This is a genomic window from Streptomyces sp. NPDC091280 (assembly GCF_044768565.1).
In the GTDB taxonomy this organism is placed as follows: domain Bacteria; phylum Actinomycetota; class Actinomycetes; order Streptomycetales; family Streptomycetaceae; genus Streptomyces.
Window position 1 is genome coordinate 371432 of the sequence record NZ_JBIVUZ010000008.1, and the last position, 57671, is coordinate 429102.

The following is a 57671-nucleotide window of genomic DNA, read 5'->3' on the forward strand; positions in this document are numbered from 1 at the left end:
GTGTCGGCGAGTTGCCCACCGGGACGCACAACGCGATCACGGACGTGCCCGGCGTCCGGGTCGGGCACACCACGCTGGTCCGCCCGCCGCGCGTGCACAGCGGTGTCACCGCGATCGTGCCCGAAGGGGTGGGGCCGGACCGCCCGTTGCCCGCCGGGGTGTTCGCGGGCAACGGCTACGGCAAGCTCCTCGGCAGTACGCAGCTCGCCGAACTCGGCGCGCTCGAAACCCCGGTGCTGCTCACCTCGACCCTGTCCGCGTTCCGGGTCGCGGACGCCCTGGTCGGCTGGATCCTGGAACGGCCCGAGGGGGCGGAGGCGCGGAGCGTGAACCCCGTGGTGGGGGAGTGCAACGACGGCCTGCTGTCCGACATCCGCTCGCGTCCCGTCCGTGAGGAACACGTCCGCGCCGCACTCGACACCGCGTCCGCCGGACCGGTCGCCGAGGGCTCGGTCGGCGCGGGCACCGGGATGACCGCGCTCGGCTTCAAGGCCGGTATCGGCACCTCGTCACGACGCGTACCGCTCGCGGGCCGGGAGACGACGCTCGGTGTGCTGGTGCAGGCCAACTTCGCCGGCACCCTGCGGGTACGCGGCCGTACGATCACTCCCGCCGACGTGGGCGTGCCCACCGAGGAGTCCGATCCCGGTCCGGAGACCGGCTCCTGCATGGTCGTGGCCGCGACCGACGCGCCCCTGGACGCCCGCCAGCTCACCCGGCTCGCCCGCCGCGCCGTCTACGCGCTGGCCAGGGTCGGCGCGGGCTACGGCCACGGCAGCGGCGACTACGGACTCGCCTTCAGCACCCTTCCCCTGGGCACGCCCGCCGGACCGGCCGTGGTGCCCGACGCCGGGCTCGACGTCCTGTTCGGCGCGGTGCTGGACGCCGTGGAGGAAGCGGTGCTGAACTCGCTGCTGACCGCGACCGCGGTCACGGGGCCGCGCGGACACACCCGTTGGCCCCTGCCCGCCGCCGCGCTGCTCAGTCCGCCGGGGTGAGGACGCGCTCGTACCAGGTGCCCCGCCTGCCGCCGATCTCGGCCGGGAGCGCCGGGCCGACCGGGACGAACCCGCACTTGGCCAGCACCTTTCGGGACGCGGTGTTCGTGTCCGCGGTGGCCGCCCGGAGCGTGCGCAGACCGTGTCGTGCCGCGGCCAGCCGGCACAGTTCCCGGACGGTCGCGGTCGCCAGACCCCGCCCGGCGACGTGCTGTGCCACTCGGTAGCCGAGGTCGGCGCCGCCGCCCTCGACGAGGTCGAACAGGTTGAACCTGCCGAGCACCGAGCCGTCCTCGGCGACCAGCACGTGAAACGCGCAGACACCGGCCTCCTGCTCGGCGATCAGGGCCTGGAACCGCTCGGCGAAGTGCGTGAAGTAGTCGTCGCCGCGGTCGGTGACGGAGGCGGCGAAGTAGGCGCGGTTCGCACGCTCGAAGGCGAGGACCGCCGGGGCGTGATCGGCGCGCAGCCGCTGCAACTCGGGCACCGCCCGACCCTACCCGGCCGCGCCGACCACCGGGCGGGGCACCGGCCGTCGGCGGCGCAGCGGGGGCCGTTCGACGAGGACGTACGAGGCCAGGGCCGCGCCGAGGGTGGCCGCGAGACCGGCCGGGAGCAACGCGTCGCCGCGCACTCCGAGGTCGTGGAGCAGCCGGATCACGGGGTAGTGCCACAGGTACATCCCGTAGCTCAGATTGCGTCCGATCCACACCGGCACGGACAGCGACAGCAGACGGGCGGGCCCCGAGTCGGGGCACAGGTCCAGCGCGGCCACCACGCAGGCCGTGAGCAGCGCGGCGGCCAGGAACCCCACCGTGTACCAGACCGGGTTCCAGCCGCTGACCTCCGTGATCGGGACCTGCCAGGCGATGAGCGCCAACAGCACCAGCGCGGGGCGGCACAGGCGGCCCGCCCAGCGGCGCAGCAGCGCCAGCCGGGGGTCGTCGGCGCGCAGCCGGGCGAGCACGAGGGCCAGCAGAGCGCCGACGAGGAGCTGGTCGGCGCGGGTGTCGGGGCCGTTGTAGATGCGGTGTGCCGCCGAGGGGTCCCACAGCACGGTCCGCCACAGCACCGGGAGCACGCACAGCACCGTGACCCAGCCCAGCACCGCCCGTGCCCGCGCGTGGCGGAGCAGCGCCAGCAGGAGCAGCGGCCAGGCCAGATAGAACTGCTCCTCCACGCCCAGGGACCAGGTGTGGCTGAGCGGCGCGGTGAGGTCCGAGTACGTTCCGGCGTTCCCGGCCCGGACGAGATTGACGACCGAGCCCGCGGCCAGCACCGCCGCCATCCACGCCCCCTGGAACAGCGGCAGCGCGAGCGTCACGGACAGGACGGCGGTCACCGCGCACATCACCAGCAGGGCGGGCATCAGCCGCTGCCAGCGCCGGCGGTAGAACGACCACAGTCCGATCCGGCCGTCGCGGGCGTACTCGGTGACCAGCAGCCGGGTGATGACGAATCCGCTGATCGTGAAGAACACGTCCACGCCCACCGAGCCACCGGGTACCAGGTCCGGCCGCACGTGGTAGACGATCACCAGGAGGACGGCGACCGTCCGCAGTCCGTCCAGCCCCGCCACCCGCCCCCGGCCGCGCAGCGCGGACGCGAAGCCCGGTCCCGCGTCAGGGCGCTGTCCGGTGGCCTCGGCTGCCGTGCTCCGTTCCAGGGTGCTCATAACGGCCGCGTCTGCCCAGCAGAACGGGGATCACACACATTCTCATGTTCCTCATGGAGCCCCGGCCGGCATCCGGCCGCCGACGCCCGCGCGGGATCAGGAGGCGGCGGCCTGTATCTCGGCGTGCACGGTGAGGGCGCGCAGCGGGGTGAGATCGAGCGAGGTCAGGACGGAGGAGTGCACCACGGAGGGGAGGATGTGGCGCAGGAGCGCGGAGGCGGAGTGGGGGAGGGTCTGGTAGGCGGTGGTCGCCTGGGACATCGCCTGCACGCCGGCGAAGCTGCCGACCAGGATCTCGGCCGTCTCGACGGGGTTCACGTGGGGCAGGAGTTCACCTTGGTCGCGGGCCTTGTCGAGCAGGCCGGTGGTGACGCCGGTCCAGTGGTGGAACGGGCCGGTCCGGTCGACGCCGTCGGCACGCTGGTCGAGCGTGAGCCGGGCGGCGGCCCGGACCATGGGGTCGGTCTGCAGGTGGTACGAGTGCAGCATGACCGTGTCGACGAGTTCCTGTGTCTTGCACGGGCGGTCCGGGACGGCGAATTCGTCCCGTCCGGCGAGGACGCCCTCGGCGAGTTCCTCCTTCGACTTGAAGTGGAAGTACAGGGCGCCCTTGGTGACCTGGGCGGTGGTGAGGATCTCGCTGATCGTGGCCGCTTGGTAGCCGCGCTCCTCGAACACGCTGGCCGCGGCGACCAGGATGGTGCGGCGGGTACGGATCGCCCGGTCCTGTTTGGGTCCTGGCATGGGGGCCGGCGCCTTTCGTTCCGGGCGAGCCGCGCTGTTCAACTCGCCAAAAATACCGTCCAGTTCGTATAGTCTACGGCGCCCTTGAAGTGGGCGTTGGGCCGATGGCCAGCCGATCTGCGGCGGGAACTCCGCCAACTGGCCTGTGGTGGCTGCGTTTTCGGACCGGTCGTGCCGTTTTCTCGAACCCTGTTCGGCCGGTCGATCGATCACGGTCCTTCGGTCAGCAGACCGCCGGCGAACGCGTGGGCCGGCCGGGCCAAAGAGTTCCGGAGAGCGGCGAACAGATCCGCGGCCCGCGCGCCGGACCAGGTGGCGGGGAGCAGGGTGTCGGGCAGCCCCGGGTCGAGATAGGGCAGCCGCCGCCAGGCCGTCAGGACATGGACGTAGTCGATGAACGCGTCCCGGTCCGACAGCGCGTCCCCGGAGGCAGCGGCCCAACGCCCGGCCAGCGGCGTGAACTCGGCGACGAAATCGTCGTAGAGCTTCTGCAGTGCCGCCAAGTCCCACCAGCGGCCCACCTGTTCGGCGGGGTCGCCGAAGGCCACGTAGTCGGCGCGGAACAGGTCGACGTACTGGTCCAGGCCGTGTCGCAGGAGGTGGTCGCGGGTGTCGTCGAGGGCGTGGGCCGGGGCGATCCAGACTCCGGAGGAGACCGTGCCGAAGCCCAACCAGGTCAGCCGGGACCGGAGTTGGTGGCGGTGCTGCCGTTCGCTCTCCGGTACCGAGAACACGGCGACGACCCAGCCGTCGTCGGTGACGGTGTGCCGCTCGAAGATACGGCGGTCACCGGTCTCCAGGACCGAGCGGGCGTACGGCGAGAGCGCGTAGCCCGCGCGGCCCTCCCGCCGCTCGGCCACCAGGATCTCGCGGCGCTTCAGCCGGAAGATCGAGGAACGGACCGCCTGCGCGTCGACGTCCAGTTCGGCGAGGAGCCGGATCAGCGTGCTCACGCTGATCCAGCCGCCGACCTCGCGCGCGTAGAGGCCGTACACCGTCATGATCAGGGATCGCGGAGGCGCGGGCTGGCCAGGGCTGTCGTCGACGAGATCGCTTGCCGTCATGATCGGAACATTTTAGAGCGCCGCGCACAGGGCGGCCGGATCCGGCCCGGACGGATCGGTGCGACGCCGGCGTGGTGGTGGCTGCCGTCGGGCCCGCTCAACGCGCCGGCCTGCCGGGGGTCCAGCGCAGGTGCACGGGGTCCCGTGCGGTCTCGCGCAGCAGTGCGAGGCGCGGGCGGACCGCGTCGGTCCGGGCGGTCGGCGGCCTGCGGCGGCCCGCCGCGAACTGCGCCGGCCAGTCGGCGCCCGGCCCGAGGTACTCCTGCTCGGCGGCGGCATGCAGCGTCCACTGTGGGTCGTAGAGATGCGTCCGCCCGAGCGCGCACAGGTCGGCGCGCCCGGCCAGCAGGATCGAGTTGACGTCGTCGTAGGACGAGATCGCTCCTACGGCGATCACGGCCACGCCCGCCGGAGCGGCCACCTCGTGCCGGATCCGGTCGGCGAACGGGGTCTGGTACGAGCGTCCGTAGGCCGGCTTCTCGTCCTTGGTGACCTGGCCGGACGACACGTCGACGGCCGCCGCGCCGTGTGTGACGAAGGCGCGCGCGATCTCGACCGCGTCGTGCTCGGTGTTCCCGTCCGGGACCCAGTCGGTGGCCGAGATCCGTACCGTCACCGGGCGGTCGGCGGGGAAGGCGGACCGTACGGCGTCGAAGACCTCCAGCGGGAAGCGCAGCCGGTTCGGCAGTTCGCCGCCGTACTCGTCGGCGCGGTGGTTGGCGACGGGGGAGAGGAAGGAGGACAGCAGGTAGCCGTGGGCCGCGTGCACCTCCAGCAGGTCGAAGCCCGCGTCGGCGCCCCGGCGGGCGGCGGACACGAAGTCGGCGACCACGGCGTCCATGTCGGCCCGGGTCATCCGGCGCGGCTGGTGGCAGCCCGTGCCGTAGGGCAGCGCGGACGGGCCGACGACCTCCCAGTTGCCCTCGGGCAGGGGCTCGTCCATGCCCTCCCACATCAGGCGGGTCGAACCCTTGCGGCCCGAATGCCCCAGCTGGAGGCCGATCTTCGCCGTGCTGCGCTCGTGGACGAAGGCGGTGACCCTCGCCCACGCCGCGCGCTGGGTGTCGTTCCACAGGCCCGTGCAGCCCGGGGTGATACGGGCCTCGGGGGAGACGCACACCATCTCCGTCATCACCAGGCCCGCGCCGCCGAGCGCCTTGGAGCCGAGGTGGACGACGTGGAAGTCGTCCGGCACTCCGTCGACCGCGGAGTACATGTCCATCGGCGAGACCACGATCCGGTTCTTCAGTTCCAGGCCGCCGAGCGCGAACGGCTGGAACATCGCCGGGGCGGACCCGGCCGGGCTCCGTCCCTGGGCCTCGGCGAAGCCGCGCTCGATCAGGTCGGCGAAGCCCGGGTCGCGGTCCTTGAGGTTGTCGAAGGTGATCCGGCGGGAACGGGTCAGCAGGTTGAAGCAGAACTGCGCGGGATCCTGTCCGGCGTAGCGGCCGATGTTCTCGAACCATTCGAGGGAGGCCTGCGCGGCGCGCTGCGTCGACTCCACCACCGGCCGGCGCTCGGCCTCGTACGCCGTCAACGCCTCGTCCACGCCCGGGTGTTCGTGCAGACACGCGGCGAGCGCGAGGGCGTCCTCCATGGCCAGCTTGGTGCCGGAACCGATCGAGAAGTGCGCGGTGTGCGCGGCGTCGCCGAGCAGGACCACGTTGTGGTGGTGCCAGCGCTCGTTGCGGACCGTCGTGAAGTTCAGCCAACGGGAGTTGTTCGTGAGGAGACCGTGGCCGGCGAGTTCGGCGGCGAAGAGCTCGCGGATCCGGGCGACGGACTCCTCGTCGCTGATGCCGGGCGGGAACTCGACGCCCTCCGTCGAGTCGAGGCCCGCCCGGCGCCACACGTCCTCGGCCATCTCGACGATGAACGTCGAACCGGCGTCGGAGAAGGGATAGCCGTGGATCTGCATGGTCCCGAACTCGGTCTGCCTGACCAGGAACTGGAACGCCTCGAAGACCCGGTCGGTGCCCAGCCACATGTACTTGTTGGTCCGCCGGTCGAGGGAGGGGACGAAGGCGTCGGCGTACTTGGTGCGCACCGCCGAGTTGATGCCGTCCGCCGCGACCACGAGGTCGTGGGACAGACGCAGTTCGTCGACGTCCGGGGCGGGGGCGCGGTAGTGGACCGTGACGCCGAGTTCGGCGGCCCGACCCTGGAGGATGTGCAGCAGATCCTTGCGGGCCATCGCCGCGAAGCCCTGGCCGCCGACCGTGAAGGGGTGCCCGTCGAACTCGATGTCGATGTCGGTCCAGCGCGCGAACCGGCTCTCCATCGCGTCGTGGACGACGGTGTCCGCGTTCTCGATGCCGCCCAGGGTCTCGTCGGAGAAGACCACGCCGAAACCGAAGGTGTCGTCGGGCGCGTTGCGCTCCCAGACGGTGATCTCGTGGCCGGGGTCGAGCTGCTTCATCAGCGCGGCCAGGTACAGCCCGCCCGGCCCGCCGCCCACGATGGCGATCCTCATGCCTGGTTCTCCCTCTCGATGATCCGGCGCAGCAGGAAGTGCTGGAGCTTTCCGCTGGTGTTGCGGGGCAGATCGGCGCAGAAGCGCACCGCACGCGGGTACTTGTAGGGCGCCAGCCGCGCCTTCACGTGGTCCTGTATCTCCCTCACCTTGGCCTCGTCGCCGACGATCCCCTCGGCCAGGACGACGAACGCGCAGACCACCGAGCCGCGTTCGGCATCCGGCTTGGCGACCACGGCCGACTCCACGACGTCCGGGTGGGTGTTGATCGCGGACTCGACCTCGGGACCGCCGATGTTGTAGCCGGAGGAGACGATCATGTTGTCCGTGCGGGTGCGGTAGTAGAAGTAGCCGTCCGCGTCGCGGACGAAGGTGTCGCCCGTGATGTTCCAGCCGCTCACCACGTAGTTCTCCTGGCGCCGGTCGTCGAGATAGCGGCAGCCGACCGGGCCGATCACCGCGAGCCGCCCCTCGACGCCCGGCCCGACCTCCTCGCCGTCCAGGTCGAGGATCGTGGCCCGGTAGCCGGGCACCGCCCGGCCGGTCGCACCGGGCCGGATGTCGTCACCGGCGGCGGAGATGAAGATGTGGATCATCTCGGTGGCGCCGATGCCGTCGATGACCTTGATCCCGGTCTCCTCGTGCAGCTGCCGCCACACCTCCTCCGGTATGTGCTCCCCGGCGCTGACCGCGCCGCGCAGACCATGCAGCCGGTCCGCCTTCCCCGCCTTGAGGATCCGCCGGTACGCCGTCGGCGCGGTCGCCAGCACGGTGACCCCCGCCTCGGCGACCAGCTCGGCCAGCGGCTCCGGCGCGACGGCCTCCGTCAGCAGCGCGCACGCCCCGGCCCGCAGCGCGCAGACGACCAGGATGCCGAGCCCGAAGGTGAAGGCGAGGGGCGCCGTGCACGACACGAGGTCGTCGGGCCGCAGCCGCAGCGTGTGGCGGCCGAAGGTGTTGTGGATCGACAGGAGGTCCCGGTGGAAGTGCGTGGTGATCTTCGGTACGCCGGTGCTGCCCGAGGTGGGCCCGAAGAGGGCGACGTCGTCGGCCGCCGTGTCGACGGCCGTGAACTCCGCCGGTTTCGACGCCACTTGGCGCGTGAGGTCGTCGGCCGCGTCGCCTCCGTACGCCACGATCTTGAGGTCCGGCAGGACGGAGTCGCGTACGGCCTCGACGTCCGCCGTGAAGCGGTGGTCGACCAGCGCCACGGCCGGGCGGGTCTTCTCCACGACCGGGGTCAGTTCACGGGCCCGCAGGGCCGCCATGGTGGTGACGACGATGCCGCCCGCTTTCAGGGCGCCGAGCCAACACGCCACGATCCAAGGGTTGTTGGGGGCACGCAGCAGGACGCGGTTGCCGGGGACCAGGCCGAGGTTCTCGGTGAGGACGTGGGCGATCCGGTTGGCGTGGCGCAGCAGTTCGCCGTAGGACCACACCTCGCCGTCCGGTGTGCGCAGGGCCGGGCGGTCGGGGCCGAAGGCGGCGGTGGGCACGTCGATCAACTCGGCGCCCGCGTTAAGACGTTCGGGGTAGCGGAGCGCGTCGGTGGTGAACTCCAGTACCGGCCACTGGGCGCGCGGCGGGAGATGGTCGCGGGCGAACGTGTCCGGATAGGCGGTGGGCGAGAGGTCCATCGGGTCCGTCTGGTCCAGCTGTCGCATCGGGAGGTTCCTTTCCGCGGGGCGAGGGCGGGCCGTGCAGGGATCAGGAGCTGCGCGGGAGTCAAGAGCTGCGGATCAGGCCTTCCTGGGCGACGGTGGCCACATGGGTGCCGGAGGCGGTGAAGAACCGGCCGACGGCGAGACCGCGACCGGAGTCGGCGGCGACGGCCTCCTGGGCGTAGAGGAGCCATGCGTCCATCGGTCCCGGTCGGTGGAACCACATCGAGTGGTCGAGACTGGCGGTGACGACTCCCGGCTGCGCCCAGGACAGGTCCAGTACGCGCAGGACTGGTTCGAGGATCGTGTAGTCGCAGACATAGGCCAGCGCGGCGAGGTCGCGCTGTTCGCCGGTGAGCCCGTCGACCGGGCGCAGCGCGTCGAACGGCCTTACCCACACGGCCTGTTGGGGCACCCGCTCGCCCTCGACCGTGAGGTACACCGGCCCGGGCACGTGCCGCATGTCGAAGCCGCGTCCACCGCTCCAGTACTCCTCGGAGGTGGGGGTCATCGTGCCCCGGGGCGCGGTGGTGTCGCGCAAGTACGCGGCGGAGCCGGGCAGTTCGGCGGGGTCCGGGACGCCGACCGGCGGCTCGGCGGCGAAGGTGGCGCCCGGCTCGCCCGCGGCGAAGTTGGCGAGGCAGGTGTAGACGGGCTTGCCGTTCTGGAAGCCGCGGACCTGCCGGGTCGCGTAGCCGCGGCCGTCGCGCAGCAGTTCCACCTCGTAGCGGACCTCGGCGCCGATGTCGACCGGCCGCAGGAAGTAGGAGTGCGTCGAGTGCAGCGTCTTGCCCTCGACCGAGCGCATCGCGGCGGCGGCGGCCTGGGCCACCATGTCGCCGCCGTAGGCCTTCGGCCACGGGCACGGCTGGGTGGTCGCGGTGAAGGCGAGGTCGAAGTGCTCGGGCTCGGCGGGGGTCAGGGCGAGCGCGGCGGTGAGGATCGCCGAGGTCGGGACGGAACGGACGTCCGCGCCGCCGGTTCGGGAGTCGCTCACGGCCGGTCCAGCCAGTCGCGCAGATCGGCGTCCGCCACCTGTTCCAGGTTGACCACGATGTTCTCCGGGGTACGGGTCGTCATCCAGGTCAGCGGGTTGTTCCGGTCGAGATTGCACTCGACGTGCGGCATGAACGGCGGGACGAAGACCCAGTCGCCCTCCGACAGGTCGAGGTAGTCCTCGAAGCGCTCACCGAAGTAGATCCGGGCCCGGCCCGACAGCACGTAGCCGCCGGTCTCCGCCTCGCCGTGGTGGTGGGGGACCGAGCGGTATCCCGACTCGTTGCGCACCTTCCCGAACCACAGCCTGGTGGCCGGCGTGTGCTGCACGGACACACCGGAGGTCCGGCTGGCGCCCGAGGACTGGCCGGTGTCACCGACCTCCCGGCCCGCCCGGGTCACGACCGGTACGACCAGGCCGGACTCGTCGGCGTACAGGGAGTTGTCGCCCTCTAGGACGTACTTGGAGAAATCGGGTTCCATGATCTGCTCCTGGAGTCGGTGAGACGGAGTCGGAGACGGAGATGGAGGCGGCTGCGCAGGGTGCCGAACCGCACCGGTGCCTTATAGCGAGATTTTCACGACCGTCGAAAACAGTCAATGGATGGGTTACGCTGCCCGCGTCGGCCCGTCCGGCCCGTCCGAGGAGGAACCCGCAATGACGACTCCGATCCCGGTGAACCCGCCCTCGCTCCCCGCGCCGAGCGGCTACTCGCACGGCACCCTGAGCGGCAACACGCTCCACCTGGGCGGACAGACGGCCCTGGACGCGGACATGCGGATCGTCCCCGGGGGCATCGTCGAGCAGTTCCGGCAGGCGTTCGGCAACGTGCTCACCACGCTGCGGGCGGCCGGTGGCATCCCCGAGGACCTGGTCAGCCTGACGATCTACCTCACCGACATCCCCGACTACCAGGCGCACGGCAAGGAGATCGGGAAGGTCTGGCGCGAGCTGGCGGGCCCGGTCTACCCGGCGATGGCCGGCATCGGCACCACCGCGCTCTGGCAGCCGGAGGCGATGATCGAGATCCTCGGCGTCGCGGTCGTCCCGGAGGAGCGGATCGTCCGACCGGTGAACTAGGGGAAAGTCGGCGTCGGCGGAGCGACGGGCCGCGCATTTCGGAACTTCTCTTTGCGGGGGTTCCGGTGATGGCCGGTGCACGGCCATTCTGACATCTCTGCCGAGCGATACGGCTCGCAAAACATCTAATCCGGCCCGGCGGTAGAAATAGGGGTTCCCCTTTGCCTACCCCAGTGCTGTGACCTGGTGTCCAGGCAAGTTGTGTGACGGTGTGCAGACTTTCTTCCCATTTGGGGTTTTCGCGGGATTCCCTTTCGGGGCGACACTTCGGTGAAGCCTGGAAAAAGATCGAGTGTTGACATGCCCTGAGCCGGTGATCGATGATTACGACTGCATCACGGAGACCCGGAAGGAAATCCGAACATGCGGAAAAGCGATGTGACCAGGTAATTGGCCGGCGATTCCAGGCATCGAATTGCCGAATCGCCTCCGGTGGGGATTCCGCGACGGTGACGCCCCGAGCGTCCTGTCCGCCGGCCCCGCGCCCGACACCTCCCCTCCCTCCACCACGGCATCCGCTCGACGGCGAGCGCGCCCCTTCACGGTCGTCGGCAGCCCGGTGATCCCGGCTGGTCGCGCCCCGATGTCACCCAGCCCCACACCCATGGGAAGGCCAGGTACCACCGGTGCACCACACCCCCCACCCCGTCCCCGCACCCCGCGCGTCCACCGAGACGGCCCCGCACGGCCCCGAGGGGGCGCCGCGCGTCCGGCCCGCCTCCTTCGCCCAGCGCCGACTGTGGTTCCTGTCCCAACTGCCGGGCGCGAACGCCGCGTACAACGAGACCGTCGTCCACACCCTGACCGGCTCGCTCGACCCCGATCTGCTGGCCCGCGCGTTAGACCTCCTGACGGACCGTCATGAGACGCTCCGCACACGGCTGGTGGCCACGGACGGGGACGTACGGCAGCACATCGACCCACCAGGTGGCGGATTCGCGCTGACCCGTGAGGACCTCACCACCGTCGAGGACCGGGACGCACGGGTCGCGGCCCGTCAACTCGACGAGGCGCAAAGGCCGTTCGACCTCGAAACCGGACCACTCGGCCGAGGCCGCCTGATCGCCACGGGACCCGAACGCCACGTCCTGCTCCTGACGTTCCATCACAGCATCTACGACGGCGCCTCGATGAACGTCATGCTGGACGAACTCGGCCGGGTCTACGCGGCGTTGGGTGCAGGCGACCCGAACCCCCTGCCGCCGCTGGCGGTGCAGTTCGCGGACCATGCGCTCGCCCGGCAGGAAGCCGACCTCGGTGCTCAGGAGGACTACTGGCGGCGCGCGCTGCACGACGCCCCGCCCGTCCTGGAACTCCCCACCGACCGTCCACGGCCCCCGGAGCAGCGATACGAGGGCGGGCGGGCCGAGTTCAGCCTCGACGCCGAGGTCACCGCCGCACTCCGGGGCCTCGCCAGACGGCACGGCGCCACGCCCTTCGTGGCCGTCCTGACCGGCTGGGCGATCCTGCTCTCGCGCCTCTCCGGGCAGGACGACATCGTTGTCGGCAGCCCCTTCGCGGGTCGGCGCGGCCCGGGAGCGGCCGGCCTCATCGGCTTCCTCGTCAACTCCCTCCCGCTGCGCGTCGACCTCTCCGGCACCCTCACCGCCGCCGAGGCCCTGGCCCGCACCCGCGCGGTCGTGCGTACGGCTCTCGCCCACCAGGACCTGCCCTTCGAGCGCATCGTGGAACTGGTCAACCCGCCGCGCAGCGCCTCCCGCACACCCTTGTTCCAGACGATGCTGGCCTGGCAGCCCGACCGGCGGGGCCTGCTGCACCTGCCCGGGGTCGAGGCCGAGCCGCTGCCGATCGCCCACGCTCCGGCCAAGTTCGACCTCGCCCTGTCGGCGACCGAGTCGGACGGCCGTATCACCGGACACCTGGACTACGCGACCGCGCTCATCGACGCCGACACCGCCCGCCGCTGGTCCGGCCATCTCCGGCGACTGCTCACCGACATGGCCCGCCACCCCGAACGGGACATCCGCGCCCTGGAGTTGATGGAACCGGAGGAGCGCGGACGGGTACTTCTCGACGGCGACGGCGACGGCGACGGCGACGGCGACGGCGACGGCGATGTCGACGGTGACGGTGACGCCGTCCGCGCCGACCCGTCGGAGACCGCCCTGCGTACGGCGTCCGGACTCGTCGAACTCTTCGAGACACAGGTGCGCGAACGCCCCGCGCAGACCGCGGTCGTGGACCGGGACGGCTCGCTGGACTACGCGGCGCTCGGCCGCCGCTCCGACCACCTCGCGCACGCCCTGGTCGCCCGGTCGGTCCGCCCCAGCGACGTGGTGGGCCTGCACGCGCAACGCACCCGGGACCTGGTGGTCGGCATCCTCGGCATCCTCAAGGCGGGCGCCGCCTACCTCCCGCTGGACCCCGGCCAGCCCGCCGAACGCCTCGCCCGCATGACCGAGGACGCCGCCTGCCCCCTCGTACTGAGCGACCACGACGCCACCGAACGCGCCCCGCAATGGCTCGACCTGGCGGCGGTGGAGGCCGAGGGCGCGACCCGGCGGGGAGCACCGGCGGGCATCGACCGCAGCCCCGACCAGCTGGCCTACGTGATCTTCACCTCCGGGTCCACGGGACGCCCCAAGGGCGTCGCCGTCGAACACCGCAGCGTCCTCAACCTGTTCGCGACCTGGCACGCCCGCATGGGCACCGCCCCCGGCGAGGCCGGTTCCGCCTGGTCCGGCATCGGCTTCGACGCCTCCATCCACGAACTGCTGCTGCCCCTGACCACCGGCGGCGAACTCCACATCGTCCCCGAGGAGTTGCGCGGCGACCCCGAAGCCCTGCTGGCGTGGATGCGCGAACACGCGGTCACCCAGGCGTTCCTGCCGCCCGCCTACGTCAAGTGGATCGACGAGGACCCCGCCGTACGACTGCGCGACCTGCCCCTGCGCAAGCTGCTCACCGGAGTCGAGTCGCTCACCGAAGCCGCCCTGCACCGCATGACCCGCCAACTCCCGGGCCTGCGCGTCTGCTTCGGCTACGGCCCCACCGAGGCCACCCTCTACAGCACCGCCTACTACGACCCCGGCCCGCTGGAGCGACCGTGCCCCATCGGCCGTCCGCTGCCGCACACCCGCATGTACGTGCTCGACGGCCGCCTGGAACCCGTCCCGCCCGGAGTGGTGGGCGAGGTCTACCTCGGTGGCGCATCGCTGGCGCGCGGCTACCTGGGCCGCCCCGACCTCACCAAGGAACGCTTCCTGCCCGACCCGTTCGTGCCCGGCGAGCGGATCTACCGCACCGGAGACCTCGCCCGCCGGGGTCCGGACGGCCAGGCCCACTACCTCGGACGCGCCGACGACCAGGTGAAACTGCGCGGCTTCCGGATCGAGCCCGCCGAGGTCGAGGCGGCGCTCACGGCACTGCCCGGCGTCCGGGAAGCGGCCGTCCTCGTCGACCGGGACGCGACGGGCCAGCCCCGGCTGATCGCCGGCATCGGCCGCGGCACGGCACCGGCCCGTACCGCGCACGACTGGCGCACCGCCCTCGCCCGCCGTCTGCCCGACTACATGATCCCCGCCGTCTTCCTCGACCTCGACACGCTGCCGCTCAACCGCAGCGGCAAACTCGACCGGCCCCAACTCCTGCGCCAGGCCCAGGAGTCGACCTCCGACCAGGTCAACACGGCCAGCCCGCGCGACCACGTCGAACACGGCCTGTACCGGATCTGGCAGCGCATCCTGCTCCACCCCGACATCGGCGTCAGCGACAACTTCTTCGAGATCGGCGGCACTTCACTGTCCGCCATCAAGATGGCCCACGCCGTCACCGAGACCTTCGGCCGCCGACTCCCCGTCGGCGAGGTCATGACCCGCCCCACGATCGAGGCCCTGGCCGTGCTGCTCCGCGAGGACGGCACCGCCCAAGACCCCGGCAGCCTCATCGAGTTCCGTCCCGGCACCGGCCCGCGCGTGGTCTGCGTCCACCCCGCAGGCGGCACCGCCTTCTGCTACCTGTCCCTGGCCACCGTGCTGCCCGAAGACGTCGGGCTCTACGGCATCCAGTCCCCGGGAGTGAACCCCGGCGAGGAACGCCTCCCCACCGTGGAGGCCATGGCCGAGGCATACCTGCGCCTCCTGGAACCACCCGGCGAACACCCCCTCGTCCTGACCGGGCTGTCCTACGGCGGCCTCGTCGCCCACGAGATGGGGCGCCTGCTGGCCGCCGCCGGACACCGCGCGGTCAGTGTCGTCCTCCTGGACACACAGGCCACCGACGACGCGTCCGCCCGCGCGGAGATCGGCGCCGTCGACGCGACCGAGTTCCGCGACAAACTCGTGAGGTTCAACGGGATGTACCCCGGCATCGACGACGCCCAGGTCGACCGCTACTTCCACCTCTACAACCACAACCGCCTCACCGCCCGCGAACACCTCCCCGCCGCCTCCCCGGCCCGCCTGGTCCTCGCCCAGGCCGTACCGGACGGCACCGACACCCCCTTCCACGCCGAGGTCCGCGCCTTCTGGCGGCGCAGGGCCGAGGGCGCCTTCCGGGTGGAGACGCTGGAGTGCGACCACTGGGAGATCCTGGAGAGCGCCGGAGCGGTCCGGGTCGGCACCCTCCTCGGCGCCGAACTCGCGCACCACGCCGCCCAGTCGGCCCGGCCGGCACGGGAGGCGTGATGGACCTCCGCCCCGCCCGCACCGCCTCCCCGACACCGCCCGGCACGACCTCCGCCCGGTCCGCCTCGCTCGCCGAGACCGTCCTCGCCCAGGCCCGCCGCACCCCCGCCGCCCCCGCCGTCGAGGACGGCGACCGGATCCTCGACTACGCGGAACTCGCCCGCATCAGTGGCCTGTTGGCGGCGCGACTGCATGCGGCCGGGGTGCGCCCCGGGCACGCGGTCGCCGTACACCTGCCGCGCTCCTGGCAGTTGGTCTGCGTCATGCTCGGCATCCGCCGCGCCGGAGCCACCGTCGTCCCCCTCGACCGCCTCAGCCCTCCCGACCGGCAGCGCCACATCCTCGACGACTCGGGCGCCGTCGCCGTGGTCCACGGGGACGGTCCCCAACCGCCCGCGCATCGCGCGGTGTTGGACGTCGACATGCTCCTGGACGGCGAGGGCGGCACCGACCTGCCCGCCGTGTCCGCGGTCGAACCCGGCGACACCGCAACGGGCTTCGTCTTCTACACCTCCGGTTCCACGGGACACCCCAAGGGCGTGGAGGTCACCGACGAGGGAGTGCTGCGGCTGGCCCGCCCCGGCTATCTCGACCTGAGCCCCGGCGCCCGCTTCGCCTCGCTGGCCAACCCCGCCTTCGACGCGCTCAGTTTCGAGGTGTGGGTCCCGCTGCTGACCGGCGGCGTCTGTGTCGTACTCGACGACAGCCAGGCGCACAGCGCGACCGGACTCGCCAGGGCGCTCGACGAACGCCGCGTCGACACGCTGTTCATCACGACGGCCCTCTTCAACGCGGTCGTCGAGCAGGTACCGCACTCCTTCACCACCGTCGGACAGGTCCTCGTCGGCGGCGAACACCTCAACGCCCGTATCGTGCGCCGCTGGTACGAGACCAACCCCGAGGCCCCGACCGTCCTGTACAACGCGTACGGGCCGACCGAGGCGACGACCTTCGCCCTCTGCCACCCCGTGCCACGGGACTTCGCGGGCGACACGATCCCCATCGGCACCCCGCTCCCCGGCACCGCCGTCCTGCTGCGCACCGCGGACGACCGCACCGCCGAACCGGGAGAGGTCGCCGAACTCCTGCTCTCCGGAGCCGCGTTGGCACGCGGCTACCGCAACCTCCCCGAACGGACCGCCCGCAGCTTCGTGCAACTCCCGGACGAGGCTTCAGCGCCAGGGCGTTGGTACCGCACCGGCGACCTCGTACGCCAGGACACCGAGGGCCGCGTCACCTACGTCGGCCGGGCCGACCGCCAGGTCAAGGTGCGCGGCTTCCGTATCGAACCGGGCGAGGTCGAACGGCAGATCCTGTCCTGCCCCGGCGTCCGCCATGCCTATGTGTGCACCCGCCGTGACCCCGAGGACCGCAACGAACTGCTCGCCTTCCTGGTCCTGGGCGAGGAAGGCCTCGGCGACGAACCGTCCTCCGCCTACGAGAGCTACGACCGCCACCTCGCCGCGACCCTGCCGTCGTACATGCGCCCCCACCACACCTACCTGGTCGCCGAACTGCCGCGCAACGCCAACGGGAAGGTCGACCGGGAGGCGCTGCTGCGCGACGCCCGCAACCCGTGGCGCGGCACCCATGAGGCCGACGCACCGCCCGTCAGCGCCGGGCAGCGGCGGGTGCTGGACCTCGCTGAGAGCATCCTTGGTGTCAACGGCCTGCATCCCGGGGACCGTTGGGCGGCCAGTGGCGGCGACTCGCTGAAGGCGCTGCGCTTCCGCTTCGAGATCCTCGGCCGCTACGCCGTCGACCTCCCCCAAGACCTGGTCCTGCGGGCCGACTTCGCCGCCCTCGCGGACGCGGTCGACGCCGCCGACACGACCGTAGGAGAACACCCACCCGTCCCCGACCCGGCCGGCGAAGTGACCGCGCCGGCCACCGGTGAGCAGGAGCGGCTGTGGCTCCTGCACCAGCGGACGCCCGAAGACCGGTCCTACGACGTGCCGTTGGCCTTCCAGGTCCGGGGCAGTGTCGACACGGCGGCCCTGCACCGCGCCGTGCGTGCGCTGGTGGAACGGCATGTCGCCCTTCGCACCCGGCTGGTCCCCACCCCGGACGGGCTGCTCCAGCGGGTCGGCGACCCCTACGACCCGTGGCAACGCCTCGAAGCCCGGCCCGGAGAGGAGTGGCAGGACACCGCGGACCGGTTCTTCGACCACCGCTTCGACCTCACCGAGGCCCGGATGCTGCGCGCGGCCTGGGTGCCACAGGCCGACGGCGGACTGCTCCTGCTGCATCTGCACCACGTCGCCGTCGACGGCTGGTCGCTCAACCTCCTGTTCCGCGACCTCACCGACGCCCGCGCCGCCGCTGACACCTCCCACACACCCCTGGACTACGCCCCCTGGCAGCGCACTTGGCAGGCCGGCCCCGCTTACGCGGACCGGCGCGCACGGCTGCGCTCCCACTACGCCCGCGACGGCGAACCGTCACCCGCGCAGCCGGTCCCCGACACAACACGCGCCCGCCTGCTGCGCACCACGCTCGATGTCGTCCGGCGCGGCGCGCTGGACCGGCGCGCCGCGCAACTCGGCCTGACCCGCTTCCAGTTACTGGTCTCCGCGTTCGCCGCGAGCGTCTACGGCGTCACCGGGCAGGGCCGCCCGCTGATCGCCACGCCGGTCGCGAACCGGCCCCGGCCTGAATTCGCGGACACGGTCGGCATGTTCGCCAACACCGTGCTCCTCGACCTGCCGATGGAGCCCCACGGTTCACTGGACGCCCAGCTCTCGTCCCACGCCGAGGCGGTGCGTGCCGTCCTGCGTGATCAGGAGGTCGCCCTCGCCGATGTCCTCGCGGACCGCGCCATCGGCGAGCGAACCCCCTTGTTCGACTACCTGTTCGTGCTGGAGAACACCGACTTCTCGGCGCTGCGACTGGACGGCTGCGAGGTACGGCCGCTGTGGCCCGAGCCGCTGGGCGCCAAATGCGCCCTCACCCTTTCGGTGGTGGAGCACGAGAGCGGCTTCGACTGCCTGTGGGAGTACCGCGACGACATCGGCGCCGAACGCGCCCGGGCCGCCGCCCGCCTCTTCCGCCAGGCCCTCGACCACCTGACCGGCGACACCGACACCACCCTGCGCGAACTGGTCGCCGACTACCGCCGCACCCTGCCCGACCACGGCCAAGGCCCCACGCGCGCACCGGACTTCGACACCGTCGCCGAGGGCTTCGCCCGACAGGCGGCACGCACCCCGGACGCACCGGCCGTCGCGACCGGCGAGGCGTCCCTCACCTACGCCGAACTCGACGCACAGGCACACCGGTTGGCGGCGGACCTGGCCGTCCGACTCCCCGCCGATCCCGCCGCCCCGGCGGCCGTGGCACTGCATCTGCGGCCCTCCGTCGAACACATCGTCGCCCTCCTGGCAGCGGCCCGCCTCAACCTCACCGTCGTACCGCTCGACCCCGCCTATCCGCCGCCCCTGCTGCGCCATGTCCTGGACCGGGCCGACCCGTTGTGCGTGCTCGTGGCGCCGGAGGACGAGGACGCCCTCGCCGAGATCGCGCCGGAGTCCCTGCCACGGCACGTCCTGACCCTCGCGGACACCACCGCGCCCGCCGGTTCCGGCACTCCCGCGCACCAGGGAGCGCGTCCGCTGTACACCCTGTTCACGTCCGGCTCCACCGGCACGCCCAAGGGCGTCCAGGTCTTCGACCGGACCCTGTGCAACCTGCTGACCTGGCAGCGCACCGACGGAGGGCTGCGCGGACCCGCCGTCACCCAGCAGTTCTCCATGCTCTCCTTCGACGTCTCGTTCCAGGAGATCTTCACCACCCTGTGCTCCGGCGGGACGCTGCGCCTGGTCGAACCCGCCTGGCGGCACGATGTCCCGGCCCTGCTTCGCGAGTTGGAGACCGGGAAGGCCGAGCGGATCTTCCTGCCGTACGTCGCCCTGCAACTGCTCGCCGAACACGGCGTGCGCACCGGGCGGTTCCCGTCCAGGCTGCGGGAAGTCGTCACCGCAGGCGAGCAGTTGGTGTGCACGGACGCGATCCGCGGCTGGTTCGCCGGACTGCCGGACGCCCGCCTGTTCAACCACTACGGCCCCACCGAGACCCATGTCGTCAGCGGACTGTGCCTCGACGGCGATGCCGGCGCCTGGCCGCTGCGCCCCGCGATCGGACGGCCGGTCGCGAACGCCGTCCTCAGGGTGGTCGACGAGAGCGGCCACCCCGTCCCGCCAGGTGTCACCGGAGAGTTGCTGATTGGCGGCCTCATGGCCCACCGCTGCTACCTCGGCGACGACACACCGCACCAGGACCGCTTCACCGACGACCCCGACCTCGGCACCCTCTACCGCACCGGCGACCTCGCGCGCTTCGACCCGGACGGCCTGCTGCACTACGCGGGCCGCGCCGACAGCCAGGTCAAACTCGGCGGCCACCGGCTGGAGTTGGGCCAGGTCGAGGCCGCGCTGCTGCGGTACCCCGGCATCACCCACGCGGTCGCGGCCGTCGCGGACGGCCTGTTGGTGGCCTGCCTGCAATGCCGGGGCGGCGACCCCGACCCGAAGGACCTCGCCGACCATCTGTCGCGGCTGCTGCCCACCTATGTGCGCGTCAGCCGATTCCGTCGGCTGACGGAACTGCCGCGCACCCCGAGCGGCAAACTGGACCGCCGGGCCGCACTCACCGCCCAGGGCCGCGAACTGCGCCCGGCCGGCGCGAGCGCCCAGACCCTGTCACCCCTCGAAGCGCGGCTGGCCGCCCTGTTCGAGACGGTGACCGGCAAGGCGATCGGCGTGGAACAGCGGTTCTTCGACGCGGGTGCCACCAGCCTGGACCTGATGCGCTTCCAGCTCCGCTGCGCGGGCGAGGAACAACTCGCCTTCGGTGTACCGGAGTTGTTCGAACACGTCACCCTCCGCGCACTGGCCCGGCTCATCGAGGGACGCGCAGCGTCGGCCACCACCCCCGCCCAGCCCGCTCCCGCTACACCGAGGCGCGCCGAGGAGCCGATCGCCGTCATCGGCATGGCCGTACGACTGCCGGGCGCCCCCGACCTGGCCGCCTTCTGGGACCTGGTCGTCTCCGGCCGCCGGGGCATCGAGCACTTCCCGACGACGGACGGGCGGGTCGGCGCCCGCAGCCAGCTCGCCGGGCCGCTCGACTTCGACCCGGGCCGCTTCACCATCAGCCCGCACGAGGCCCGGCTGATGGACCCCCAGCAACGACAGCTCCTGATGAACTGCGTCGAGGCACTCGCCCACGCGGGCATCGCCGACCCGGCGTCCCATCGGGTGGGACTCCTGGCCGCGTGCGGCGAGAACACCTACTTCCAGCGCATGCTGCGCGAGGCCGACCCGGCCCAACTCCCCGACAGCTTCCGGCTCGCGCTGCACCACGAGAAGGACTTCCTGGCCACCAAGGCCGCCTACCACCTCGGACTGACCGGGCCCGCCTTCAACGTGCAGTCCGCGTGCTCCAGTTCGCTCGTCGGCGTGCACGTGGCCGCCGGGATGCTCCGGCAGGGCGACGCGGACGTCATGCTCGTCGGCGGGGTCCTGGTCGACACCGATCTGACCGACGGCTACACCTATCGTCCGCAGCACATCTTCTCGCCGGACGGCCACTGCCGGCCCTTCAGCGCGGACGCGGCCGGCACGGTCGGAGCCAGCGGCACGGCCGCCGTCGTCCTCAAGCCCCTCGCCGCCGCACACCGGGACGGCGACACCGTCTACGCCGTCGTCACCGGCTCCGGAATCAACAACGACGGTTCGGACAAGCTCAGTTACAGCGCCCCCGCCCTGGCCGGGCAGCGCGCCGCGATCCAGACCGCCCTGCGCCGCAGCGGCCGGAACGGTACCGAGCTCGGCTATGTGGAGGCACACGGGACCGGTACCCGGCTCGGGGACCCGGTGGAGACGGCCGCGCTGCGGCAGGCGTACGGGCTCGCGGACGACGCGCGCGTGGCGCTGTCCTCCGTGAAGAGCCAGATCGGACACCTGGGCGCCGCCGCGGGCGTCGTCGGTCTGGTGCGGGCCGTGCTCGCCGTGCACCACGGGGTCATTCCGCCGACCGCCGACTTCGACCGGCTGAACCCCGAGATCGCTGACGGGCCGTTCCGGATACCGGTCACCGCCGAGACCTGGCCGTCCGAAATCCCGCGAGTGGCCGCCGTCAGCAGCTTCGGCATCGGCGGGACCAACGCCCATCTGCTGCTGGAGCAGCCGGAGTTGACGGACCCTGGTGCAGCGGTGGTGGGTCCCGTGGCGGCCGAGCCGGTGGTGCCTTGCCTGGTGCTGTCCGGCACCTCGGCGTCCGCCGTCCGGGCGGACGGCCGCCGTATCGCCGCCTATCTGAGGGCGCACCCCGACAGTTACCCGCAGGTCCTGCGCCACCTTCAGGCCGGACGGCCCGCGCTTCGCCACCGGGCGGCGGCGGTCTGCCCGGACGTCGACTCCGCCGCCGCGTGGCTCGATGCGCTCGCCGAGGTCGACGAGCCGCCCGCCCAGGGCGAGTTGGGTGCACCGGACCGCGACCCGCACGACCTCGCCGGGGCATGGACGTCCGGACACACCCTCGTATGGCCCGAAGGCCCGGCGCCCGCCCCCTGGGACTTCCCGCCGCCCGCCTTCGACACAGCGGAGTACGACTTTCCCGTGCGGGCGGCCACTCCTCAGCGGTTGCCCGCCGGCGAGTGGCTGTATCAGCCCTCGTGGACCCGGCTGCGCCGCGCCCGTACCGGCGCCCACCAGCCACTGCGCACCGCCGTCGTCGTCACCGGGCCGGATGAGGACACCACCGCGTGGCGGTTCCTGGAACGGCACTACGCCCGGGTGGTGACCGTGCGCGCCGGGCAGCGGTTCACCCGGCTCGACGAGAATCGCTACGAGGCCGATCCCGCCGACTCGGAACAACTCGCCGCCGTACTGCGGGAGATCACCCGGCACCCCGGCCCCGGCGTCGACTGGCTGCACACCCTGCCCCTGACCCTCGACGGCAGTCTCGACGACCGCGCGCTGGAGGCGGCCCAGTGGGCCTGCCTCGACACCGTCGCGGCGCTCGCCCGCGCCCTCGCCCACCTCCCGGACGCCGAACGGCCGCGCGCCTGGCTGCTGTCCCACGGGGCGCAACCGGTCACCGGGCTCGTCCGTACCCCCGAGGCGGGTCTGCTCGCCGCCGCTCTCGAAGTGCCCAGGCAGGAACTGGGCGTCGCCCTGCGCTGGACCGATCTGCCCGGACCCCGCCCGGCCGACTGGGCGGCCCGACTGCCGGACCTGCTGCTGGACGACACGATCACCGAACAGGCCACAGCCCTGCGCGACGGCTTCTGGTGGCAGCGCACGCTTCAGCCGGTACGCGTCCCCAAGTCCCCGACCGCCGCTGTCCGTACGGCGGCTCCCGGTACCCATCTGGTGCTCGGGGGCACCGGAGGCATCGGCAGCACCCTGGCCGCCCGCCTCCTCGAACACCCCGGCAACCGAGTGGTCCTGGTCGCCCGGGGGAGCGACACACCGCCCGCGCTACGGACGCATCAGGACCGCGTCACGCTGGTCCAAGCCGACCTGGCGGCCGACGACTTGGACACGATCATGGACCGGCTGGCCCCGCACCTCGACGGACTCGCCGGTGTCGTCCACGCCGTGGGCACCGCCGCCGGCGGGCTCCTCGTCCGCCGCGACCCCGCCGCCGCCCGCCGTGCCACGGCCGCCAAACTGCGCGGCGCGCTGCTCGTCGAGCGGCTCATCGCCGAGCACGACCCCGACTACGCGGCCTACTGCTCGTCAATGGCCGTACGGTTCGGGGGAGTCGGGCAGTTCGACTACGCGGCGGCCAACGCCTGTCTCGACGCCTGCGCCCACCACACGCCGCCCGGCGCCGACGACGCCACCGTCCGGATCAGCATCGGCTGGGACGCGTGGCGGGACGTAGGCATGGCGCAGCACGCCCTGACCGCCGACGCCCGTCACCAGGAACACCTGAAGGTGGCGCTCACCCCCGAGGACGGCGCGGCCGTCTTCGAGCGGGCGCTGCACCTTCAGTTGCCGCACCTGATGGTCAACACCACGTCCCTGACCAAGACTTACCACTTCTACGAGAGCGAGCACGAGCGCGAGAGCGAGCGCGGGACCGAGCACAAGCGCGAGCACGAGATCGCGGACGAGTCCAACGCCGAGTCCCGGTCGGCGTTTTCCACGCGACCCGCCCCCGGCGACCCCACCGCCGATCCCGCCGATCCCGCCGCCGACCTCGCAGAGATCCTGCGCGACCTCCTCGGCGTGGACACCGTCGACCCCCAGGCGGCGCTGTACGACATGGGCGCCGACTCGCTCACCCTCCTCGAACTCCTCGACGAGGTGAAACGCCGCTTCGGCACCGACATCGACCTGTCCCGGCTCAGTCACCGGGTGAGCCTCGACGAGATCCTCGGTCATCTCGACACCGGCAGTCGCGCGTCCGCCGCGGTCACCGTCGAGGTGTGGCAACGGGGGCCGGGCCAGGACGTGTTGTGCCTGGTCCATCCGATCGGTGGCGACATCCAGGCCTACCGCCCGCTGGTGGCGGCGCTCCCCGGTGAGCCGACCGTCTGCCTGATCGCCGACCCGAGACTGCGCGACCCGGGACTGCCCGCCCGGTCGATCGCCGACCGCGCCGCGCACTACCTGGAGGCCGTACGGACCGCCTTCCCGGACGACAACTACCGGCTGAGCCTGGCGGGTTGGTCGTTCGGCGCCTGGACCGCCCTCTCCATGGCGGCACTCGCCGAGGCCGAGGGCCTACCCGTCGACGCCGTCCACCTCCTCGACCCACCGCCACCGGACGCGGGCCGGCGCCTCGCCGCCTACGACGAACAACAGGTGGACGCCGTGTTCGCCCGTGAACTCAGCGGCAACAGGGACAACAGCGGCGGGCCGTTGCCGGAGTCCGGCCGTGCCTACGCCGAACGCCTCGCGGACTGCTGCCGTACCAATCTCGCGGCCATGGCCGATCACCGGTTGCCGCGACTGCGCCGGACGCACGCCGAGGTGTGGCTCGCCGAACGCCCCGTAGAGGAAAGCCTGTTGGTGCCGGAGGCGACCACGCCCGGTGCGTGGAACGCCCATCTGCCCCGCTCCCACCGCCTGCACCACATCGACGCCACCCACTACGAACTCGTCGCGGAACCCCATGTCCAGGCCGTCGCCGCCGCACTCGCGACCGCTGCGCACGCCCTGCCCCGCTCCGCCGGACGGTCCTGAGGAGGCCACCGTGCACCACCCCTACACCCGGCTGCCCGAACGGTCCTTCTGGCGCACGGCGGTCGCCGAACCCGACGCGCTCGACATCACCGATCTGTGGACGCCGAAGTTCGCCATCGGCCAGGACGATCCCGTCGTCACCGCCGGGTCCTGCTTCGCCGCCCACATCGGACGGGCCCTCCTGGAGGAGGGCATGCACTGGTACGACGCCGAACTGCCACCACCGGGCCTCACCCGCGCCGAGCGGTCGGCACGCGGCTACCGCCGTTTCTCCTTCCGGACCGGCAACATCTACACCGCCGCCGCCCTGCGCCAGTGGATCGCCTGGGCGCTCGAAGAGGAGAAACCGCCCGAGGAGGTCTGGGCGGAGGACGGCGCCTTCCACGACCCGTACCGGCCGAGCGTCGAACCGGACGGCTTCGCCTCGCCCGACGAACTGGCGCGCTCCCGCGACACCACCCTCGCCGCCGTCCGCACCGCCCTCACCAAGGCCGACGTCCTCGTCTTCACCCTCGGACTCACCGAGGCCTGGCACGACAGCCGCACCGGCACCGTGCTGCCGATGTGTCCCGGCACCGTACGCGGCGTCTTCGACCCCGCCCGGCACGTCCTGCGCAACCACACGGTGGCCCAGGTCCACGACGATCTGACGTCCCTGCTCGCCCTGGCCCGTACCGTCAACTCCCGCCTGCGCATGGTCCTCACGGTCTCCCCGGTGCCGCTGACGGCCACCGCGACCGGCCGCCACGCCCTCGTCGCCACCACCCACTCGAAGTCCGTGCTGCGCGCGGCGGCCGGTCAACTCGCCGACGAGAGCGCCGACATCGACTACTTCCCGTCGTACGAGATCGTCACCGGCCACCCCTACCGCGCGGCCTTCTACGAGCCCAACCTCCGCACGGTGAGCCCCGAGGGAGTGGCTTTCGTGATGCGGCACTTCTTCGAGGCCGTCCAGGGCTGGCCCTCCACGCCCGCCACCCCCACGGCCATCACCCCCACTCCTTCCACCACCCCCACCACTGCCGTCGACGGCGGAGAGGACGACCGGTGTGACGACGCGGTGCTCGACTACTACAACCCCCGCCCGCTTCCTTCTGCTGGGTGACTCGCACGCCGCGTGTGTCGGTCGCGCCGCCCAGGCGGCCGAACTGCCCTTCTCTGGCGGCCCGATCGGCTCGGGGCGCGACTTCCTGGGCCCCTTCTTCGACACGGACGGCGACGACGTCACCTTCCGGCAGACCGAGGCGCAACGGCTGTACCGCGAGTTCCTCGACACCCTCGACGCGACCGGGCTCGCCGGGCTGCGGATACCGCTGGTGTCCGCCCTCGGCCTGAGCGTCCACACCGTGGCCACCCGGCAGAACTGGGACCTCTACCGCGACCGCCACGGCACCGTCCCGGCCGACTTCCTGCGCAGCGGCCTCTTCGCCGACCTGGTCCGCGCGACCGTCCGGGGCGCACTCTCCTTCTACGACCACGCCATCGGCCTGGGAGTGCGCGTGCTGGCGCTCCTGCCGCCCCAGCGCGTCCCCGGCATGTCCGACCCGGACGTCTTCTTCGCCGCGCAGCGGATCGTCGTGGACGAACTCACCTCAAGGGGCGTCGAGTTGGTCGATCTGCGGACCCGCGTCACCGACCGGACCGGCCTACAGCGCCCCGCCTTCTGTCAGCCGGACGACACGATCCACGGCAACCTCGCCTTCGGCCGGCTCGTCCTGTCCGAACTTCTCGACCGGGGCCTGTGAGCCGCCACCCGCCCCATAGGAACTGCTCAACCGCCCGCACCGCCGACACCAAGGAGGTCCCCCATGGAGGACTACGCGCTCAAGGCCGTCGAACGGCTCACCACCCGCCCCGCCGAGCCCTACGACACCCTGTCCGTCGATCCGATCACCCCACTGCTCGGCGCGGAGGTCAACGGCCTCGACCTGTCACGGGAGTTGACACCCCAGCAGGAGAAGGAGCTCAAGCACGCGTTCCACACCCACCATGTCCTGGTCTTCCGCGAACAGGACATCACCCCCGAGGAACACAAGCGGTTCGCGGGCGTCTTCGGCGAACTGCACCCCGTGGCCCTCGCCCCCGAGGGATCCGACCCGTACATCCTGGACATCAAGGCGACCAAGGAGTCCCGGGCCGTGGCGGGCAACGGCTGGCACGCGGACGGCACCGCCGACCCCGAACCCTCCCTCGGTTCCCTGCTCCACATCACCACCATCCCCGAGGGCGGCAGCGGCGGGGACACCGTCTTCGCCAACATGCACCTCGCCTACGAACTGCTCTCACCGGCGATGCGCGGCTTCCTGGACGACCTCACCGCGCTCCACGACGGAGCCCTGCCCTGGACCGCCGCGGGACAGACCCCGCCGCCCGAGTACGACGTGCCGCGCACCGAACAGCCGGTCGTCGTCCGGCACCCGGAGACCGGCCGCAAGCTGCTGTTCGTCAATGCCCCGTACACCTCCCACATCACCCAGCTGTCCCGCGCCGAGAGCGACGCCCTGCTGGGCCTGCTGTACGCGCACATAGCCAACACCCCGCTGCTGCACTGCCGGGTCCGCTGGCAGGAGCGCACCCTCGTCCTCTGGGACAACCGCAGCGTCCAGCACCACGCCGTCTGGGACTACTTCCCGCACACCCGGGAGGGCCGTCGCGTCGCGGTCAACGGCACTTCCCTGCGGGGCTGAGCCGTGCCCACCACCGGCAGCCCGCCCACCGGGGGCCCGGCCTGGCTGCGGCAGATCGCCGTAGGCCTGCACGAGCGGTTGCCGACCGACGTCCGGGACGGCTGGGCGGCCCGGCTGCACGGCCTGCTCGATGAACTGCCGGACCAGGGAGGCCTGTACGTCGTCCACGTCTGGCAGGCCGGGACGGTCCTGCCGCTGCTCGCGGCGGCGGCGCACGACGTGGACGAGACGGTGTTCGAGGCGGTGGCGGAACTGCACCGTGCGGCGGCGCACGGCGTGACGGCGGACCAGGAGACCTGGAGATCGGCCCTCACCCCGCTGCTCCTGCACCTCTACGACGCGGCCTACGACCGGACCGGCGCGTATGCCGAGGCCCACACGGGTGCCCGGGACTACGCGCTGGCGAACGGCTTCTCCGCGACCGAGGCCGACACGTACGGGCACGAGTACGCCCGGCTCAGCAGCGACGCGAACGCGCGGTCCTGCGCCGAGGCCCACGCGCGGGCGCTCGCTCCCGCACTGGCACGGGCGTACGCGACCGACGGGTGCGAGGCGTACGACGACACGTTCCCCGCCGCCCAGCTCCGGGCCGTCGTACGGGCCACGGCGCGACAGCGGGGCGACTCGGGCCCCGCCATCCGCCTGGTCGAGGGGCTCGTATCGGCTCTGGAATCACGGCAGTTGGGTGACCGGTGCCGGTGATCGGCTCCGGATGGGAAACTCGGGGGACGTCACCGACAGCGCCGACGGGAAGAGGCCTCACCTCATGACACAGCAGCTCATGACCCAGCTTCGGATCGGTGTGATGTACGACCGTGACTGGGCTCCGGAGGAGTTGCCCGGGTTCGCGCGCGAGGTCGAGGCCCTGGGCGTGGACGATCTCTGGGTGGTCGAGGATCTGGGGTGGAACGGCGGTGTGTCCGCCGCCTCCATCGCGCTGGGAGCGACACGGGGACTGCGCGTGGGCATCGGGATCATGCCCGCTCCGTTGCGGAGTCCCGCGCTGCTGGCGATGGAGGTCGCGACCGTGGCGCGGGTGTTCCCCGGCCGGCTCGTCGCCGGGATCGGGCACGGAGTGGCCGAGTGGATGGCCGACGTCGACGCGGTCGCGCGGTCACCGCTCGCGCTGCTGGAGGAGACGATCCGCTCCGTGCGCGCCCTGCTCCGTGGCGAGCGGGTCGACGTGGAGGGGCGTGAAGTGCGGTTGTCCGGCGTCCAGTTGGTGCACCCGCCGAGCGAGCCGCCGCCGGTGGTCGCGGGCGTGGTGCGGCCCCGGTCGCTGGAACTGTCCGGGCGGGTCGCGGACGGCACGGTGATCGCCGAGGGCCACGGGCCGGCCGATCTGCGTGGCGCTCGGGCCTCCGTCGAGAAGGGCGGTGCCGGCGCGGACCACACCATGACGGTGTTCGCCTTCTGCTGTGTGGGGGACAGCGCCGACCAGGTGGAGCGGGAACTGCGGCCTCACGTCGAGGGGCACGGCGACTGGCTCGGCCGGCCGGTGGAGCAGGTGTACACCGTCTCCGGCACGGCGGAGCAGGCCGCCGAGCGCGTTCGCGAGCTGGAAGCGGCCGGGGCGGACACCGTCGTCCTGCGCATGGTCGGGACCGAGCCGGTGCAACGCCTGGGGGACCTGCTGAAAGCTCTCGGCCGCTGACTCCGGTGGGGGTGCGGCGAGACCGCGCCTCCGTCGCCGACCATCCCCGACAGCACATACGACGACCGGAAGCGACAGCTTTCGACGAGCGTCGAATTCGTTGAGACGGTCATGCCTCCTCACCAAGGATGTCCGGGACAGCGGGTGCTGTTCCCGCTGCGGGACACCATGGGGGTAGCTGTCTTATGGGCATGCGGAACGGGGCGGGACGTGGTCTGTTCACCGTCCTCGCGATAGGACTTCTCCTGCTCGCGTCGGCGACCGGAGTGGCCGTCGGCGCGAACGGGACCGCCCGTGCGGATTTCTCCGCGCAGGCGAGGGAACTGGGGCTGACCACCTCACAGGCCCGGGAACTCCAGGCGCGCGCGGACACCTATGTCGCCACGACGGGCGGCACTCAGGTGTCCGTGAACAAGATCCTGCTCGGTGACCGGGGCGAGATCGAACTGGCCCTGCCGGGTGGGAAGACGGGCCCCAGTGCGAACGCGGCGAGGAAACCGCTGGTCGAACTCTGCCCGGGCTACACCATGTGCGCATGGAAGAACACCTGGTACACGGGCGACAAGATCAGCATGTGGGCCTGCTACAACTACCGCATTCCGTGGCTCGAAAACGGCTCCTGGATCAATAACCAGTCCAAGGGCACCGTCGCGAATTTCCTGGACGACTACGGAGTTTCGAAGTGGCACGACGCGGGTGCCTTCTCACAGGACCCGGACGCTCCCTGGTACTGGGTCCACTGGATAAAGAACTGCTGACAGGTCGCGGTCCCGACTTCCGTCTCCCGTCTCCCGTTTCCTGTCTCCCGTCTCCTGTCGGACATCCCTTCTCGTGAAAGGCAGATCCATCATGAAGACTCGGGCACGCATCGCGGCAACCCTGTGCGCCGTCGCCTCCGTGGCCGCGATCGGGTTGGCGACCCCGGCCGCCGCCCAGTCGGACCAGGCCAACGCCTCGTGCACGACCTCGCGCACCTCTGACGGCAAGTACGTCGGGGTCAGCTGTAGCACCGGCCGCTACTACGTCGTCGGCACGGCGTGCAAGGAGAGCGGCTGTACGACGATCGGCGGCAACATCGTCAACGCGCCCGCCACCTCATGGGCCTACGCGGGCAGCGGTTACTTCGCCGGTGACATCAGTGCCGTCTTCGTCTGAGTGACCACCGTGTCCGAGCCGCCACCCTGCTCGGCTCGCGGGATCGGCGCCCCTCTTCCTTGAAGGGGGGCGCCTTTCGGGCTGCTTCTCTGGACACGGGGGCCGGGTCCGTACACGATCCCGTCCATGACAGTCGAGGACGCCATCACCGCCACCGCCGACCGGATCGCCGCGCTGCTCCCGGCGGGGACGGACCCGGGTACACCGCTGCCGGGCGCCGAGTGGACCGTGGGCGAGGCGGCGGCGCACCTCGCGCTGGCGGGGAAGCTGATGGGGGACATCGGGGCGGGGAAGGTGCGGCCCTACGGCGACGGGACGCCCGGCGGGCTCGCGGTGGCCAACAGGGCGTCCCTGGCCGCCTTCCCGGAGCGGGACCCGGTGGTCCTCGGCGCGGTGATCGCGGACCAGGCGCGTGCCTTCGTCACGGCCGCAGCCGGACGCTCCCCGCAGGAGCCGGTGCTGACACCGATGGGACCGATGGATCTGGCCACCCTGGCCTCGTACCTGCTCACGCATCTGCTCGGGCACGGCTACGACATCGCGGTCGCGCTGGGCCGCCCGCACATGGTGAGCCGGGACGTCGCGCTGCTCACGCTGCCCTTCATACGGCTCGCCATGCCGCGCGTGGTGAGCGCGGGCGCGGCCGGCCATCACGCGTGCTACGTGATACGGACCGGCCGCGAGCGCTTCGCCGTCACCTTCGACGACGGTGTCCCCACGGTCGGCGACGAGCCGCCCCGGCGGCCCGACTGCACGATCGCCATCGACCCCGTCGCGTTCGTGCTGCTGGCCCTCGGCCGCTGGAGCGCTCCCGCCACCATGGCCCGCGCCAAGGTGATCGTCTGGGGTCGCAGGCCGTGGCTCGGGCCGCGCTTCCCCGGGCTGTTCACGGCGCCGTAGCCGAGGGTCGAACTGCCTTACGCCCAGCAGCCGTTGACGGTGGCGGCGAGGCCGTCGAGGGCGTCCTTGATGGCGGCCGGGTCGGCGGTGGAGTTGTTCTCGATGAAGGAGAAGATCTTCCATTCGCCGTCCGCGGCCTTCGTCAGCCCGCTCAGTGCGATGGCCCCGGTGAGCGTGCCCGTCTTGGCCATCACCTTGCCGACCGCGCACTGCGAGTCGGCGGTGTCGAACCGGCCCCACTCGGGGCCCAGCGTCGACCCGGCCTCGCCCGCGACGGGCAGCCCGTCCACGATGTACTTGAGCGTCGCGGCATTGGTGGGGTTGTCGGCCAGGTCGAGGATGTCGGCGATGGTCTGTGCCGGGATGCGGTTGGCGCGGGACAGTCCGCTGCCGTCATGGATCTCGAAGTCGGCCAGCGAGATGCCGTACTGGGTGAGGACCTGGCGGACGACCGCCGTGCCGTCCTCGAAGGTGGCCGGGCGGTCGGAGGCGAGCGCGGTCATCCGGAGCAGGGTCTCGGCGATATCGTTGTCACTCACCTTGAGCATGTGCTCCACGATCGCGGACAGGGCCGCGGACCGGTGCTCCGCCACCGGGACGGCCCCGCTGCCCGCGAGGCCGTGCGTGACCGTGCCGGTGACGGTGACGCCCTGCTTGGCGAGGAGCCGCGCGAAGGTCTGCCCGGCGTCCAGGGACGTGTCCGTGACATGGTGGCCGTCGACGACCAACGCCCGTACGGGAGCGATGGAGTCGGGGTAGTAGCCGTCGTTCCAGCCGACCGCGAGCGAAGGTTCGGGGAAGAGGCTGTCGTCGACCTGGACCTTCACCGAGGTCAGGCCCGCGTTCTTCAGGCCCGCGACGACGGTCGTGACCATCGCGTCGAGGTCGGCGGAGGTCAGGGTGCGGTCCCCGCCGCCGACCAGGGTGAGGGTGCCGGCTTCGTAGACGACCTTCGTGGTGAAGCGGTGGTCGGGGCCGAGGACCGTGAGCGCGGCGGTCGAGGTGGCGAGCTTGGTGTTGGACGCCGGCATCAGCGCGGTGGTCGCGTCATGGCCCCACACGACGTTGTTCGACCCGGCGTCGATGACCACGCCGCTGAGCGTGCTGCCCAGCCGGATGTCCTGGACGCGGGTGTCGAGGTTGTCCGCGATCTGCTGCTCGGCGGGGTCCAGGGTGGCGGCGGTCTGTCCGGCGGCGAACGCGGACGTGCCGAACAGGATCGTTCCGGCGACCGGGGCGGTCACCGCGATGACGGCGGCCCGGCGGAGCATCGGACCGGCCGTTCCGCTCTTGCGGTGGCGTCTGCTCGCCTCGTCGGTGGCAGGGGAGTTGGGCATGGCGGCCTCGGTGGGGGAGTGCGGGTGGGGAGCTGCGGAAGATCCGGGGATCTTGCAGGGGAAAATAACAGCTCCAACTCGCCTTACCCATGAGTACGTTGTGAGCGCGGGGAGCCTGGCCGGATTACGACGGTGGCGTCAGTCCTCGTCCCCGAAGGGCAGCGAGTCGAGGTCCCCGGTGAAGTCCTCCACGCTCGGGAACATCAACTCCAAGGCGTCGGACGGCAGTTCCTGCCGGGTGCCCGAGGTGGTCAGCGCCTGCTCCGTCCAGATGCACTTGCCCGTCGACGTGTACCGCGTGCCCCAGCGCTGGGTGAGCGCGGTGATCAACTGGAGTCCGCGCCCGCCCTCGTCCGTGTCCGTGGCGCGCCGGATGCGCGGCATCGTCAGACTGCCGTCGAAGACCTCGCAGATCAGCTCGGCGCCGTGCAGCAGACGCAGACTGACCGGGCCCTTGGCGTGCCGCACCACATTGCCCACCAGCTCGCTGGCCAGGAGTTCCGTGGTCGGGGTCAGCTCTTCCAGACCCCAGGTGCTCAGCTGCTCCCGCACATGGCGCCGGGCCTGGCCGGCCGCTCGCGGGTCCTCGGGCAGCTGCCAGGAGGCGATCCGGTCGGGGGTCAGCGCGTGCAGCCGGGCCACCAGGAGAGCGGCGTCGTCGGCCGTCGGCTGCTCCTCGGGGAGCAGTCCGGCCGTGAGGGTGTCGCACAGCCGCTCCAGCCCCGCCCGCCCGAGGTCGGCCTCCCCGCCGGACCGGTGCGCCGCGCTCAGCAGCCGCGCCAGATCCGCCATGCCCTCGTCCATCTCACGCTTCGACGACTCCACCAGACCGTCGGTGTAGAGGACCAGCAGACTGCCCTCCGGCACCTTCAACTCGACCGTCTCGAACGGCGGTTCCGCCGCACCGAGCGGCGGGTCGGCCGACAGTCGAGGGAAGTGCACCGTGCCGTCCGGGTGGACGACGGCCGGTGGCGGATGACCTGCCCCGGCGATGGAACAGATCTGGGTCGTCGAGTCGTAGAGCGCGTACAGACAGGTCACGTACGACTCCTCGCCCATCCCGGCCACGAGGTCGTTCAAGTGGCTCATGATCTCGTCGGGCGGCAGCTCCAGGTCGGCGAGGGTGTGCAGCGCGGTGCGCAGCCGGCCCATCGTCGCCGCCTCCGGCAGACCGTGGCCCATCACATCGCCGACCACCAGGGCCACCTGGCCGCCCGAGAGCGGGATGATGTCGTACCAGTCGCCGCCCACGTCCATGCCCTGCCCCGCCGGGAGGTAGCGGGCGGCGGCGGTGCAGGCCGGCAGATCGGGCAGCGCCCGGGGGAGCAGACTGCGCTGGAGCTCGCGGGAACGGTCGTGCTCGGCGTCGTAGAGCCGGGCCCGTTCCAGTGCCTGGGCGACGAGGGCGCTGATGGTGGCGAGGAGGGTGCGTTCCTCGTCGGTGAGGCGGCGCGGGCTGTCGAAGGCGACGACGCAGACGCCGAAGGTGTGGCCGGACGCGGTGAGCGGCAGGAACGCCCACGCCTCCTTCCGGGCCCTGGCCGGCCGGGCGGCCAGATCGGGGTAGTGGGCCGCGTACTCGCCGACCGAGGAGAGGAACATGGGCAGACCGGACGCGATCACGTCCCACGACGGCTCGCCGCCGGTCCTGGTATGGCCGTCGACGACACCGAGGAAGTCCTCCGGATAGCCGTCCGCTCCCACGATGTGCAGCCGGTCGCCCTCGATGGCCTGCACCAGGAGTCCGGTGGCGGCGAACGGCGGCAGCACCCGGCGGGCCACCGCGGCCACCACGTCCTGGGAGGTCGTCGCCTTGGCGAGGGCGGCCGTCAGTTCCCCGATCCGGGCCGCGCGCCGGGTCGCCGCCAGCTCGGACGCCCTGCGCTCCTCCTCGTGCTGCCGCTTCTCGGTGACGTCGGTGAGATAGAGCGTGACCCCGTCCGGCCCCGGGACCAGCCGCAGGTGGTGGCGACGGCCGGTGCCCTCCAGCTGGGCGTCGAAGCCGACCGGCGTCTCCTCGGCCGCGGCCTTGCGGCAGCGGTCCTCCAGACCGGGCACGTTCCGTACGGTCGGCAGCTCCCACAGCAGGCGCCCGAACAGCTCCTCCTCGGACAGGCCCAGCGTGCGTTCCGCCTCCAGGTTCGCGAAGGTGATCCGCCAGTCGTCGTCCACGGCGAGGAACCCGTCGCTCATATGGCGCAGGGCCCGGCTGAGGGAGTCCCGGGCGGACCGGGACTCGTCGCTCTCCCAGCCCACGCCGATCATCCGCAGGGGCTCGCCGTGCTCGTCGTAGGTCGCCCGCGCGCGGGCCTGGGTCCAGCCGTAGGTGCCGTCCAGGCGCCGCACCCGGTACTCGGCCTCGAACACGCCGTGCTCGCGGATCGCCCGGTCCACCGCGTCCAGCGTCGGCGCGAGGTCGTCGGGATGGACGCACACCATCCAGTTCTCGACCCTCGCGGTGTACTCCTCGGGACGGGTGCCGTAGAGCTCCAGGGCCGCCTCGTCCCAGATCAGCTCGCCGCTGCGGATGTCCCAGTCCCACGAGCCGACACTGACCTCCTTCAGCGCCTGCCGCAGCCGGTCGCGGTGCCCGGCCGACTCCGCCCTGGAGGGGCCGGAGGGCGGCGGTGCCTGGCTCATGCGCTCCGCGGTCCAGGTGGCCAGGTCCCGGAGGAAGGCCCACTGCGCGGGTGTGGGCTCGCCCCGCTCGCCGGTCAGGACGGTGAGCGCGCCGATGCTGCGGTCCCCGCCGGACACCGGTACGGCGGCCAGGCCGGTGCCGGGCCAGGAGAGCCGCTGTCCCCCGGACCGGCTCATCGGCGCCGACCCCACCGGTACCCACACACCGCTGCCCTGGCGTACCGCTTGGGCCGGGGCGGTCGGGCCCTCCTGGTCGATGATCTCCCACGGGCGGGTGAGGGCGGGAGGCAGACCGGTCGACGACACCAGCCGCAGCGCGGACATCGGGCCACGCAGATGAATCGCTCCGCCGAGCGCGCCCAGCTCGCCCACCGCGTGTTGCAGTGCCAGCCGGAAGACCTCGCTCTCGGTGACGCCGGGGTCCACAGTGCCGAGCAGAGCCAGACGTGCGTTCATACCGTAAATTTTACCGTTCCCGCCTCACATGACACTGGCTCCGCAGGACTCCCACCCTTGGGCGCAAGCTGCCGCGCACGGCTCTCAACAGCCACCATTCCAGGCCGAGTTGCATCGAAGTTCCGCCGATGTTCCCTCGGGTGACAATACTCGGCATCCGGGACGGCCGCGCCCTGTGGGACAGGGGTGACGGCCGGGCGCGCGCCGTTCACGGAGGAGGTGGGAGGGGGTAACGGCCGACGGCTACCTTCGTGGTCGTGGCGGAAACCCTTGATCATGCCCGCGCGTTGTCACCCCGTCAGGCTCACCGCCCACCCGCCAACGAGGAGCGGCATGGACATCGGCATATTCATCCCCATCGGGAACAACGGCTGGCTCATATCGAAGAGTTCGCCCCAGTACCGGCCGAGCTTCGAGCTGAACAAGGCCATCGTGCGCAAGGCCGAGGAGCACGGGCTCGACTTCGCGCTGTCGATGATCAAGCTCAAGGGATTCGGCGGCGAGACGGAGTTCTGGGACCACAACCTGGAGTCGTTCACCCTGATGGCGGGCCTGGCCGCCGCCACGGAGCGGATCAAGCTGTACGCCTCCACCCCCATCCTGGTGCTGCCCCCGGCGATCGTCGCCCGCATGGCCACCACGATCGACTCGATCGCCCCGGGCCGCTTCGGCATCAACATCGTCACCGGCTGGGCCCCCGGCGAGTACTCCCAGATGGGCCTGTGGCCCGGCGACGCCCACTTCGGCAACCGCTACGCCCGCGCCGCCGAGTACGTCACCGTGATGAAGGAGCTGTGGAGCGAGGGCGTCAGCAACTTCAAGGGCGAGTTCTACGAGATGGACGACTGCGTACTGTCCCCGCGCCCGGCGGACGGCCACATCGACATCGTCGCCGCCGGACAGAGCGACACCGGGATCCGCTTCGCCGCCGAGCACGCCGAGTACAACTTCATCCTGGGCAGCGGTGTGAACACCCCGCTGGCCCTGTCGGGCACCACCGCCACACTCGTGGCCGCGGCCCAGGAGACCGGCCGTGACGTCGGCGCGCTCTCCCTCTTCATGGTCATCGCCGACGAGACCGACGAGGCCGCCCGCGCCAAGTGGCAGGACTACCACGACAACGCCGACCACGCGGCGCTGGCGTACATGGCGGGGGAGACGGCCACCGACACGACCTCCGACGGCACCTCGACCGCCCGGACCATCGCGCTGCCCGAGGGTGCGGTGAACCTGAACATGGGCACACTGGTCGGGTCGTACGAGACCGTCGCGAAACTGCTCGACGAGGTCGCCGAGGTCGAGGGAACCAAGGGCATCATGCTCGTCTTCGACGACTTCCTCGAAGGCCTGGAGAACTTCGGTACCCGTATCCAGCCCCTGATGAAGTCCCGCGCACAGTCCGGCTGATCCCTCTCCGGGCGGAGGCGACCCCCGGAGCCGGACACCCGCCGTCCGCCCCCTCCGGGCGTCGCTCCCCGTCCGCCGGGAGCCCGTCCGGACAGGAAGGACGCGCCATGCCCCGTCGTTCCCAGCAGGAGGACTACGAGCGCGCCGGCCTCGACGGGCGGCTCAGCCCCGGCACCTCCCCGGCACTGCTCCTGGTGGACCCCGCCCGCGCCTACGTCGACCCGGACTGTCCGCTGTACGCGGGCGTCGAAGCGTCGGTCGACGCGATGCGGACCCTGCTGGCCGACGCGCGCCGGGCCGGGATCCCGGTCGTCGTGACCCGGGTGCTGCTGAGAGCGGACGGCAGCGACGGAGGCATCTTCTTACGCAAGGTGCCGAGCCTGCGCGTGTTCGCCGAGGACAGCCCCTACGGCGACTTCATCGAAGGCCTGGCACCGGCACCCGGCGAACTGACCATCACGAAGCAGCGCCCGAGCGCCTTCTTCGACACCGGGCTGGCCGACCACCTCACCGCCGCCCGGGTCGACACGGTCCTCATCGGCGGACTCTCCACCAGCGGCTGCGTCCGCGCCACCGCCCTCGACGCCATGCAGCACGGATTCGTCCCGATCGTGGCCGAGGAAGCGGTCGGCGACCGGGACCCCGACATCCACGCGGCGAATCTCTTCGACATCGCCCACAAGATCGGCGAGGTCTGGCCGCTCGGGCGGGTGCGGGAGTACCTGGGGCCGTTCGGAACACCTCAGTGAGTTCGGCCCTCAGGACGCGAGCGGTCCCTGCATCACGAGGGCGAGGCCGTGTTCGGCGTCGTCGTTGAGGGCGGTGTGGAAGGCGCTGTCGTAGGCGTCGTCGCCGACCGCCTTGCGGGCCTGGAGTTCCCATTCCTCGCGGACGGCGGACAGTTCGGGGGTGCCGTGGTTCGGGTGGCCGAGCATGCGCCAGAAGGTGTTGCCCGTACCGGACGTGCGCGCTGCCGCGATGCCGTTGCCCTGTACCGCGTTGGCCCCGGTGAGGAGGTCGAGGGCGAGGGCGATGCCGAGATTGTCGTTCAGGTTGTGTTTGCTGGTGAGCATCGCCCGGGCATGGAGTTCGGCGTCGTGCGCGCGACCCTGGAGGAGGTCTATGAAGGCCAGCTGGTGGAACGCGTACGACCGCGCCCAGTGCTCGCCGTAGCGCACGCTGAGCCGGCGCAGGGCGACGGCCGCCTCGTAGGCCTCGGAGAGTCGGCCCAGCGCGGAGTGGGCGAAGGTGCGGATCACCATGCAGCACAGTTGCGGCGCGCCCGTGGGCGGCGACTGGCCGTGGGTGATCAGGGCGTGGTCGCACACCTCGTAGGCGTCCTGCGGGCGGCCGGCCATGAGGTGGGTGAGGCCTACGGTGTGGGCGGCGAAGAGTTCGGACTGCGGGTCGTCGTCCTGGTGCGCGGCGGCGGTGCACTCCTCGCCGACGAGCAGGGCGCTGCGGTGGTCGCCCTGGAGGGTGAGGGTGATGCCCAGGGCCCACAGGGCCCGGGTGCGGGAGGGGCCCTTCGGCGTGTCGAGGGCCAGGGCGCGTTCGAGGTAGTCGCGGGATTCGTGGAGGTGCCCGCAGCAGGGCCAGAACAGGCCGGTGCGGCCGGCCATCTCCACGGCGGACTCGGGGTCCGTCTCGATGAGGTGGTCGAGTGCCGCGCGTACGTCGCTGTGGGTCGCCGAGATCCGCGCGTACCAGGCGACCTGCTGTTCACTGAGCCAGCCCGCCTCGGCCTCCTCCAGCATGGTGGCGAAGTGCGCGGCGTGCAGCCGGGTCTGCGTCTGCTGCTCGCCGAGTTCGGCGAGCCACATGGCGCCGTACTCGCAGAGCGTGTCCAGCATGCGGTAGCGGACGCCCACCTGTTGGAGCACGGACTGGTCGGCCAGCCGGTCCAGGAGCCGGGGGACGGCGTCGGCGTCCAGCGGACCGCCGGCGCACACGGACTGCGCGTCCGCCGCGTCGAAGGGGCCGCGGAAGACGGACAGCCTGGCCCACAGCAGGCGTTCCAAGGGGGAGCACAGTTCGTGGCTCCAGCCGATCGCCGTACGCAGGGCCCGGTGGCGCCGGGGCCACACGGTCTCGTCGACGAGCGTGTCGAGGCGTGAGGCGAGGCGCTCGGCGATCTCGCCGAGGCTGTTCTCCCGCAGCCGCGCACAGGCCAGTTCGACGGCGAGCGGGATGCCCTCCAGGCGGTGGCAGATGGCGGCGACGGTCTCGGCCGAGCCGGGGGAGTCGAGGGACACCTCCGGGGCGGCCGTGGCACAGCGCTCGCGGAACAGACGTACGGCGTCGCTCGCACCGCCGTCGACGGTCGAGAGCGGGGCCACCTCGACGAGGTGCTCACCCCGGACGCCGACGGGCCGCCTGCTGGTCGCCATGACCGTCAACCCCGGTGCGGAGGCGAGGAGTTCGCTCATCAGCAGAAGGCAGGCGGGCAGGACGCGCTCGCAGCAGTCGAAGACGAGCAGCACCTGCCGGCCGGACAGCCACTCGCACAGCGCCTCGACGGGAGCGCGCGGATTGTGGTCCAGGAGATCGACGGCGTCGCACACGGTGGCGGTGAACAGCCGGTCGTCGTAGAGGTTCGACAGGTCGATCCACCAGGCCCCGTCGGCGTACCGGTCCCGGACCTGTTCCGCGACGCGCAGGGCCAGGCGGCTCTTGCCCACGCCTCCGCCCCCGGTGAGGGTGACCGACCGATGCTGCGTCAACGCCGTTCTGACCGCGTCGAGTTCGCTTGCGCGGCCGACGAAGCTGGTCGTCACGACGGGGAGGTTGCCTACCACGGTCCCATCCTGCACGGCCCGAGCGCGGCGCCAAACCCTCTCGCGCGAAACGGTCAGAGGTGATCGGACTTGGTAACTGTTCGGTCGGTCAGTTCCGGCGGTTCCTGGCGGTCCACGTCGCACGCCGCCCGCGACGCGCGGAAACAGCCCGGGCCCCGGGGACAGTGATCGTCCCCGGGGCCCGGTCGCCTGGACAGCGGGTCCGGCTCAGGCCTCGACGACGCCCGACGCGGCGATCTCGATCTTCGCCTTGGTGGCGCCCGACTGCGAGCCCAGGGACTCGATCTTGTCGATGATCTCCTGGCCCTCGACGGCCTCGCCGAAGACGACGTGCTTGCCGTCGAGCCACGAGGTGACGACGGTCGTGACGAAGAACTGCGAGCCGTTGGTGTTGCGGCCGGCGTTCGCCATCGACAGCAGGTACGGGCGGTCGTGCTTCAGGTCGAAGTTCTCGTCCGCGAACTTCTCGCCGTAGATGCTCTTGCCGCCGGTGCCGTTGTGGTTGGTGAAGTCACCGCCCTGGAGCATGAACTGCGGGATGACGCGGTGGAAGCCGGAGCCCGCGTAGCCGAAGCCGTTCTGTCCCGTGGCCAGCTCGCGGAAGTTCCGGGCGGTCTTCGGGACGACCTCGTCGAAGAGGTTGAAGACGATGCGGCCTGCGGGGGCGCCGTCGATGGTGATGTCGAAGTAGACGTTGCTCATAATAAATTCTGTCACTTTCGGTGTGATGCACACTGCCCGGCGCAGCCGTGTGCCGAACGCCGGACCGTTACTTCAGATAGCCCTGACGACAGAACTCTATCCACAGACCCGCAGAGCCGACTTCCTCACGGTCGGTACCGGCGGCGTGTACCACGAGTACCGCGCGGGCCGGTGGAGCGGCGGGTGCCGTGGACGGCCGCTGATAAAGTGGACGGACGCTTCGAGATCGCCGGGGCCCGTACCGAGGGGTGCGGGCCCCGGCGCGTTGCGGGCATCGATCCGAGGAAGGCTCCCATGAACGCGTCGCCGCCGGCCGAATCCTTCGCGACCCTCGGACTGCCGCCCGAACTGGTCGTGACGCTCACGGAACGCGGTGTGACGGAGCCCTTCCCGATCCAGGCGGCGACACTGCCCGACGCGCTCGCCGGCCACGATGTGCTGGGCCGGGCACGCACCGGTTCCGGCAAGACCCTGGCCTTCGGACTGCCGCTCCTCGTACGGACCGCGGGCCTGCGCGCGGAGTCGAAGAGCCCGCTCGCGCTGGTCCTGGTGCCGACCCGGGAACTCGCCCAGCAGGTGCACGACGCGCTCGTACCGTACGCGGAGACCTTGGGCGTGCGGCTGGCGACGGTGGTCGGCGGCCTGTCGATCAACCGGCAGTCGGCGCTGCTGCGCACCGGTGCCGAGGTGGTCGTCGCGACGCCGGGACGGCTCGCCGACCTGGTGTCCCGCCGCGACTGCCGGCTGGACCAGGTGCGGATCACGGTGCTGGACGAGGCGGATCAGATGTGCGACCTGGGGTTCCTGCCCCAGGTGTCGGACATCCTGGACCAGGTCCGCCCCGACGGGCAGCGGCTGCTGTTCTCGGCCACCCTCGACCGCGACGTCGAGCGGCTGGTCCAGGACCACCTGCACGACCCCGTGCTCGCCTCGGTCGACCACACGGCGGGCTCGGTCGCGACGATGGAACACCATGTGCTGAACGTCCACGGCGCCGACAAGTACGCCACGGCGACCGAGATCGCCGCCAGGGACGGCCGGGTCCTGATGTTCCTGGACACCAAGGCCGGGGTGGACCAGTTCACCCGCCACCTGCGGGCCGCCGGAGTACGGGCGGCGGCCCTGCACAGCGGGAAGTCGCAGCCCCAACGCACGCACACCCTCGCCCAGTTCAAGGACGGCGAGGTCACCGTGCTGGTGGCCACCAACGTCGCCGCTCGCGGCATCCACATCGACGCGCTCGACCTCGTCGTCAACGTCGACCCGCCCGCCGACGCCAAGGACTACCTGCACCGGGGCGGTCGTACGGCACGCGCCGGGGAGTCCGGGAAGGTGGTCACCCTCGTCACGGCCGGCCAGCGGCGCGAGGTGAACCGCCTGATGTCCGAGGCCGGCATCCGGCCGACCGTCACCCAGGTGCGCTCCGGCGAGGAGAAGCTGACGGCCATCACCGGGGCCAAGCGCGCGCCGGCGGGCACGAAGCCCACCGGCAACGCCCCCTTCCGCGGCATCGGCACCCGTCCGGGCCGCCCGGCCAAGGAGTCCCGCAAGGCCGCCGAGGCCCGCAAGACGGCCGAAGCCCGCGCGGCGGCCCGGGTGCGCAAGGGCCGCTGACCCGCCTGCTCGTCGGCGGCTGCCCGCCCGGCCACGGGTCTCGCGATCAGGCGCCCCCGACGACTCCCGGGGTGACGAAGCGCCGATGCAGCGGTCGGAAATCACTCTCCGGCCCACCGGTGATGCCGGCCTTCTCCACGGCGGGAGCCAGCCGTTCGGCGAAGAAGGTCTGGAAGGCCTGCTCGGAGTCCCACACGTCGGTGACATTGAGTGCCTCGTCGTCGAACCAGGCCACGTGCACCTGCGAGCCCGCGGGGGCCGCCTCCTCCCAGCCCACGGTGTCCCGAACGGTGTCGTACTGCTCGGGGGTCACACCCGTCCAGCGCATGAACATCACCACAGCCAATGTCCGCTCCTCGCTCGTGTCGTGCGCGCCCTGCCGGCGGCGCCCGGCCATCGTCCTGCGGGCCAGGTCCCGGGCGAAGAGCGCACAGAGGTGCGCCGCCACCGGGGTTCACTCCGCACGCCCGGTGGAGCGGCGTCCGGACGCCCGTGCGAATGTGCGCGCGGATGTCCACTTCGGCGGCAGGAAACGGTGACCTGTCCGGGATTCACTCGTTTGACGCAACGACACCTCGCCGCGTCCCCTCCCGGAAAGCGCCCGATCCATGCATCTTCGCTCGCTCCGCCCCTCCGCCGGTGGTGTCAGGTCTCGGGTTCGGGAGGCCGAGTCCGTACTCGTCGAGCAGTACGGCGACCTGGTCCGTCTGGCGCATCTCGTCCTGCCGGACTCACTCGGCCGACACCGGCGCGTACTCGTGGCGCACGCCCTCGTCCAGCGCGCGCTGCGCCGCGCGGGCACCACACGCTCCGCGCCCGCCGTCCCCGCGCCGCGCGGCGAGTCCCGCGCCGGGGACTCCGTCGAGCGCCTTCTCCTGGCCGAGGTGCTGCGCGCCGCCCTGGCACACGGGCGGCGCCCGCGCCTGTGGCCCGCGCGGTTCGCCCACCCCGTGGCGCTGTGGCCCCGGCTGCCGCTGGTGGTCGGGCTGCGGCTGTTCCCGCGTTCGGGCGGGGCGGACGAACTCGCCCTGGCGCGACGGCTGTCCGCGGCCCCGCCCGCGGCCCGCGCCGCCTTCCTCCTGCGGACCGTCCACGGCCTGCCCACCGACGCCGTCCACGACCTGCTCACGGCGGCGGACGCACCCGACCCGGACGCCGCCCTGCGCACCGCGGACCTCCTGGAGGAGACCTCACGCAGATCCCCCGCCGCGCTGCTCGCCTCCCAGGAGTTCGACGCCTGCGCCCTCCAGGCCGGCCCCACCGACCTGCTGCGCCGCGCCCGCCGGACCCGCCTGCTCCTCGGAGCCGCCGCGATCGGACTGGTCACCGTCGTGACCCTGACCGTGACCGGCGACGGCACCACACACCGACCGGACACCGGGACCGGGACACCGGCCGGGCACGCCGTGCCGCGTACGGCGGACCTGGTGCGCACGGCCGCCGGGCTGTGGGACAACACCTCCCGCGTCGACTTCACCGCCTGGCCCACCCGAGGCATCCGCGCCCACGACCAGGACCTCCTGACCCGCGCGCTCACCGCGTGGACGCACCCGCAGGCCACCACCCGCCTCCGGCTCGCCCCCGCCACGACCGCGACCCCGCCGACGACCGCACCGCAACTGCTGTACGCCGGAGACGTCGACGACCGCGAGGTGGTGCTCTTCTACGACGGACAGCGCCTCGCCCGGTACAGCGAGACCCGATCGGCGGCCCAGGACGCGGAGTTGAGCCTCGCCCGCGTCGACGACGCCGACGTCACCACGGCGGCGGCCGTCTCCCTCACCCCGGCCGGCGACGGCACCGCCCGCTACCTGCTCGCCCCCTGGGTCGCCGAGGCACAGACCCGCGACCTGCTGCGCCCCGACGTCCTCGCCCGCCCGCTGCACGTCTCCAAGGACGGCGTCACCGACCCGGTACCGACCGTGCCGACGACAGCGGGCTGCGCCGAAAGGCCGGTCCTCCAACTGCGTTCCTCGCCGCGCATCGCCGAACACCACGCGTTCCTGCTCGCCCCGCTCGGCGGCCTGTCCCCGGTCCACCTCACCTACACGCCGCTGCCCGGACACGGCACACCGCCCGCCCGCCAGCCCCGCGAGGCCACCGGCCCCCAGGCCCTGCTCGCCTGGGCCCACCAGGCCTGCGCGCTGCGGCCGTCGAGCGACACCGGCGTACGGGCCGTCAACAACTGGGACTTCGCCGAACAGGACCTGCCCGACGGAGGCGGCCACGCCGTGTGGACCTGCGCCCGCGCCGACACCTGGCGCGGCCCCGGCGACGTGACGATCTCCTTCCGCACCAGCCGCTACGCGCCCGCCGCACCGGCCCGGACGATCACCTCGGCCCGCGCGACCGCGGCGTGCAGCCGGTTCGGCCAGCACGTGGTGGCCGCGAGCGGCTGGCGCTCCCCGAACGGCCACTGGTACGCGCTGGCCGCCGGCAGCCGCGCCGTCACGAGCCTCACGGTGAGCGGAGACGTCAAGGCCACCGAGCGGTCGCGCACCCTCGCCGTGCCCGCGCCCCGCGACCCGCGGATCACCGTGCGGGCCCGCCTCGCCACCGGCGAAGGGCTGGACGAGGTCGGCACTCCCGGAACCTGAGTCCTTCGCGGCTCCGCTGACCTACCTGCCGCGCGCGTTCCTCGGCGGCGCCACCGACCCGCGTGGCTTCGCCGCCGGAGGCAGGACTTTGCGACGGCTGAGCCTGTTCTCGTCGATCGCCTTCACCGTCCGCTTGACCACCAGGTCCACCAGCAGATCGGCCGGCCACCGGTAGCTGGACAGGGGCGGGGTCAGCAGCCGTGACAGCGGGTGGTCGTCGAAGCCCATGACCGAGACGTCGTCGGGCACGTCGAGTCCCAGCTCACGGGCCCCGGCGTAGACCCCGTAGGCCATCGAGTCGGCCAGGCACAGGAAGGCGGTCGGGGGATTCGCCGAGACCAGGACGGTCCGCGCCACGGCGGTGGCACCGTCCAGGTCGTGCGGGGAGGGGTGGAGCGTGACGTCCAGCCCGAGACTCCGCGCGACCCGATGGGCGACCACCTCGGCGGGGCGGTCGGGAGTGGTGGGCCGGCTCGGAGTCAGCACGGCGATCCGGCGGTGACCGCAGTCGACGAGCCGGTGGAAGGCGTCGGTGACCCCGGCCTCGTTGTCGAAGACGACCTCCGCCGCCGTGGCCGCGCCCGGCAGCCCGTCGCCGATGGACGTCAGGACCGTCCGTCGGGCGACCTCCTTCCAGTGCGCGGCGGCCGGGTCGACCGGCAGCACGATCAGCGCGTCCACCCGCTGGTCGGCCAGTTGGGAGGCCAGCGTCGCCTCAAGTTCGGGATCGTTGGAGGCGTCGACGATCAGGGCGTGCCGGCCGACGCCGAGAAACCTGCGGCCCAGGGCGGCGGCGAGATCCTGCTGCCAGACGTCGGCGAGCGACCCACACAGCACCCCGACATACCCGGTACGACCGGAGGCGAGGGCGCGGGCGATCGGATCCGCCTGGTAGCCGAGCCGGTCGGCCACCTCGCGCACGCGTCGCTGGGTCTCGGGCGGCACCTGAAGCCCGCGGAGCGCGTACGACACCGCGGCGGCGGAGAGCCCGGTCTCCTCCGCGATGTCGCGCAGGGTGATCCGCCGCGGCTGTTTTGGCACCCCGTCAGTGTAACGACTCCATGAAACGACTCCATGGACTGACGAGCCGCTGCCACCGGCCCCGGCGGAGCGGCCCGCCGCGCATTGACACCGGCTCGGCTTAAGCGCTTCACTGGAACGCATCACTGAACCGCTTAACCAGACGCTGCCACGTGCGACCGCGACGCGACCGGCCTTCACCAACACCGAGGTCAGGAAGCCCACTTCAGTGTGTCCGGATGTCCACGCCACCCGCCCGGAGGAGTACGACCATGACCGCGCCGCTGCCGTCCCCCGACCTCGACACCGCCGCCGCCCGCGACGCCGAGCCGTGGCACCGCGTGCGGGCGGCCGTCACGCTCGACGCGCTACCGGGCCGCGACCTCGACAAGCGGGAACTGCTGGAACTGGCCTCGTCGATCGCCGCGGACCCCGACAGCTGGCGTGAGCACGTGGCCTACGACGACGACAACCGCCACTACGTCTCGCTGTACCGGGACGACCACGTCGACGTCTGGGTGCTCTGCTGGACACCGCGGAACGACACCGGCTGGCACGACCACGACGTCTCGTCCGGCGCGGTGGCGGTGGCCGAGGGAGCCCTCGTCGAACACAACCTGGCCGTCGGCGTGCCCAGCCTGGCGACCGAGGTACCGGCCGGGCAGGTCTTCTGCTTCGGCCCGGACCACATCCACCGCCTCACCGGGCGCGACCCCGGCAGCGTGTCGATCCACACCTACTCGCCACCGCTGTGGCGCATGGGCCAGTACACCGTCTCCCGCAACGGGATCCTGCGCCGCACCTCTGTCTCCTACGCCGACGAACTACGCCCGTTGGACGACATGGTCTGACCGGTCCGACCACGCGGTTCAGCCCGCGAGGCGGCGGCACAACAGGGCCGCGGGCCCCGGCGAACTGCCGACGCGAGTGGTGTACGCGATGCCCGCCGCGTACTCGTCGGGCCCGCACTGGCCCTTGTAGTCGCCGACGGCGAAGTCACCGGCGTCGGACCCGGCGGGCCGGTTGTCGGAGCGGTCGAACCACACCGTACGGCCCGTGCCCGCCAGGGCGGTGCCGGCCGGCGCGCACAGGGCCGCCGATGTCCGCGTGCCCCGGTGGCTGTAGCCGATGAGGAACTGCCCCTGGGGACACTGGAGTTTGGTGTAGCCGGAGGCCCAGTCGCCGCCCGAGGGGACGTTGCGCTCGTCGGTGACGACCGTCTGGGCGCCGTTCGCCGCGCGCAGGTCGCCCGCCGTGACGTCCGTGCACAGGCCTCGGCCCGAGGTGTGCCCGAGGCCGATCAGACGCAGGCCGTCCGGGCAGGCCGCCTTGGAGGCTCCCGAGTCCCAGTCGCCCGTGGCGCGCACCCGGAGCGACTGGACGTAGTCGCCGTGGTCGGTGTCGAGCATCTGCCAGGCGGGGACCGGGGCGACCGGACCGCTGAGGGAGGGGGCGGACATCAGCCGCTGCCACCCGGCGGTGCGCCAGTCCGTGTCGTCCAGCAGACCGTGCCGGGTGCCGTCCGTGTCGTAGCGGAGCAATGCCCAGTCGTCGTGACCCTGCCAGCCGACCAGGGGCCAGTACGCGAAGTCGGCGTCGTGGTCGGCGAAGTAGTCGGTGATGTTGCCGAACCAGGCGCGTGCCGCCGTGCCCGTCTCGCCCGCTCCGATGCCGAACTCGCTGATCCACACCGGGGCGGTGTAGTGCTTGCCGTCGTCCTGGGAGACGAAGAACGCCTCGTCGTACAGCGCCTGGAACAGGTTGTCGCGGCTGAGGTCCTGGTAGCGGGGATCACTGGTCTCGCCGATGCCGGTGGCACCGCTGTGGTGGGGGCCGGTGTAGCCGTAGAAGTGGGCCGAGTAGACGAGTTTGTGGGTGGCCACCAGGGTGTGCGACAGCGTGCGGGCGGGGGTGAGGAGGGGGCGGCCGTGGGCGAAGCCGTCGACGGGGATGCCGGTCCAGTTGATGCCCTCGATGACGATGAGCAGGTTCGGGTCGGCCTCGGTGAGGATGCGGTCGGCGGCGAGTTGGGCCGCGGCGTACCAGTCGTGGGCGTCGCCGCCGCCCCAGTTGGGGTCGTCCCAGACGTCACGGCGCACCTCGTTGTAGAGGTCGGCTCCCACCACGCGCGGATCGGCGGCGTAGCGGCGGGCCATGAACACCCAGTCGTCCGCCCACTGTTGGGTCGACTGGCTGCTGTTCCACCGCTCGTTGCCGTCGACCCCGCAGCACCAACGGGAGGTGTTGGTGTGGTTGTTCAGGATCACGGCGAAGTCGGCCGAGGTCAGCGCGGAGACCACGGCGTCGAACACTTCGAGCGGAGTCCGGCCGCGCAACTGCGGGTTGGCCGCCACGGCGGCGTCCGGTACGGCGGCGGTGTCGTGGATCATCGCGTTGGAGAACGGGAGCCGGATGCTGTTGATGCCCAACTCGTGGAAGTCCGCCATCAGTTGGGTCAGGGGCACCCGGTCGAGGCCCAGCGGGATGCCGTGGGAGTTCTGCCCGGCGTGGTGGTTGGCGCTGTCGTCCTCACTGCCGCTGCCGGTCCAAGAACCCTGGGCGCCGTCCCAGTTGGCCGACTTGAGCCGGAAGCGGTCGCCGTTCGCGTCGACGATGTAGCGCCCGCGCGTGGACAGGGGCGGCTGCCAGGAACCTCCGGCGGTGGTCGCGGCGGGGGTCGTCGCAGCCGCTGTGGCCACTCCCGCGGAGGGGAACATCAGTGAGGCGCCCATGATGAGCACTAGTGACAGGTACCGGACAACTCTGGTCACGCAACACCCTCCGAACCCGAACCTGGACCCGTACCCGCACCGGCGGACGGCGGCGCTCTCGACCACCCGCGGCAGCCGCCCGGCGGACACTACAGGTGGCCTGCGGACCCGTCGACGGACAAAGCGCGCACTCGGTCAAGAGCGTCGGCCGAAACCGCTGTCTTCGTCCGGCCGGGAGGCGTGCGGGACCATCGCGCGCCTCCCGGCCGGGCCGAGGGGAGGGTCAGCGGAGTCCGGCGAAGAGGTCGTTCTCCGGTACCGGCGCCCCGGTCGTGTCCTGGACGCGGACGAAGGTCTCGATGCCCATCAGCTCACCGAACCGCTCCTTGCCCATCTTGAGGAAGAAGATGTTGTCGCCCTGACTGGCGTGCGCGGCCAGCGAGTCGAACTTCTGGCCGCTGAACGCGGTGGTGTCCACCCAGGTGCTGATCTCGTCGTCGGGGAGCCCCAACTCGGCCATCTCGGCGGCCTCGGCGGGATCCGGCTCCGGCATGTCCGGGTGCAACTCCCGCATGACCTCACCGAACCGGCCCATCATCGAGCGGGGCATCGTGGTCCAGTACACCTTCGGCGTCAGGTCGGTCAGCGCCACGGCCGCCATCGTGACGCGATGGGCCTGGATGTGGTCGGGATGGCCGTAGAAGCCGTTCTCGTCATAGGTGACGACCACATCGGGCCGGTAGTGCCGCATGAGGTCCGCGAGCCGGGCCGCGGCTTCCGGCACGGGGGTCTGCCAGAAGGCTCCGGGGGCGTCGTTGCCGGGCCAGCCCATCATCCCGGAGTCGGCGTAGTCGAGCAGTTCCAGATCGCTGATCTTCAGGACCTCGCAGCTCGCTTCGAGCTCCTGGCGGCGCATGAGGGCGACGGCCGCCGGATCGTGGCCCGGATCGCCCGGCTTGACGCCTCCCGGTCCGTCACCGCAACTGCCGTCGGTACAGGTCACCAGAACCGTGCGGATGCCTTCCGCCGCACAGCGCGCGAGGACTCCTCCGGTCGAGGTGGCCTCGTCGTCGGGGTGGGCGTGCACCGCCATCAGCGTCAAGGGCCGGTCGGTCATGAGAAGTCCTCCAACGGGAAAGAAGTACGTCGCGGTCCACAGAGCGTGGCAGGTTTACAACCGCGCCGACCGGACCCGATGTTCCCGACGCGGCCGTCCGGCCCTCGGATCGACGCGACTGCCCTGGGATTCCGGGACCGGAGAACCGCGGGTCCTCAGGCTCGGTCCACGGGAACCGCCGCCAGTACGGAGGCCGCCACCTTCACCTTCGCGGTCCGTACGAGGTCCGCCAGCATGGCCTGGTACTGATCGCTGACATAGGCCTGCGCGACCTGTTTGCGGGCCTCGGCGAAGGTGAGGGTCCGGACGCCGGTGCCACGGGTGGTGGAGCTCGTGTGGTGTCCGAGCTGGAACTCGCTTTTGTGGGCCGTGTAGTAGGCGCGCAGCGCGCTGTCCGGGGTCTTGATGACACCGGTCCGGGACAGCTTCTCGGCGAGGTCGAAGTCGATGTTGCCGAGGATGTACGTGAAGTAGTTCGGCTCGGTGTACTGCACGGGTCCGTAGATGACCTGGTGGGCGGCGACCGCCTTCTCCCGGCGGGCGTTCTCCGAGCGCCAGCCGGCCAGGAAGGCGGCGTACGAGGAGTCGGCGAGCAGGCCGTAGCGCTGGGCGAGCCGCAGCCGGACGGTGGCTTCGGTGACGTCGGCCAGGGCGTGCTTCTTGAGGTAGGCGGCGGGGGTCTGGCCGTTGTGGGAGGTGGTCCAGAAGGCCGGGCCGTCGGCGGCGCCGTACTTCTGCTGGAAGTGGCTGAAGGTGGCCGCCCGCTCCTGGGCGAGGTATAGGTTCAACTCCCTTACGGGGACGGCCTGTCCGTCGATCGTGGCGACCGTGGCCGTGAGCGCGGGAGCCGGTGCCGGTCTCGGGGTGTCGCGTGCGGCCGTCAGCAGGGAGACGGCGGTGACCAGTGCCGCGAGGGCCAGTGCGGAGGCGGCGAGCAGCCGCCACGGCAACAGCCGTCGTCCCGGGCGGGTCGGCGCCGGCCTCGGGCGGGTCGCGGGCCTGTGTGTCTGGCGGACCTTCGTGCTCATGCCCGGCTCCTCCAAGTCGCCATGGGCGGTCGGCGGAGTCCGGCCCGGCGTGTGGGCCGGGCCGGACTCCGCCACCTGTCGCGGTGCTCGTGACTCAGCCGTCAGCCGGCGGCGAGCTCCGAGATCTCGGTGGTGGTCAGGGCTCGCTGGTAGAAGTGGACGTCGTCGATGTAGCCGTTGGTGAAGTCCACCTCACCGGTGTTCCACCAGGCGCTGCCGATCTGCGTGGCGCCGACCGCCTTCCAGGCCGAGGAGAACGAAGTGCTCGACTGGAGCGTGCCGTTGACGTACAGGCTGATGGTGCCGGCGCTCGCGTCGTACACGCCGGTGACGTGGTACCACGTGCCGGTGGACGCCGAGGAGGTGGCGACCACCTGGGTGTAGGCCGCCGTCGTCGAGTCACTGGCGCGCTCGGTGAACGCGAACTTGCCGCCGGTGAGTTGCAGGTAGAAGGGGCTGATGGTGGAGCCGTTGACGCTCGCGACGGTCTGGTTGCCGCTGACGCTGTTCAGCTTGACCCAGGCCGCCACCGAGTAGCTGGCGCTGGTGTCGATCACGGTCGCGGGGATGGTGACCTGGCTGGCGGTGTTGCCGGACAGGCTCACCGAGTTGCCCCCCACCTTGCCGCTGCCGGTCCAGGCCGAGTCGCCGACGAGACCGCCGGGGGCGTTGAGCCCCATGAAGTTGGCGGTGCTCGCGCCGCTGCCCTCGTCCAGCTCGTAGTAGGCGGTCGGCACGGTCGCCAGGGCGACGGCCTCCTGGCCCGTGATCGCCTTGGAGTACATGCGCACGTCGTCGATCGCGCCGTTGGTGAAGTCGACGTTGGCGCCGTTCCATTTGCCGCGGCCGATCTCCGTGTCCCCGGTGGCCTTCCAGGCCGAGGAGAACGAAGTGGAGCCCTGGAGAACGCCGTTGACGTACAGCTTGATCGTGCCGGCGCTCGCGTCGTACACCCCGGCCACGTGGTACCACGTGCCGGTGGACGCCGACGACGTGGCCAGCACCTGGGTGTAGGCCGCGGACGTCGAGTCGGCGGCGCGGACCGTGAACGCCAGCTTGCCGCCGGTGAGTTGGAGGTAGAAGGGGCTGATGGTGGAGCCGTCGACGCTGGCGAAGGTCTGGTTGCCGCTGACGCTGTTCAGCTTGACCCAGGCCGCCACCGAGTAACTGGTGCTGGTGTCGATCGCCGTGGTGGGCACGTCGACGTAGCTCGTACTGCCGCCGGTCAGACTGACCGCGTAGGAACCGACCTTGCCGGTGGTCCACGACGCCCCGGCTTGCAGGGTCGCGGTGTTGGCGTGGTTGGTGGCGTCCGCGGATGTCGTTCCGGTGCCCTCCTCGAAGGGCCAGACCGCGCCGTAGCTCTGCGTGGTCGAGGCGCCGCTGCCGTTGTAGGCGCCGATGTTGGGCGCGGCGGTCGAGGAGACGGTGTTGCCGAAGAAGTCGGAGCCGCCGTTGCTCGCGATCAGGGTGCCGGCGCCGATGACCGGTGAGGTGGACTTCACCTTGTAGGCGACCGCCGTGCCGATGCCCGTGCCCGCGCCGCCGGGGGCGATGAACTGCGGGTCGGTGGTGATCGCGGAGGAGTCCGTCGGCTGGGTGCTGTCGTGTCTGCCGTAGAAGTCGTTGTGCGTCCAGGTGCCGGAGGAGGAGTAACTGCCGCCGGAACCCTGGTTGTCGATGATGTTGTTGGAGAAGGTGACGTTGTTGCCGGCCGCCGTGGTGTTGGTGACGGCGCCGTTGTCACCCGGTCCCATGTAGATGGTGTTGTTGTACACCTTCGTGGTGCCGCTGGAGGCGATGCCCTCCAGGGTCGGCAGGACCGCTCCCATCGCGCCGTCGTTCTGGCTGATGTTGTAGCGGACCACCGAGTTCGTGGCGCCGAACGTGCTGGAGCAGCAGTACTCCTGGAACCCGAACGGGTTGTCGTGGCTGTAGTTGTACTGGATGACCACGCCGTTGTTGTCGTGGTCGATGTCGAACGCCTCGCCGTCCCACAGGGCACGCCACTGACGGGAGACCTCGTTGTTCTGCCAGACACCGCCGTTGTTGAGCGCCATCCAGTAGCCCGCGCCCGAGTAGCGGTAACCGCTGTTGGTGGTGGTGTTGTTCTGCACCACGGGGGAGTCGCAGTAGACGCACACCACGTCGTTGCCGCCGAGGTCGGACATCGTGTTGTTCTGGATGACTACGTTGGTGGTGACGATGGAGTGCCCGGTGCCGTTGAGCGAGCCGATGTAGATACCGCCCGCGTCGTCACTGGTCAGGGTGTTGCCCTGGATCAGCAGGTCGTTCCAGCCGTTGGTGGTGTACGAGTCGCTGAGGTTCGCGGCGATGCCCGACGACGTGCTGGGCTGCGGGCCGCTCTTTGACCAGTAGCCCTTCACGTTGTGGATGTTGTTGTTGAGGATGTGGATCCCGTTGAGGATGCCGCTGGTGTCGTTCTGGATCTGGATGCCGCTGCGCAGCGCGGCGCTCGTGGTGGTGTTGGTGATCTCCAGGTTCTGGATCGTCCAGTACTGCTGGTTGTCCAGGTAGACGGCGGCCGAGGCGCCCCCGCCCGCGATGATCGGGGCCGAGCCGGTGCCGTAGCTGGAGACGACGATCTGGCTGCCGCTGGAGCCGGAGCCCTGCGGTGCCAGTTCGCCGGTCCAGGAGCCGCCGGCCTGGAAGAGGATCTGGTTGCCTGCCGTGAACGTGGTGGCGTTGACGTTCGTCAGGGTCTTCCACGGAGTGCTCGAACTGCATCCGTCGTTGCTGTCGCTGCCTGCGGACGAGGAGACGTAGTACGTGGTGCAGGTCGTCGCCGCGTGCGCCTCGGTGGTGGGTACGATCGCGAGGCCCACGGCGGCTGCCGCGCTCGCTGCCGCCGCCAGGAGGCGGTGTCGCCATCTTCGCATTGCGTTCCTCTTCGAACGTGAGCGGATGTGTGAGGTGGTGCAGACCGGTGGTCACGGCACGCGAAACCGGGCAGGTGGGAGCGCGCGGTGGCCACCGGCCGATCAGGGGAGGGAGGGCCTCGGAACCGGGTTCAGCCCTTGACGGCGCCGCTGAGCAGGCCGGACATGATGTGCCGCTGCACGGCGAGGAAGAAGACCACCATCGGGATCAGTGCCATCACGCTGAGCGTCAGGAAGGCCGGCCAGTCGACCTGGAACTGGCCCACCGAGGTGTAGACCTCCAGCACGATCGTGCTCTTGGCGGGATCGCTCAGGTACACGTTGGGCGTGAAGAAGTCGTTCCAGATCCACATGGTCTGGAAGACCGCGACCGTCACCAGGATCGGCCGGATCAGAGGCAGCACGATCCGCCAGAAGATCAGCCAGGGGCCGCAGCCGTCGATACGGGCGGCCTCGATGATCTCGAAGGGCAGAGTGGCCATGTACCCCTGGATGATGAACCAGCAGAAGATCGAGCCCGCGCTGTAGACCAGCACCAGTCCGTTCAGGCTGTCCACCAGACCGAGGTGGACGAAGAGTTGGTAGACGGGGATCAGGGTGGACTGGGTGGGGATCACGAAGGCGATCAGCAGCAGTCTGCCGAAGCGCCTGTTGAACCGTGTGGGCCGCATCATCAGCGCGTAGGCGGCCATCGCCCCGATCAGCACCATCAGGGCCACCGAGACGACGGTGACATAGGCCGTGTTGGCGAAGGCGGCGGCCACCGGGACCTGGTCCAGGACGCGCCGGTAGCTGGAGAAGTCCGGCGAGGTGGGCAGCCCGAGTGGGGAGGCAGCCGTCTGCTCCTGCGTCTTGAGGGTGTTGACCAGGACGTAGTAGAAGGGCAGCGCCATCGCCGCGGACAGCGGGAGCATGTACGCGCTGGTCGGCCAGCCGCGCCGGCGCAGCCACGGGAGTACGGCCATCAGCGGAACCTCCTCTCCAGCCGCCGGGTCGCGGCCAGCTGGACGGTCAGCACGGTGGCGACCGCGAGCAGGAAGAGCAGGCTCAGGGCGGCGCCGAGGCCGTAGTTCCCCTCGCTCACACCGCGCTGCACGAGCACCTGGGTAAGGGTGTAGGTGGAGTATCCGGGTCCGCCCTTGGTGAGCGTGAACGGCAGGTCGTAGACCCGCAGGCCGTTGATGAGCAGCAGGAACTGACTGACCGTCATGGCCGGTGCGAGCAGCGGCAGGGTGATGCGGAAGAACTGCTGGCGGGGGGTGGCCCCGTCGATGGTGGCGGCCTCGTAGTAGTCCCTCGGAACGGACTGGAGATAGGCGAGATAGAGCACGGCGTGCCAGCCGACCTGCGCCCACACACCGACGAGGATCACCGAGACCTTGGCCAGGTCGTTGTCCGACAGCCACGGCACCGGGCCGACGCCGAACAGGTGCCCCAGCACCGAGTTGATCACCCCGGAGGACAGCGGGGACAGCACGAACGTCCACACCAGGCCGAGGATCGCCATGCTCGGTACGGCCGGGAAGAAGAACGCCGCGCGGACCAGGTTCCGGCCCGGGAAGCGGCGGTTGAGCACGGTCGCGAGCGGGATCGCCAGCACGGTCACGACGACGGTGGTGGCGACGGCGTACAGCAGGGTGAAGCCCAGGCCATCCAGCATCATGGGGTCGGTGAAGATCGCCCGGTAGTTGGCCAGCCCGATCCAGTGCCGGTGCGGGGAGAAGCCGCTGTAGTCGGTGAAGCTGTAGTACACCGACTCGGCCAGCGGCACCAGGAACAGCACCACCAGCACGACGGCGATCGGCAGCAGGAAGGCCTGGGTGACCAGCCGCTCGCGCATTCCGCGGCTGGTGGCGGGCGGGCGGGCCGGGCGCGCGGCGGGTGCCGCGGCTGCGGCGCGCGCCTCGCTCCGGAGGCCGGAAGTCTCGGTCGCCATGGTGCTGTTACTTCCCGTCGAGCTGCTTGAGCTTCTTGTCCAGAAGTGCCGGGATGTCCTGCGGCTTGATCTTGCCCTGCACCATGGTCTGCATCCGGGCGTTGAGCTCCGCGCTCAGCTCGCTGGAGTGCCGGGGCCAGGCCACGACCGGCAGGTAGATCTTGCCCGAACGGGCCCCGGCCGCCTGGTTGGTCAGCCCCGCGGCGACGGTCGGTGTGTAGTCGCTGGTGGTGGTGATGGCCCCACTGGAGGCGCCGTACGCCTTGACGCCGGTCGCGCTCGCCATGAACTCCAGGAACTTCAGGGCCGTTTCGGGGTTCTTGGCCTTGGCGTTGACGGCGTAGCCGGGGCTGGCCGCGCCGGTCCAGTAGGTGGTGCCCGTCTTCAGTCCGGGGATCGCCTCGGTCTCGAAGGACAGGTCCGGGGCGCTCTTCTGGACGGACGGGACGTTCCAGGTGCCCGCGCCGAACATCGCGACCCGGCCGGCCGCGAACTCGCTGACGACCTGGTCGCCGGTCAGGCCCAGGATGCTCTTGGGCGTGAGGCTGTCGGTGTAGAGCTTGCTGTACGCGACGAGGGGCTCGGTCCAGGTGTCGGCGAAGGTGGTCTTGCCGTCGAAGATGTCCTGGTCCGGGAAGCTGCCCTGGTCGGCGAAGTAGCCGCCGAGCAGCCCCCACAGGGACATGAAGTTCCCTTCCTGGACGGTGTCGTAGTACGGCGTGATCCCCTTGTCCTTGAGCTTGCGGCACAGGGCGAGGAACCCGGTCCAGCTGTCCGGGAGTTCGGTGGCGCCGACCCTGGCGAGCAGTGCCTTGTTGTACATGATGCCGCCGGCCCAGGAGGAGATGGACAGGCCGTAGACCTTGCCGTCGACCGTCATGAAGTCCCGGTTGGCCGAGTTCATGGTCTTCAGGAAGCTCTGACCGGACAGGTCCTTGACGAAGCCGCCGCCCACGGCCTGCTTGTCCTCGGCGGTGAGGATGAAGACGTCGGCCGCCGTCCTGGCCTGGAGACGGGTGGTGAGGGTGGAGACGTACTGCGGGACCGGCGGCGCGTAGGAGAAGGAGACGCCGAGGCCGGTCTCCTTGGTGAAGGCGCTGAGCACCGGCTTCATGACCGCCTGGGTGTCCCAGGAGAAGAAGGACACCGAGCCCTTGCCGGAGCCGGCCGTCGCCGTGCTGGTGGAGCAGCCGGTGGTGGCGAGCGCGCTGCCGCCCAGGAGCGCGGCGAGCGCGCTGCCCTGGACGAAACGGCGTCTGCTGAGGTGGGCGGGGCCGGCGCCGGCGCTGTCGACGGACATGGCTTCCTCCTGAAAGGACGTGAGTAAGAGGGGGAGGTGACGAGGGGGTGGCGTGGTTCGGGGCAGCGATACGGCGTCGGGGACGGGGGCGTCCCGGCCGAGTGACGGCACCTGCTCGGCCCGGTGGCTGTCGAGGGTCGGTCGGGCGGGGTGGCTGGAGCCGAGGACGCGGCCGTCGCGGGCCGGGGAGCCGTCGCCCCTGTCCGTCCGGCGCGGTGCGGGATCTGCCGCTCGTCGCCGTCCCGCCGGTTCGGTACGCCTCGGACACGACTGACGTACAGGTGGAACACACCGTCGGGTGTGCGCGGGATCTCCGGCGCCCGGCAGGTGTCGACACCCGGTCCGGACGCCAGGCTGTCCGGCGTTCCGCAGTGGAGCCGGACCCGTCCGTCCGGACTGGTGGCGACCCCGAGGGCGAGAGCGGAGAAGCGGTCATGCGGTGACCCTTCTCTACCGGCCGCTGCCGGCTCTCGGGGAAGCGGCATCAGCATGTCCGGCTAGTACATCGTCGTCAATACCCTTGTGTCGGCATTCTTTCTCGCGGGTTTCACGAAGAGATGGGCGATGTGGCTGTCGAGCCCTCGATTTGCCCAGTTCGCGGCGGAAGTACGGGGTCGCAGACCGCAAGAACGGCGATGACGGACCGGATTCTCCGGATGCCCGCCACGACAGGAGTCGTTGACAACGTTGAATCTGCGATGCGATGCTCACGCCGTCCCGGACCCCATCCAGACGAGGAGTCGCCACCGTGCCTCACCGCAACGGCCCCGGCCACCTGCCCAGTGCCGCGGGCGAACGTGCCACGCCGTGCCACCCGGCCCAGGACGGAGCATAGAGTTCTGCCATGTCCACGATGCATGACGTGGCCCAGCGGGCTGGGGTGTCCCTCAAGACGGTGTCCCGGGTGGTCAACGAGGAGCCCAGTGTCAGCGAGCGGACCCGGCAGCGAGTCACCGCGGCCATAGTCGAACTGGACTTCCGTCCCAACGCGGTCGCCCGCAACCTGCGCACCGGCCGGACCGGCCTGGTCGGACTGGCGCTGCCCCGGCTGACCCAGCCGTACTACTCCACGCTCGCCGAAGCGATCATGCGCGAGGCCGAACGCCATGAACTGACCGTGCTGATCGAACTCACCGACGGAGACGCCGAGGCCGAACTCGCGCTCGCCCGCGAACAC

General features: G+C 71.3%; 39 protein-coding genes (2 of these 39 running past the window's edge). 18 read left to right on the top strand and 21 right to left on the bottom strand.

The window, feature by feature from the left end:
* A protein-coding gene (locus ACIQPR_RS25465) for a P1 family peptidase (protein ID WP_403652288.1) crosses the window boundary here: on the top strand, positions 1–998 show its 3' portion. Its footprint begins 70 nt before the window's first position; 998 of the gene's 1068 nt are visible here — the last part of the coding sequence; its start codon lies beyond the left edge, outside the window; its stop codon occupies positions 996–998.
* Here ACIQPR_RS25465 and ACIQPR_RS25470 read toward each other — a convergent pair.
* The 8 genes from ACIQPR_RS25470 to ACIQPR_RS25505 all read right to left on the bottom strand — a co-directional run bounded on the left by ACIQPR_RS25470 (position 982) and on the right by ACIQPR_RS25505 (position 10094).
* A complete protein-coding gene (locus tag ACIQPR_RS25470) occupies positions 982–1485 on the bottom strand; it encodes a GNAT family N-acetyltransferase (protein WP_403652291.1) in 504 nt (167 codons plus the stop codon). The two genes, ACIQPR_RS25465 and ACIQPR_RS25470, sit on opposite strands and share 17 nt — an antisense overlap.
* A 9-nt stretch (positions 1486–1494) precedes the next feature.
* On the bottom strand, positions 1495–2673 hold the full coding sequence (locus tag ACIQPR_RS25475; protein WP_403652293.1) for an acyltransferase family protein: 1179 nt from the start codon (positions 2671–2673) through the stop codon (positions 1495–1497).
* A gap of 96 nt (positions 2674–2769) precedes the next feature.
* Positions 2770–3417 carry a ScbR family autoregulator-binding transcription factor gene (locus tag ACIQPR_RS25480; protein ID WP_403652297.1) on the bottom strand — a complete coding sequence of 216 codons (648 nt, stop codon included), beginning with the start codon at positions 3415–3417 and terminating at the stop codon, positions 2770–2772.
* A gap of 209 nt (positions 3418–3626) precedes the next feature.
* Positions 3627–4481 (bottom strand): PaaX family transcriptional regulator C-terminal domain-containing protein, encoded by an 855-nt coding sequence (locus tag ACIQPR_RS25485; RefSeq protein ID WP_403652300.1) that lies wholly within the window; start codon positions 4479–4481, stop codon positions 3627–3629.
* Between the two features lie 97 nt (positions 4482–4578).
* On the bottom strand, positions 4579–6954 hold the full coding sequence (locus ACIQPR_RS25490) for a bifunctional salicylyl-CoA 5-hydroxylase/oxidoreductase (RefSeq protein ID WP_403652303.1): 2376 nt from the start codon (positions 6952–6954) through the stop codon (positions 4579–4581).
* The gene (locus ACIQPR_RS25495; RefSeq protein WP_403652691.1) at positions 6951–8591 is read right to left on the bottom strand and encodes an AMP-binding protein; all 1641 of its coding nucleotides are present in this window, start codon (positions 8589–8591) and stop codon (positions 6951–6953) included. The genes ACIQPR_RS25490 and ACIQPR_RS25495 overlap by 4 nt, the downstream gene beginning before the upstream one ends.
* An 88-nt stretch (positions 8592–8679) precedes the next feature.
* Positions 8680–9612 carry an acyl-CoA thioesterase gene (locus ACIQPR_RS25500; RefSeq protein ID WP_403652305.1) on the bottom strand — a complete coding sequence of 311 codons (933 nt, stop codon included), beginning with the start codon at positions 9610–9612 and terminating at the stop codon, positions 8680–8682.
* Positions 9609–10094 carry a cupin domain-containing protein gene (locus ACIQPR_RS25505; protein WP_403652307.1) on the bottom strand — a complete coding sequence of 162 codons (486 nt, stop codon included), beginning with the start codon at positions 10092–10094 and terminating at the stop codon, positions 9609–9611. The genes ACIQPR_RS25500 and ACIQPR_RS25505 overlap by 4 nt, the downstream gene beginning before the upstream one ends.
* 175 nt (positions 10095–10269) lie before the next feature.
* Here ACIQPR_RS25505 and ACIQPR_RS25510 point away from each other — a divergent pair, with 175 nt between their 5' ends.
* The 11 genes from ACIQPR_RS25510 (at position 10270) to ACIQPR_RS25560 (ending at position 30931) form a co-directional block, all read left to right on the top strand.
* On the top strand, positions 10270–10692 hold the full coding sequence (locus ACIQPR_RS25510) for a RidA family protein (RefSeq protein ID WP_403652310.1): 423 nt from the start codon (positions 10270–10272) through the stop codon (positions 10690–10692).
* Positions 10693–11318: 626 nt separating this feature from the next.
* Positions 11319–15338, top strand: a complete 4020-nt coding sequence (locus ACIQPR_RS25515) for an amino acid adenylation domain-containing protein (RefSeq protein ID WP_403652312.1) — start codon at positions 11319–11321, stop codon at positions 15336–15338.
* Entirely contained in the window at positions 15338–24535 is a 9198-nt protein-coding gene (locus tag ACIQPR_RS25520; RefSeq protein WP_403652315.1) for an amino acid adenylation domain-containing protein, read from the top strand. The genes ACIQPR_RS25515 and ACIQPR_RS25520 overlap by 1 nt, the downstream gene beginning before the upstream one ends.
* Positions 24536–24545: 10 nt before the next feature.
* On the top strand, positions 24546–25640 hold the full coding sequence (locus ACIQPR_RS25525; RefSeq protein WP_403652317.1) for a GSCFA domain-containing protein: 1095 nt from the start codon (positions 24546–24548) through the stop codon (positions 25638–25640).
* Positions 25585–26280 carry a hypothetical protein gene (locus tag ACIQPR_RS25530; RefSeq protein ID WP_403652320.1) on the top strand — a complete coding sequence of 232 codons (696 nt, stop codon included), beginning with the start codon at positions 25585–25587 and terminating at the stop codon, positions 26278–26280. The genes ACIQPR_RS25525 and ACIQPR_RS25530 overlap by 56 nt, the downstream gene beginning before the upstream one ends.
* A gap of 63 nt (positions 26281–26343) precedes the next feature.
* A complete protein-coding gene (locus ACIQPR_RS25535) occupies positions 26344–27222 on the top strand; it encodes a TauD/TfdA dioxygenase family protein (protein WP_403652322.1) in 879 nt (292 codons plus the stop codon).
* A 3-nt stretch (positions 27223–27225) separates the two neighbouring features.
* Entirely contained in the window at positions 27226–27924 is a 699-nt protein-coding gene (locus ACIQPR_RS25540) for a hypothetical protein (protein WP_403652325.1), read from the top strand.
* 79 nt (positions 27925–28003) lie between these two features.
* On the top strand, positions 28004–28876 hold the full coding sequence (locus tag ACIQPR_RS25545) for an LLM class flavin-dependent oxidoreductase (protein WP_403652694.1): 873 nt from the start codon (positions 28004–28006) through the stop codon (positions 28874–28876).
* A 191-nt stretch (positions 28877–29067) separates the two neighbouring features.
* A complete protein-coding gene (locus tag ACIQPR_RS25550) occupies positions 29068–29634 on the top strand; it encodes a hypothetical protein (protein ID WP_403652328.1) in 567 nt (188 codons plus the stop codon).
* 91 nt (positions 29635–29725) lie between these two features.
* Positions 29726–30031, top strand: a complete 306-nt coding sequence (locus ACIQPR_RS25555; RefSeq protein WP_403652331.1) for a hypothetical protein — start codon at positions 29726–29728, stop codon at positions 30029–30031.
* 126 nt (positions 30032–30157) lie between these two features.
* Positions 30158–30931, top strand: a complete 774-nt coding sequence (locus ACIQPR_RS25560; protein ID WP_403652334.1) for a maleylpyruvate isomerase family mycothiol-dependent enzyme — start codon at positions 30158–30160, stop codon at positions 30929–30931.
* A 17-nt stretch (positions 30932–30948) separates the two neighbouring features.
* Here the strand turns inward: ACIQPR_RS25560 and dacB are convergent, their stop codons facing one another.
* The gene (gene dacB, locus ACIQPR_RS25565) at positions 30949–32268 is read right to left on the bottom strand and encodes a D-alanyl-D-alanine carboxypeptidase/D-alanyl-D-alanine-endopeptidase (protein WP_403652337.1); all 1320 of its coding nucleotides are present in this window, start codon (positions 32266–32268) and stop codon (positions 30949–30951) included.
* Positions 32269–32406: 138 nt separating this feature from the next.
* Complete coding sequence (locus ACIQPR_RS25570) at positions 32407–35364, bottom strand: SpoIIE family protein phosphatase (RefSeq protein ID WP_403652340.1); 2958 nt, start codon at positions 35362–35364, stop codon at positions 32407–32409.
* Between the two features lie 333 nt (positions 35365–35697).
* Between ACIQPR_RS25570 and rutA the strand changes: the two genes are divergently transcribed.
* A complete protein-coding gene (gene rutA / locus ACIQPR_RS25575; RefSeq protein WP_403652343.1) occupies positions 35698–36771 on the top strand; it encodes a pyrimidine utilization protein A in 1074 nt (357 codons plus the stop codon).
* A 107-nt stretch (positions 36772–36878) separates the two neighbouring features.
* Positions 36879–37520 (top strand): isochorismatase family protein, encoded by a 642-nt coding sequence (locus ACIQPR_RS25580; protein ID WP_403652346.1) that lies wholly within the window; start codon positions 36879–36881, stop codon positions 37518–37520.
* A gap of 9 nt (positions 37521–37529) precedes the next feature.
* Here the strand turns inward: ACIQPR_RS25580 and ACIQPR_RS25585 are convergent, their stop codons facing one another.
* Complete coding sequence (locus ACIQPR_RS25585) at positions 37530–39548, bottom strand: ATP-binding protein (RefSeq protein WP_403652349.1); 2019 nt, start codon at positions 39546–39548, stop codon at positions 37530–37532.
* A 228-nt stretch (positions 39549–39776) separates the two neighbouring features.
* Complete coding sequence (locus tag ACIQPR_RS25590; protein ID WP_403652352.1) at positions 39777–40271, bottom strand: peptidylprolyl isomerase; 495 nt, start codon at positions 40269–40271, stop codon at positions 39777–39779.
* 294 nt (positions 40272–40565) lie between these two features.
* Between ACIQPR_RS25590 and ACIQPR_RS25595 the strand changes: the two genes are divergently transcribed.
* Positions 40566–41885, top strand: coding sequence for a DEAD/DEAH box helicase (locus ACIQPR_RS25595; RefSeq protein WP_403652355.1), 1320 nt, complete (start codon positions 40566–40568; stop codon positions 41883–41885).
* Between the two features lie 46 nt (positions 41886–41931).
* Here ACIQPR_RS25595 and ACIQPR_RS25600 read toward each other — a convergent pair whose 3' ends face one another.
* Complete coding sequence (locus ACIQPR_RS25600; RefSeq protein ID WP_403652358.1) at positions 41932–42333, bottom strand: hypothetical protein; 402 nt, start codon at positions 42331–42333, stop codon at positions 41932–41934.
* 160 nt (positions 42334–42493) lie between these two features.
* Between ACIQPR_RS25600 and ACIQPR_RS25605 the strand changes: the two genes are divergently transcribed.
* Positions 42494–44482, top strand: coding sequence for a hypothetical protein (locus tag ACIQPR_RS25605; protein ID WP_403652361.1), 1989 nt, complete (start codon positions 42494–42496; stop codon positions 44480–44482).
* Positions 44483–44503: 21 nt separating this feature from the next.
* On the opposite strand, the gene ACIQPR_RS25610 is transcribed toward ACIQPR_RS25605, so the two are convergent.
* Complete coding sequence (locus ACIQPR_RS25610) at positions 44504–45523, bottom strand: LacI family DNA-binding transcriptional regulator (protein ID WP_403652364.1); 1020 nt, start codon at positions 45521–45523, stop codon at positions 44504–44506.
* Positions 45524–45774: 251 nt separating this feature from the next.
* Between ACIQPR_RS25610 and ACIQPR_RS25615 the strand changes: the two genes are divergently transcribed.
* A complete protein-coding gene (locus ACIQPR_RS25615) occupies positions 45775–46353 on the top strand; it encodes a cysteine dioxygenase (RefSeq protein WP_403652367.1) in 579 nt (192 codons plus the stop codon).
* An 18-nt stretch (positions 46354–46371) separates the two neighbouring features.
* Here ACIQPR_RS25615 and ACIQPR_RS25620 read toward each other — a convergent pair whose 3' ends face one another.
* From ACIQPR_RS25620 to ACIQPR_RS25650, 7 genes are all read right to left on the bottom strand, one after another.
* Entirely contained in the window at positions 46372–48234 is a 1863-nt protein-coding gene (locus ACIQPR_RS25620; RefSeq protein ID WP_403652697.1) for a glycoside hydrolase family 5 protein, read from the bottom strand.
* Between the two features lie 262 nt (positions 48235–48496).
* Complete coding sequence (locus ACIQPR_RS25625) at positions 48497–49330, bottom strand: PIG-L family deacetylase (protein WP_403652370.1); 834 nt, start codon at positions 49328–49330, stop codon at positions 48497–48499.
* 155 nt (positions 49331–49485) lie between these two features.
* Entirely contained in the window at positions 49486–50358 is an 873-nt protein-coding gene (locus ACIQPR_RS25630; RefSeq protein ID WP_403652373.1) for a hypothetical protein, read from the bottom strand.
* 101 nt (positions 50359–50459) lie between these two features.
* Positions 50460–53258: a LamG-like jellyroll fold domain-containing protein gene (locus ACIQPR_RS25635; protein WP_403652376.1), complete on the bottom strand. Its 2799-nt coding sequence runs from the start codon at positions 53256–53258 to the stop codon at positions 50460–50462.
* 131 nt (positions 53259–53389) lie between these two features.
* On the bottom strand, positions 53390–54223 hold the full coding sequence (locus tag ACIQPR_RS25640) for a carbohydrate ABC transporter permease (RefSeq protein ID WP_403652378.1): 834 nt from the start codon (positions 54221–54223) through the stop codon (positions 53390–53392).
* Complete coding sequence (locus ACIQPR_RS25645; protein WP_403652381.1) at positions 54223–55194, bottom strand: carbohydrate ABC transporter permease; 972 nt, start codon at positions 55192–55194, stop codon at positions 54223–54225. The genes ACIQPR_RS25640 and ACIQPR_RS25645 overlap by 1 nt, the downstream gene beginning before the upstream one ends.
* Before the next feature lie 7 nt (positions 55195–55201).
* On the bottom strand, positions 55202–56494 hold the full coding sequence (locus tag ACIQPR_RS25650; protein WP_403652384.1) for an ABC transporter substrate-binding protein: 1293 nt from the start codon (positions 56492–56494) through the stop codon (positions 55202–55204).
* A gap of 844 nt (positions 56495–57338) precedes the next feature.
* Here ACIQPR_RS25650 and ACIQPR_RS25655 point away from each other — a divergent pair.
* Positions 57339–57671, top strand: partial view of a LacI family DNA-binding transcriptional regulator gene (locus ACIQPR_RS25655; protein ID WP_403652386.1) — the 5' portion only. It continues 708 nt past the right edge of the window; 333 of the gene's 1041 nt are visible here — the first part of the coding sequence; its start codon is at positions 57339–57341; the stop codon falls past the right edge of the window.

What these genes read in the sequence shown, in the direction of transcription:
- ACIQPR_RS25480 (WP_403652297.1), bottom strand. Translation starts at nt 3,417, where the DNA reads ATGCCAGGACCCAAACAGGACCGGGCGATCCGTACCCGCCGCACCATC.
- ACIQPR_RS25605 (WP_403652361.1), top strand. Translation starts at nt 42,494, where the DNA reads ATGCATCTTCGCTCGCTCCGCCCCTCCGCCGGTGGTGTCAGGTCTCGG.
- ACIQPR_RS25640 (WP_403652378.1), bottom strand. Translation starts at nt 54,223, where the DNA reads ATGGCCGTACTCCCGTGGCTGCGCCGGCGCGGCTGGCCGACCAGCGCG.
- ACIQPR_RS25620 (WP_403652697.1), bottom strand. Translation starts at nt 48,234, where the DNA reads ATGGGCGCCTCACTGATGTTCCCCTCCGCGGGAGTGGCCACAGCGGCT.
- ACIQPR_RS25550 (WP_403652328.1), top strand. Translation starts at nt 29,068, where the DNA reads ATGCGGAACGGGGCGGGACGTGGTCTGTTCACCGTCCTCGCGATAGGA.
- ACIQPR_RS25490 (WP_403652303.1), bottom strand. Translation starts at nt 6,954, where the DNA reads ATGAGGATCGCCATCGTGGGCGGCGGGCCGGGCGGGCTGTACCTGGCC.
- ACIQPR_RS25615 (WP_403652367.1), top strand. Translation starts at nt 45,775, where the DNA reads ATGACCGCGCCGCTGCCGTCCCCCGACCTCGACACCGCCGCCGCCCGC.
- ACIQPR_RS25485 (WP_403652300.1), bottom strand. Translation starts at nt 4,481, where the DNA reads ATGACGGCAAGCGATCTCGTCGACGACAGCCCTGGCCAGCCCGCGCCT.
- ACIQPR_RS25545 (WP_403652694.1), top strand. Translation starts at nt 28,004, where the DNA reads ATGACCCAGCTTCGGATCGGTGTGATGTACGACCGTGACTGGGCTCCG.
- ACIQPR_RS25535 (WP_403652322.1), top strand. Translation starts at nt 26,344, where the DNA reads ATGGAGGACTACGCGCTCAAGGCCGTCGAACGGCTCACCACCCGCCCC.
- ACIQPR_RS25630 (WP_403652373.1), bottom strand. Translation starts at nt 50,358, where the DNA reads ATGAGCACGAAGGTCCGCCAGACACACAGGCCCGCGACCCGCCCGAGG.
- rutA (WP_403652343.1), top strand. Translation starts at nt 35,698, where the DNA reads ATGGACATCGGCATATTCATCCCCATCGGGAACAACGGCTGGCTCATA.
- ACIQPR_RS25570 (WP_403652340.1), bottom strand. Translation starts at nt 35,364, where the DNA reads ATGAACGCACGTCTGGCTCTGCTCGGCACTGTGGACCCCGGCGTCACC.
- ACIQPR_RS25475 (WP_403652293.1), bottom strand. Translation starts at nt 2,673, where the DNA reads ATGAGCACCCTGGAACGGAGCACGGCAGCCGAGGCCACCGGACAGCGC.
- ACIQPR_RS25560 (WP_403652334.1), top strand. Translation starts at nt 30,158, where the DNA reads ATGACAGTCGAGGACGCCATCACCGCCACCGCCGACCGGATCGCCGCG.
- ACIQPR_RS25510 (WP_403652310.1), top strand. Translation starts at nt 10,270, where the DNA reads ATGACGACTCCGATCCCGGTGAACCCGCCCTCGCTCCCCGCGCCGAGC.
- ACIQPR_RS25520 (WP_403652315.1), top strand. Translation starts at nt 15,338, where the DNA reads ATGGACCTCCGCCCCGCCCGCACCGCCTCCCCGACACCGCCCGGCACG.
- ACIQPR_RS25505 (WP_403652307.1), bottom strand. Translation starts at nt 10,094, where the DNA reads ATGGAACCCGATTTCTCCAAGTACGTCCTAGAGGGCGACAACTCCCTG.
- ACIQPR_RS25590 (WP_403652352.1), bottom strand. Translation starts at nt 40,271, where the DNA reads ATGAGCAACGTCTACTTCGACATCACCATCGACGGCGCCCCCGCAGGC.
- ACIQPR_RS25595 (WP_403652355.1), top strand. Translation starts at nt 40,566, where the DNA reads ATGAACGCGTCGCCGCCGGCCGAATCCTTCGCGACCCTCGGACTGCCG.
- dacB (WP_403652337.1), bottom strand. Translation starts at nt 32,268, where the DNA reads ATGCCCAACTCCCCTGCCACCGACGAGGCGAGCAGACGCCACCGCAAG.
- ACIQPR_RS25625 (WP_403652370.1), bottom strand. Translation starts at nt 49,330, where the DNA reads ATGACCGACCGGCCCTTGACGCTGATGGCGGTGCACGCCCACCCCGAC.
- ACIQPR_RS25635 (WP_403652376.1), bottom strand. Translation starts at nt 53,258, where the DNA reads ATGCGAAGATGGCGACACCGCCTCCTGGCGGCGGCAGCGAGCGCGGCA.
- ACIQPR_RS25580 (WP_403652346.1), top strand. Translation starts at nt 36,879, where the DNA reads ATGCCCCGTCGTTCCCAGCAGGAGGACTACGAGCGCGCCGGCCTCGAC.
- ACIQPR_RS25555 (WP_403652331.1), top strand. Translation starts at nt 29,726, where the DNA reads ATGAAGACTCGGGCACGCATCGCGGCAACCCTGTGCGCCGTCGCCTCC.
- ACIQPR_RS25650 (WP_403652384.1), bottom strand. Translation starts at nt 56,494, where the DNA reads ATGTCCGTCGACAGCGCCGGCGCCGGCCCCGCCCACCTCAGCAGACGC.
- ACIQPR_RS25495 (WP_403652691.1), bottom strand. Translation starts at nt 8,591, where the DNA reads ATGGACCTCTCGCCCACCGCCTATCCGGACACGTTCGCCCGCGACCAT.
- ACIQPR_RS25645 (WP_403652381.1), bottom strand. Translation starts at nt 55,194, where the DNA reads ATGGCGACCGAGACTTCCGGCCTCCGGAGCGAGGCGCGCGCCGCAGCC.